This is a genomic window from Stagnihabitans lacustris (assembly GCF_025950525.1).
Classification (GTDB): Bacteria; Pseudomonadota; Alphaproteobacteria; order Rhodobacterales; family Rhodobacteraceae; genus Stagnihabitans.
In genome coordinates, this window is record NZ_JAPDGS010000004.1 from 169236 (window position 1) to 225875 (window position 56640).

Genomic DNA, 56640 nt, shown 5'->3' on the forward strand with positions numbered 1-56640 from the left:
ACGTGATGGGGAAAGGGCGCGTCCACGATCTTGTTGTTCGTATTGCCGATCAGGCCCGCGGCGGGGTTTTTCACCACCGGGTTGTCGGCATAGGGGTAAAAGCCGGTCCAGCGGTTTTGCCCCTCCCAGCCCGGGGCAGGCATCCGGCCTTGCGTGACATGGCTGGGATCGCGGGCCGGCATCTTGCCCACCAGCTGCATCGCGATGTTGGCTTGGTCGATCACCATCATATTCTGCGAGGGCGCCACAAAGCCCTCCATCGCCGTGATCGCCGCATCAACAGACCCCGCCCGCATCAGGCGCAGCGCCGCGGTCATCGAGGTATCATTGGCGTCCAACGCCGTCCATTCCAGCGCCGCGACCGATCCCGGCGGCGTCACCGTATCCAGGTCGTAATGCGTGCCGGGCAGGATCGGGCCGCTTTCGCTCCACCTTTGGGTGATGGTGACGGGCTCGGCATCCTTGACTTGGATGATCGTGCGGCTGGTGATGAAATCGCGCGGGCCCTGCGGCGTCAGATATTGTTCGGAATTGTCGGGGTTCACCCGTTCCATCACGACATCCTGGTCGTCAAGGTAAGACGAGGTCAGGCCCCAGCCCAGCTTTTCGCTGCGGCCCAGCAGGACCAGGGGCATCCCCGGGATGGTCGCCCCGATCACATCGCCGGACTGCAACTGCAACCGCGCCAGGAACCAGATCGAGGGCGCGGTAAAGCCCAGATGCGGGTCATTGGCCAAAAGCGAGCCCCCCGCGGCCGAGCGCGCCGGTGCGGCCGCCCAGGCATTCGAGGCCCCGGCCATGTCCGCGCTGGCAAAGGGCGACAGGGGCAGGTTCAGCGCGGCCTGGCGCTGCGGCACGCTCCTGTTGTAAGGGCCGGGCATCAGGGCGGAATACTGGGGCAGGGCGGCGATGCCCGGCCCGCTGACGTCGGGCAGGATGTCGCGCAACCGGTTGGGCGAAATCGTCAGGCTCAGTTCCGCCCGCAGGACCTCGTTGTCCAGATGGCCCGACAGCTGCAGCGCCATCAGCTTGATGATCGCCAGCGAATCGGCCGGGGCCCAGGCGTCGATCTGGCTGGGGAACAAGAAGAACTCTGGCGCGCCGCGGCCCAGGGCATTGGCATTGACCTGACCGATCCAGGCGTTCACCCCATCGGCATAGGCCTGCAGCGCAGCCTTGGCATAGTCGTCCTGCGCCGCCACCGAGGACAGCGACAGGGCGTAAAGATCCAGGCGGCGCAACAGCTCGTCCGTCTTCAGCGTGGTTTCGCCAAAGAGTTCGGACAAGCGTCCCTGCGCCGTGCGCCGCATCAGCATCATTTGCCACAGCCGGTCCTGGGCATGGGCGAAACCCAAGGCATAATAGGCGTCGGTGTCCTTGGTGGCAAAGATATGGGGAATGGCGCGGGCGTCGCGCACGATCTCGACCGGGGCCGCGATGCCCGGCACCTCCCAGGTGGCGGCATAGTCGGGCAGGGACCGCGACAGGAAGTAATAGATCCCCAGAAGCACCAGGATCGCCAGCACCACCAGGGCCACAAAGCCGCGCAGCGTCCAACGGAAAGCGGTAAGCATGGGCGGTCCTCTCGGTGGGCAGGTCTGTGGGCAGGTCTGTGGGTGGGCGTCTTGACGTTTCTGGCGCCTCTCCCTCTAGTCGCAAAGCAAGGTCCGCACAATTGGCGAGACCACGAAGAAGGAGGCTGCGATGGCGCGGGTGGCATTTCTGGGGCTGGGGGTCATGGGCTTTCCGATGGCGGGGCATCTGGCCGCCAAGGGGCATGAGGTGACGGTGTGGAACCGGACGGCGTCAAAGGCCGAGGTCTGGATGGCGCGTCATGGCGGGCGCCAGGCTGCGACGGCGGCAGAGGCCGCGCGTGGGGCCGAGTTCGTCTTTGCCTGCGTCGGCAATGATGACGACCTGCGTCAGGTGGCACGGGCGGCCTTTGCCGGCATGTCGGCGGGCGCGGTCTTTGTCGATCACACGACCGTTTCGGCCAAGGTGACGCGGGAACTGGCGGCCGAAGCTGCGGGCCTGGGGTTCGGTTTCGTCGATGCCCCGGTTTCGGGCGGGCAGGCGGGGGCCGAAAATGGCGCCTTGTCGATCATGTGCGGCGGGCCCGAGGCCGAGTATCTGCGCGCCGAGCCCGTGATGGCGTCTTACGCCCGGGTCTGCCGGCGGCTTGGCGAAAGTGGTGCGGGCCAGATTGCCAAGATGATGAACCAGATTTGCATTGCGGGTCTGGTGCAGGGCCTGTCCGAGGCCCTGGCCTTTGGCGAAAAGGCCGGGATGGATGGGGCGGCGGTGGTCGAGGTGATCTCTCAGGGCGCGGCCGGGTCCTGGCAGATGGCCAATCGCCACAAGACCATGCTGGAGGGCAAGTTCGACTTCGGTTTTGCGGTGGACTGGATGCGCAAGGACCTGAAAATCTGCCTGGAGGCCGCGGACGAGGTCGGGGCAAGCCTGCCTGTGACCGCCCTGATCGACCAGTTTTACAAAGACGTGCAGGCCATGGGCGGCGGCCGGGGCGATACGTCGTCCTTGATCCGGCGCCTGCGCTAAGGGAAATTTCCGCCGATATATTCAGGGCAAGGCTGATTCCGGGGTGGGTCGGAACGTTTTTCGGCGGAAAACGTCTGACTCAGCCGGAGAATTTGCGGGGAATCGGCGGAAATCCCTGCTGCCACCCGAATCCTAAACCTTTCCTTAACCAATAATCCGCCAAGGTTAATCCATCGAATTCGATTGAAATGTTCCGCATTTGTGCTTACCAAGGCAGGAACAGGACAAGAACATCAACCGGATTGCCGCGGTCCCGCGGTGGTTTCATCTCATTGCCGCGCGGATGCGGCTCGGGCATAAGGGGAAGACTATGGCGGTGGCAAACCTCTTCGAATTGGACGGAAAACGCGGCATGGATAAAAAAGACGCCGAAAAGGCCAAGGCCTTGGAATCGGCCCTCGCGCAGATCGAGCGGCAGTTCGGCAAGGGCTCGATCATGAAGCTCGGCCAGGAAAATTCGGTGATGGACATCGAGGCGACCTCGACCGGGTCGCTGGGTCTGGACATCGCCTTGGGCATCGGCGGCCTGCCGCAGGGCCGCATCATCGAGATCTATGGGCCTGAAAGTTCGGGCAAGACCACCCTGACGCTGCATTGCGTCGCCGAGGCGCAGAAGAAGGGCGGCGTTTGCGCCTTTGTCGATGCGGAACATGCGCTGGACCCGTCTTACGCGAAAAAGCTGGGCGTCAACCTGGATGAGCTGCTGATCAGCCAGCCCGACACCGGCGAACAGGCTTTGGAGATCGTCGATACGCTGGTGCGGTCGGGGGCTGTCTCGGTCATCGTCGTGGACTCGGTCGCGGCCCTGGTGCCGAAATCGGAAATCGAAGGCGATATGGGCGACATGCAGATGGGCTCTCAGGCGCGCCTGATGTCGCAAGCCATGCGCAAGCTGACCGCAAGCATCGGGCGTTCCAACACCATGGTCATCTTCATCAACCAGATCCGCATGAAGATCGGCGTCATGTTCGGCAGCCCCGAAACCACCACCGGTGGCAATGCGCTAAAGTTCTACGCCTCCGTCCGTCTGGACATCCGCCGCACCGGCGCAATCAAGGAACGTGACGAGGTCACGGGCAACGCCACCCGCGTCAAGGTCGTCAAGAACAAGGTCTCGCCCCCCTTCAAGGAGGTCGAATTCGACATCATGTATGGCGAAGGCATTTCCAAGACCGGCGAAATCCTTGACCTTGGCGTCAAGGCTGGCATCGTGGAAAAGTCGGGGTCCTGGTATTCCTACAAGGACGAACGCATCGGGCAGGGGCGTGAGAATGCCAAGTCCTTCCTGAAGTCGAACCCCGCCACCGCGGCCGATATCGAGGCGCGCATCCGCAATGCCTCGGGTCTTGATCTGTCCATGACCGCCGAGGACAAGGCAGAGGTCATGGAGGACTGAGCCCCTAGGGTTTTTTCCTTTCAGTCAAAGGGCGGTGCAGATTGCGCCGCCCGTTTCATATCCGGTGGACAGGCCCCGATCATGGGGCTAAACGGGATGCCGATTGGCGCCTTGCGCGCCGAACCAGAACGGCCCTTGTGGGCCCTGAGAAACGGGACCGATATGCCCTCGCTGAACGACATCCGCTCGACCTTCCTTGGTTTCTTCGAGAAAAACGATCACCGCGTGGTGGAAAGCTCACCTCTGGTGCCGCGCAATGACCCGACGCTGATGTTCACGAACTCGGGCATGGTGCAGTTCAAGAACTGCTTCACCGGGGTCGAGACGCGCGATTACAAGCGCGCCACGACGTCGCAGAAATCGGTGCGCGCGGGCGGCAAGCACAATGACCTGGACAATGTAGGCTATACCGCGCGCCACCATACTTTCTTTGAAATGCTGGGGAATTTCTCGTTCGGCGATTATTTCAAGGAACAGGCGATCACCTATGCCTGGGAATTGCTGACCAAGGGTTTCGACATCCCCGCCGACAAGCTGTGCGTGACGGTCTATCACACCGACGACGAGGCCGCGAATTTCTGGAAGAAAATCGCGGGCCTGCCCGAGCATCGCATCATCCGCATCGCCAGCGACGACAACTTCTGGCGCATGGGGCCCACCGGTCCTTGCGGTCCTTGCACCGAGATTTTCTTTGACCACGGCGAGCATATCTGGGGCGGCCCGCCCGGCTCCGCCGATCAGGACGGCGACCGGTTCATCGAGATCTGGAACAACGTCTTCATGCAGAACGAACAGTTCGCAGATGGCACGATGAAGCCCTTGGACATGCAGTCGATCGACACCGGCATGGGGCTGGAGCGGATTGGCGCCCTGTTGCAGGGCAAGCATGACAATTACGACACCGACCTGATGCGCTCGCTGATCGAGGCTTCGGCGCACGCGACCTCGTCCGATCCCGATGGCCCCGGCAAGATCCACCACCGCGTCATCGCCGACCACCTGCGGTCCACGTCCTTCCTGATTGCCGATGGCGTGATGCCGTCGAACGAGGGCCGCGGCTATGTCCTGCGCCGCATCATGCGCCGCGCGATGCGTCATGCGCATATGCTGGGCGCGCAAGACCCGGTCATGCACCGCCTGGTCCCCGCTTTGGTCCGTCAAATGGGCGGCCAGTATGGCGAACTCACCCGCGCGCAGTCCCTGATCGAAGAGACCCTGCGTCTGGAGGAAACCCGCTTCCGCACCACGCTGGACCGCGGCTTGCGTCTTTTGGACGACGAACTGGCCCGCCTGCCCGAGGGCGGCGCTTTGCCCGGTGCGGCGGCCTTCAAGCTTTATGACACCTATGGCTTCCCCCTCGACCTGACCCAAGACGCCCTGCGCGAAAAGGGCCGTGAGGTCGATGTGGCCGGTTTCGAAACCGCGATGGACGAACAGCGCCAAAAGGCCCGCGCCTCTTGGGTTGGCACCGGCGAGGCCAAGGATGCAAAGATCTGGTTCGAACTGGCCGAAGCCCATGGCGTGACCGAATTCCTGGGCTATGACACGGAAACCGCTGAGGGAAATATCCTGGCCCTGGTGCGTGACGGTGCGGGGATTGGTGCTGCGACCCTGGGTGAGACCGTGCAAGTCGTGGTTAACCAAACGCCGTTTTACGCCGAAAGCGGCGGTCAGGTCGGTGATGCCGGCCTGATCCGCACGCAAACCGGCCTGGTCGAAGTCTCCGAGACCCGCAAAAGCCAAGGCGTCTTCATGCATGTGGGCCGCGTGATCGAGGGTCAGGTGTCCAAGGGCCAGCCTGCTCAACTGGAGGTCGCCCACACCCGCCGCGCCCGGATCGAGGCCAACCACACCGCGACCCACCTGTTGAATGAGGCATTGCGCAACGCCTTGGGCTCTCATGTGGCGCAGCGCGGCTCCTTGAACGCGCCGGACCGGTTGCGGTTTGACTTTGCCCATTCGACCGCCATGTCGGCCGAGGAACTCGCGAAGGTCGAAGACGAGGTCAACGCCATCATCCGCCAAAACGGCCGCGTCGAGACCCGCGTGATGACCCCTGACGCCGCCCGCGAATTGGGCGCGCAGGCTCTCTTTGGCGAGAAATACGGCGACGAAGTGCGTGTCGTTTCCATGGGTGAGGCTTTGGGTTCGGGCAAAGGTCTGGACGGCAAGACCTATAGCCTTGAACTTTGCGGCGGCACCCATGTGGCGCGCTTGGGCGAAATCGGCGGCTTTCGGATCGTCTCGGAAAGCGCATCATCGGCCGGTGTGCGCCGGATCGAGGCCCTGACCGGCCCCGCCGTCCTGGAAGACCTGCGCCGTCAGTCGGCCATCCTGGACGCTTTGGCCCGCGAACTGGGTTCCGCGCCGGAAGATTTCGTGGCCAAGGTGGCCAAGCTGAAGACCGACCTGAAGAACGCCCAAGCCGAGGTCGGCCAGCTGCGCCGCGACCTTGCGATGGGCGGGACCTCGGCGGTGGAAGTCCAAGAAATCAACGGCGTCAAGCTGATCGCCCAGGTGCTGCAAGGCGTATCGGGCAAGGATCTGCCCGCGATGATCGACCAATACAAGGCGCAGTTGGTCTCCGGTGCGGTGGTGCTGATCGCCGACACCGGGGCGAAACCGGCCGTGGCCGCAGGCGTGACCGCCGACCTGACCGGTCGCATCAGCGCCGTGACGCTGGCGAAAGCCGCGGTCGAGGCGCTTGGCGGCAAAGGTGGCGGTGGCCGTCCCGACATGGCGCAAGGTGGCGGCGCCGATATCGCCTTGGCCGATGCAGCCCTGACCGCGGTCAAAGCCGCTTTGGAGGCCTAAATGCCGCAAGCCTTCTGGATCGCCCATGTCGAGGTGACGGACCCCGAACGCTACGCGCTGTATGCGCGGGGTGCCACCGAGGCCATCGCGGCCCATGGCGGCCGCTTCCTCGCCCGCGCCGGCCGCTATGTGCAGCTGGAAGGCAAGGACCGCCCCCGCAACGTGGTGGCGATTTTCCCAAGCTTGGAAAAGGCCGTGGAGTGCTATCACTCGCCAGCCTACCAGGCGGCTCTGGTCCATGCCCAGGGTGCGGCGACCCGCGATCTGGTCGTGGTCGAAGCCGCCGAATGATCCAGGGGCCGCCCGGCAAGGCGGCCCTCGTCACAGCACTTCTTTAACCCCTTGGCGCCAGACTGGCCGCAAAGGAGCCATCCATGTGCCGTTGGGCCGCCTATTGCGGGGAACCGATCTTCCTGGACGAGATCATTTCTCGCCCCGGCCATTCGCTGATCCACCAAAGCCACCACGCGACCCAGGCCCATACCGCGATCAATGCCGACGGTTTCGGCGTCGCCTGGTATGGCGAACGCAGTGAACCCGGCCTTTTCCGCGACGTCCTACCCGCCTGGTCCGATCCCAACCTGAAAAGCCTGACCGCGCAGGTCAAGTCCGGCCTCTTCCTCGCCCATGTCCGCGCCTCGACCGGGACGGCCACCAGCCGCAACAACTGCCACCCCTTCGTGCATCAGTCCTGGAGCTTCATGCACAATGGCCAGGTCGGCGGCTATGACGCCTTTCGCCGCGATGCCGACATGCTGATCCCCGAGACGCTTTACAACGCCCGCCGCGGCGCCACGGATTCCGAGGCGATCTTCCTCGTGGCCCTGGCCGAGGGGCTGAAGCAGGATCCCCGCACCGCCCTCGAACGCGCCTCCGCCCGCTTCATCAAGCTTTCACGCGAAAAGGGGACGACGCCGCATCTGCGGATGACCGCCGCCCTGTCGGATGGCACCTCACTTTACGCTGTAAGATATGCGACCGACGATCACGCGCCCTCGCTTTACTACCGCTACAGCGACAGCCGACAGGGTATGGCCGTGGTTTCCGAGCCGCTGGAAGACGACCAAGGCGACTGGACAGAGATCGCGCCGGCCTCCTTCTGCACTTTCAAGGGCGCCGAAGTCATGGTGGAACCCTTTTACCCCTGCCGCTGCAGCGAAGCCGGCTGAGAGGACAGCGCCGCCCCAGGATGGCGGCGGCTGCACGAGGCGTAAACAAATGGGGCGCGGCCCCCGGGACTTCGCCTCTCCGCTGGGGTATCGTCGGACCGATGAACCCAAGCCGCCAAAGGCGTGGCGCTTTGCCTGCCCCCAAAGTCACGCCGGCAAATCACGCGCAGCCCCGCCCGAATGCAATTTCCCCGGGAGAGGACCAAAGGCCTGGGGGCAGCGCCCCCCTTCCGCCCAAGACCCGGCAAGACCAAAGCGGCCCCCCAAAGGCGCCGCTTTCAAACGGGTCCAGCGCAGCCGGGGCAAATCCCCTCCACCGTCACCCAAAACAAAAGCGGCCCCCGAAGGCGCCGCTTTGATTTCATACTGATCCAAATATTCCGGGGTCTGGGGCAGAGCCCCAGCCTGAAGCCCCTCAGTCCTTGCGGCTTTCGCGCTTGCGCTCGTTGGGGTCCAAGAGCCGCTTGCGCAACCGGATCGCCTTGGGCGTCACTTCGACCAGCTCGTCATCGTCGATATAGGCGATGGCGACTTCCAGGCTCATCCGGATAAACGGCGTCAGGCGGACCGCTTCATCCGTTCCGCTTGCGCGGACGTTGGTCAGCTTTTTGCCCTTCAGCGGGTTCACTTCCAGATCGTTGTCGCGCGAATGTTCGCCGATGATCATGCCGGTGTAGATGTTTTCCTGCGGACCGATGAACATCTTGCCGCGGTCTTCCAGGTTCCACAGCGCATAGGCCACCGAAACGCCGGCCTCGGTCGAGATCAGCACGCCCTGACGCCGACCCTGGATCGGGCCCTTGTGCGGCACCCAGCCGTGGAAGATGCGGTTCAAGACGCCCGTGCCGCGCGTGTCGGTCAGGAACTGGCCCTGATAGCCGATCAACCCGCGTGAGGGCACATGGGCGATGATCCGGGTCTTGCCGACGCCCGCGGGCTTCATCTCGACCAGATCACCCTTGCGCTCGCCGGTCAGCTTTTCGATGACCGCGCCCGAGAATTCGTCATCCACGTCGATGATGACCTCTTCCAGCGGCTCATGACGGACGCCTTCGATGTCCTTGAAGATCACGCGCGGGCGCGAGATCGACAGTTCGAACCCCTCGCGGCGCATGTTTTCGATCAGAACGCCCATTTGCAATTCGCCACGGCCCGAGACCTCGAAGGCCTCACCGCCGGGGGTGTCGGCGATCTTGATGGCGACGTTGACTTCGGCTTCCTTCATCAGGCGGTCGCGGATCACGCGCGACTGGACTTTCGATCCGTCACGACCAGCCAGGGGCGAGTCGTTGATGCCGAAGGTCACGGTGATGGTCGGCGGGTCGATGGGCTGCGAGGGGATCGCGGTGTCGATCGACAGATCACACAGCGTATCGGCCACGGTGGCCTTGGACATGCCGGCGATGGTGACGATGTCACCGGCCACGGCCTCGTCGATGGGCTGTTGGCCCAGGCCGCGGAAGGCCAGGATCTTGGAGACGCGAAACTGCTCGATCCGCTCGCCGTCGCGGGTCAGCGCCTTCAGCGTGGTGCCGGCCTTCAGGCGGCCTGCCTCGACGCGGCCGGTCAGGATGCGGCCGATGAACGGGTCGGCCGACAGCGTTGTGGCCAGCATCTGGAAGGGCTCGTCAGCGCGCGACAGTTGCGCGGGGGCGGGCACGTGCTTCACGATCAGGTCGAACAGCGCGTTCAGGTTTTCACGCGGGCCGTCCAGCTCGTTGTCAGCCCAGCCAGAGCGGCCCGAGGCATAGACATGCGGGAAATCAAGCTGTTCGTCCGTGGCGCCCAGGTTCGAAAACAGGTCGAAGACCTCGTTCAGCGCGCGGTCGGGCTCTGCGTCGGGCTTGTCGACCTTGTTCAGCACGACGATGGGGCGCAGGTTCAGCGCCAGGGCCTTGGCCAGCACGAACTTGGTTTGCGGCATCGGGCCTTCGGCGGCATCGACCAGCAGGCAAACGCCGTCGACCATCGAGAGGATGCGTTCGACCTCGCCGCCAAAGTCGGCGTGGCCGGGGGTGTCGACGATGTTGATGCGGATGCCGTCATGTTCGACCGAGGTGCATTTCGCCAAGATCGTGATGCCACGTTCGCGTTCGATGTCATTGCTGTCCATCGCGCGTTCGGAAACCTGCTGGCCTTCGCGGAAGGCGCCGGATTGTTTCAGAAGCTCGTCAACGAGCGTGGTCTTTCCATGGTCAACGTGCGCGATGATCGCGATGTTGCGAAGCTCCATCGGGGGGCCTGCTTTCAAATATGCTGCGGTTGCACGCGCCTTACACGGGGCGCGCGCGAAAGGCCAGTGATTTCGAGGTTTCCAAAGGAAACGGGCCTGCACGCAAAGCGGCAGGCCCGAAAAGGCGGTCTGGTCGGACGGGCTTAGCCCTGCTTGCGGCGGCGCAAAAGCCCCAGACCCGCAACGCCTGCCATCAACAACGGCAAAGAGGCGGGAACCGGAACCGTCGGCACCGTGCTTTGATTGTCGGTGGTCAGGCGGAAGTCGTCGAAGGTCACTGCGCCCCCGTTTCCAGCGCCCAGCCGCGTCAGGCGAATGCCCAGCGAGGCCGAGGAATTGCCGATCGAGGTGTTGAAGATGGAGGTGATGTTGAAGCTCAGCACATCCCCGACCTGCAGGCCCGCGGTGCCGAAGGTTCCGACCGAACCCAGGGATGCCGCCGTGAAGTCCGAAATGTTCTCGGCATTGTTCCCAAGATAGGCATCGACCGAAATCGTGCCGTCATAGAGAAAGTCGTTCGTCCCCGAAAACAACCCCGCCAAGGCGAAGACGTCGAAGGTCACAAAGGCAAAGGGGCTCGCGGTCAGGCCGGTAAGGTTATATTCCGACAGGCCGCGCACCTCTTCCGACGAAAACGAGCCGACTTCGGCCTTGCCGGCCGGATTGCCGAAAACACCCCCGGTCGAGGAATGGAAGTGACTTCCCGCAGAGCTGCCGCCCCCGTTGGCCACCGCGAAAGTAAAACCGTTGGTGATCGTCGCAGCCTGTGCCCCAGAACCAAGGGACAAGGCGACTGCACAAGCAAGCGCAAGATTTTTCATTGGATTACCTCTTTAAGAACACAAAACAAGGTTAACTTACACCAAATCGTGATTCGTTGATAGCGGTAAGCCAGATACGACAAGGACCGGCAGTGCCGGTCCTTGCGGTAATTCCGTGGTGGTCGGCCTTAGCCCACCAGCGCCTTGTTCAGGTATTCGTCGACCTTCTCCAGATAGCCGATCGTGGTCAGCCACTTTTGATCCGGGCCGACCAGCAGCGCCAGATCCTTGGTCATCCAGCCATCCTCGACGGCCTGCACGGTGACTTTCTCCAGCGTGGAGGCAAAGCGCAGCAGTTGCGCATTGTCGTCCAGTTTCGCGCGGTGCTTGAGGCCCCCGGTCCAGGCGAAGATCGAGGCCACGGAGTTCGTGGAGGTCTGCTGGCCCTTCTGGTGCTGGCGGAAGTGACGGGTGACGGTGCCATGCGCCGCCTCGGCCTCGACGATCTTGCCATCGGGCGTCATCAGGACCGAGGTCATCAGGCCCAAAGAGCCAAAGCCCTGCGCCACGGTATCGGACTGCACATCGCCGTCATAGTTCTTGCAAGCCCAGACATAGCCGCCCGACCATTTCATCGCGCTGGCGACCATATCGTCGATCAGGCGGTGTTCGTAATGGATGCCAGCGGCCTTGAACTTGTCTTCGAATTCCTCGGCATAGACTTGGGCGAACAGGTCCTTGAAGCGGCCGTCATAGGCCTTGAGGATCGTGTTCTTGGTCGAGAGATAAACCGGCCAGCCCTTCATCAACCCGTAATTCAGCGAGGACCGCGCGAATTCGATGATCGACTGGTCCAGGTTATACATCCCCATGACCACACCGGCGCCGGGGGCGTTGAACATCTCGCGCTCAATGACCTCCCCGTCTTCGCCGACGAATTTCAGCGTCAGTTTCCCTTTGCCGGGAAAGCGGAAGTCGGTGGCGCGGTATTGGTCGCCGAACGCGTGGCGGCCCACGACGATGGGCTTGGTCCAACCCGGCACCAGGCGCGGCACGTTGGAACAGATGATCGGCTCGCGGAAGATCACGCCGCCCAGGATGTTGCGGATTGTGCCGTTGGGCGACTTCCACATCTGTTTCAGGTTGAATTCCTGGACCCGCTGTTCGTCCGGGGTGATCGTGGCGCATTTCACGCCGACGCCGAATTCCTTGATCGCATTGGCCGCGTCGATGGTGATCTGATCCGAGGTCGCATCGCGCACCTCGATGCCCAGGTCATAGTATTTCAGGTCGATGTCCAGATAGGGCAGGATCAGCTTTTGCTTGATGAAGTCCCAGATGATCCGGGTCATCTCGTCGCCGTCGAGTTCTACGACCGGATTGGCCACCTTGATCTTGGTCATGAAAGCACCTGTATGGGGATTCGTTCCGCGTAGGTCTAGCCGAAACCGCGGTCAAAAGAAAGTCGGTATGCTACGGTATACCGACTTTCCGGCGCTTTCCCGGCCTGTGTTGGGAATTTGGTAACCAATCTTTGGCAAGACAGGGAAAAGGGGCCAGAAGGGCGGATGAAAGATGCATGGCGCAAGACCCAGGAAACTGATCCTGCATATCGGGGCGCACAAAACCGGGACGACGGCGATACAGGAATATCTGTTCGCCAAGGCCGATTTTTTGGAAGAGATCGGCTGGTTTCTGGCCAATATCCCCGGCAAACCTCTGAACTGGGGCAACATGTTCCGCGTCCTGCGCGGGCCGCGCGGCAAGGGCGAGACGATCTTTCCGGTCAATCCGGCGGTCTTTGCCGGGCTTTTGTCGGTCATCGACCAAACGCGGCTGGATGTGATCCTGTCAGCCGAGGATCTGTTCTTTCTGAACGAGGAGGGGATTGCCGATTTCGCCCCCGCCCTGACGCAGCGCTTCGACGAGATCACGGTGGTCGCCTATCTGCGCCGTCAGGACAAGATGGCCCTGTCGCAATGGATGCAGGGCGGGCGGACGGTGCAATCGGCCATGGTCTTTGGCGGCACGGCGGCGCCTTTCGACTGCATGGGGGCCGAGGCGATGGGCTATTTGGACTATGCCTCCAAGGTCGAGGCCTGGGCCGCGGCCTTGCCCGGCGCGCGCCTTGTGCTGCGCCGCTATGACCGCGCGCTGTTCCCGAACGGCAACGTGATGGAGGACTTCCTTCAGGCGACCGGCCTGATCCTGCCGCCCGAAAGCCGGATCATTGACGCCAATCGCTCTTTGGGGGCCACGACGGTGCGGCTGGTCTATCTGCTGCGCCAGGCGGGCCTTTTTCAGCGCCCGATCGAGGCGGCCTTTGCCAAGGGGTTGATCCCCGACAGCAAGGACAAGGTCATGCCGTCATGCGACCAGGCCCGGGCCTTTCTGGACCGCTTTGCCGATTGCAACGCACGGCTGGCGCGGATGATGGGGCTGGAGCAGGTCTTTGACGACGACCTGTCGACCTATCCCGAAGAGGAAATCTTTCCGCCCCTGGACCCCAGCCTGGTGCAAAGCACACTCTTGCAACTTTACGTCGAGGCGGTGCGGATCAATGATCCCCAAGAGGTGAAATAGGCCGGGATGGCGCGGGCAAAGCTGTAAGGCAAGCTTCTGCGAGCCCCTTGACCCCATGCGGCTGGCCTGCGCTTTGCCGATGACAGGGGCAGGCGACAGATGGGTTGGGGCGATCTTGCAAGGCAGCAGGCGGTTTGAAGGTCCACAGCAGGGCTAGGCGCTTGGGCTGGCCCGGGCCGCGAAGGGTCTTGATGCGCGAAGGGGCTCCTGCGATGCGCCCTGTACTGGCCGCGAGAACCAGACGGCGCGATCCCGAAGCGGTGCAGGAGGAATTTGGGCGGGTTAGGGGCGGGGCCAAAACGCGCAAGGCCTGGCGGACACTTTGGGGCCACGGCCCGGGCGCGCCAGGCTTCCGACCTTGCTGTCGGCCTGACCCTCGCCGGCTATAGGCGTGCCGATCCTCTGGGAACGGCAAAGCCTTGGGACGGGCAAAGCCTTGGGGCAGGGCGGGTCTGTCGAAGGATGCGGGGCCACCGTTTTGCGGACCCTGCCGCCGCTTTCAGGAGGTGAAATAGCCCCGGGTCTTGGCGCGGACCCAATCCCACAGCCGGGGCGCGCCGCGCGCGATCTTGGTGCCGACCCGCGCGTCCAGTTGCTCGGAGGTGACCTGGTATTCCACCCAAGTGCCGCCGCCCGACATCAGGTTGGCCATGACCGGCTGCACCCGGTCCAGCGATTTGGCAAACACCGCATCCGGGGTCTCGGCCGCCTCGAACTCGTCCCACAACGCGCGGAAGGCCAGGCGCAGATCCGGCGGCAGCAGGCCAAAGATCCGGTCCGCCGCCCGCGCCTCGGCCTCTTGCGTGTCGGTCGACCCATGCGCGGTGCCGCCCTGGGAATGGATCGGCACATCGCCCACGTCGATCTCCACCAGGTCATGCAGCAACAGCATGCGGATCACGCGGTCGATATTGACCCCTTCGGCGGCCTGATCGGCCAGGGTCATCGCATAAAGCGCCAGGTGCCAGGAATGTTCGCCCGAATTCTCCCGGCGCGAGCCATCGACAAGCGTCGTGGCCCGCAGCACGGATTTCAACCGGTCGGCCTCGTTCAGGAAGTCGAACTGAGCCTCGATCCGGTCCATCAGCGGACCTCGTCGGCCTTGCCCGCGGCCAAGGCGGCCTCCAGCCATTTGCGCGCGCGCCGTTCGGCCATGCGGACCCGGTAGCCGGTGGTAAAGGCCTCCAAAAGCGTGGGCGAGGCGTCGCCCACGATCTTGGCCAGCTTGTCGAACAACCGATCATCCCCCAGCTTTTCGGAGGCCGCGATCACGTCACGGGCCAGCGCGTCGCCAAGTTCGTCGATCACCGCCATTAGCGCGTCACCTCGGTCAGGCGGCGGCGCACATAGGTGGAAACCGTGTCGATCATCGGCTTCATATGGGCTTCGTCGTCCTTGAAGAAGTGGTCGGCGCCCTCGATCACGTCATGGGTGATCGTGATGCCTTTTTGCTCGTGCAGCTTGTTCACCAGCGCGACCGTATCCTTGGGCGGGGCAACCTTGTCCGCCGAGCCGTTGATGATCAGACCCGAGGCCGGGCAGGGCGCAAGGAAACTGAAGTCGTAAAGGTTCGCCGGCGGCGCCACCGAGATGAAGCCGGTGATCTCGGGCCGGCGCATCAGCAGCTGCATCCCGATCCAGGCGCCAAAGGAGAAACCCGCGACCCAGCAATGCTTGGCGTTCTGGTTCATCGACTGCAGGTAATCCAGCGCGCTGGCCGCGTCGCTGAGTTCCCCGATCCCCATGTCATATTCGCCCTGCGACCGGCCCACGCCGCGGAAGTTGAACCGCAGAACCGAGAAGCCCAGGTTGTAAAAGGCATAATGCAGGTTGTAGACAACCTTGTTGTTCATCGTCCCGCCGTAGTTCGGATGGGGATGCAGCACGATGGCAATCGGCGCGTCCTTTTCCTTTTGCGGGTGATAGCGGCCTTCGAGACGGCCCTCGGGGCCGGCGAAAATAACCTCGGGCATGTGACCTCGCCTGATGACCTATTCTTGACGAATTCGGTCGGATAATTTAGAACCATTCCAAAGAGGAAAACTCTTCGTGGCTTCGGGTTTCAGGTAAGGGACCCGGGGCTTTGCGTCAATGGCCCGTTGCCGCGAATCGACCAGGAGATGGAAGCAAGATGAAACTCTCGACCAAGGGACGATATGCGATGGTGGCTTTGGCCGATCTGGCGCTGGCCGAAGCGAAAGCCAAAGGTGCCGAAGAGCTGATGAGCCTGGCCGAGATCGCCAAGCGGCAGGATATCTCGCTGCCCTATTTGGAGCAGCTGTTCGTCAAGCTGCGCCGGGCCGGGTTGGTCGAGGCGGTGCGGGGCCCGGGCGGCGGCTATCGTCTGGCGCGGGCACCGGTGGAAATCCGGGTGTCAGAGGTGCTGGAGGCGGTCGAAGAGACGGTGGATGCGATGCACACCGGGGCGGGGGCGTCGGGGGCGGTGTCAGGAACGCGGGCGCAGTCGCTGACCAACCGGCTGTGGGAGGGGCTGTCGGCCCATGTCTATGTGTTCCTGCATCAGACGCGGCTGTCGGATGTGATCCGCAATGAGATGCGGCCTTGTCCTGCGGTGCCGCAGTTGTTCGCGGTCGTGGACGAATAGCGTCAGACTTGCGGGACACGCCCGGGAGGGTTTCACACCCTCCCGGACCCTCCCGTGGAATATTTGAGCCAGTATGAAAGACGAAGATGGCGCGGACCTATCTGGACTGGAATGCGACGACGCCTTTGCGGCCTGAGGCAAGGGCCGCGATGACCCTGGCCATGGATGTGGTGGGCAACCCCTCCTCGGTGCATCAGGAGGGGCGGGCGGCGCGCGGGCTTTTGGAGCGGGCGCGGGGGCAGGTGGCGGCGGCTTTGGGGGCAGAGGGGGCGGATGTCGTCTTTACCTCCGGCGCCACCGAGGCTTGCGCCATGGCATTGGCAGGGCGGGGGTTTGTGTGTTCCGGCGTGGAGCATGACGCGGTTTCGGCCTGGTGTGACGTCGGGGCAGAGGCGGAGCCCGCGCGGACGGCCTTGCAACTGGCGAATTCTGAGACCGGGATCGTGCAGGACCTTCCCGAGGGCCTGGGATTTTCCGACCTGACGCAAGGGTTTGGCAAGCTGCCCGTCGCCTTCAACTGGCTGGGCTGTCAGATGGGGGCGGTTTCGGCGCATAAGCTGGGCGGGCCCAAGGGGGTTGGCGCTTTGGTCTTGCGGCAGGGGCTGGAGGTGGCGCCGGTGTTGCGCGGCGGTGGGCAAGAGATGGGGCGGCGGGCGGGGACCGAAAACCTGATCGGCATCGCCGGTTTCGGGGCTGCGGCCGAGGCTGCCGCGCGGGATTTGGCCAATGGGGTCTGGGACCGCGTGGCGGAAGTTAGAAAGACTCTAAATCAGGCCTTGGCAGCGCTGGGATTTGATACTATTTCCGTCGGGAATAGCGCGCGAACGCTGCCGAACACGATTTGCCTGATCGCTCCGCACTGGAAGGGCGAAACGCAGGTCATGGCGATGGATCTGGCGGGCTTTGCGGTCTCGGCGGGCTCGGCCTGTTCGTCCGGCAAGGTCAAGGCCTCACGCGTGTTGAAGACGATGGGCTATTCCGACGATTTGGCGGGTCAGGCGATCCGGATTTCGTTGGGGCCTGATGTGACGGAAGAACAGGTCCTTCGCTTTGCCGAAGTGTGGGGGCGGGAATACCGGCGGGTTCTGACGCGCCGCGGATGAAAGGGATGTGACATGGCCGAACTGGACGTGCGCGAAGGCGTGGACCGCGAGACCATCGAGACGGTCGCCGGCATGGGCGCCTATAAATACGGCTGGTCCACCGAGATCGAGATGGACTATGCGCCGAAGGGCCTGAACGAGGATATCGTGCGGCTGATCTCGTCGAAAAACGAGGAGCCGGAGTGGCTGTTGGACTGGCGGCTGGCGGCCTATCGGCGCTGGGTTTCGCTTGAGGAACCGCATTGGGCGATGCTGGATTATCCGACGATCGACTATCAGGACCAGTATTACTATGCGACGCCCAAAAGCATGGCGGTCAAGCCGAAGTCGCTGGACGAGGTCGACCCGAAGCTGCTGGCGACCTATAAAAAGCTGGGGATTCCGCTGAAGGAACAGGCTTTGCTGGCGGGGGTCGAGGCGCCCGAGGGCGAGCGCCGCGTGGCTGTGGATGCGGTGTTTGACAGCGTCTCGGTTGGGACCACGTTCAAGGCGGAACTGGCCAAGGCGGGGGTGATCTTCTGTTCAATCTCCGAGGCCGTGCGCGAACATCCTGAACTGGTGCGCAAGTATCTGGGTTCGGTCGTGCCGCCGTCGGACAACTTCTTTGCCACGCTGAATTCGGCGGTCTTTTCGGATGGCAGTTTCGTTTATATCCCGCCGGGCACGCGCTGCCCGATGGAGCTGTCGACCTATTTCCGCATCAATGCCGAGAACACCGGGCAGTTCGAACGCACGCTGATCGTCTGTGATCGCGGCGCCTATGTCAGCTATCTTGAAGGCTGCACGGCGCCGAAGCGCGACACCCATCAGCTGCACGCCGCGGTCGTGGAAATCGTGATCCTGGAGGATGCCGAGGTCAAATACTCGACCGTTCAGAACTGGTATCCGGGCGATGAAAACGGCGTCGGCGGCATCTATAACTTTGTGACCAAACGCGCCGATTGCCGTGAGGCGCGGGCCAAGGTGATGTGGACGCAGGTCGAAACCGGTTCGGCCATCACCTGGAAATACCCGTCCTGCATCCTGCGTGGCGATGACAGCCAGGGCGAGTTCTATTCGATTGCGATTGCCAACAACGCCCAACAAGCCGACACCGGGACCAAGATGGTGCATCTGGGCAAGCGCACGAAGTCGCGCATTGTCTCCAAGGGGATCAGCGCGGGGCGCGCGCAGAACACCTATCGCGGGCTGGTGTCCATGCACCCGAAAGCCGCCGACAGCCGCAATTACACCCAGTGCGACAGCCTGCTGATCGGCGACAAGTGTGGCGCCCATACCGTGCCCTATATCGAGGTCAAGAACACGACCTCGCGCGTTGAACACGAGGCGACGACGTCCAAGGTGGACGAAGATCAGCTCTTCTATTGCCGCTCGCGGGGCATGGATGAGGAAGAGGCCGTGGCGCTGGTCGTCAATGGCTTTTGCCGCGAAGTCTTGCAGGCTCTGCCCATGGAATTCGCCATGGAGGCGCAGAACCTCGTTGCCATCTCCTTGGAAGGGTCCGTCGGATGAATCTGCTTGAAATCAAGAACCTGCACGTCAAACTTGAGTCCGAGGACAAGCAGATCCTGAAGGGCGTCAACCTGGTGATCAAGCCCGGTGAGGTCCATGCCATCATGGGGCCGAACGGGTCGGGGAAATCGACGACCTCTTACGTGCTGTCGGGCCGCGAGGGCTATGAGGTCACGGCCGGAGAGGCGCTGTTGAACGGCGTCAACCTGCTGGAGATGGAGCCCGAAGAGCGGGCCGCCGCTGGCCTGTTCCTGGCCTTCCAGTATCCGGTGGAAATCCCCGGCGTCGGCAACATGGTCTTCCTGCGCACCGCTTTGAACGCGCAGCGCAAAGCGCGGGGCGAAGAGGAAATCTCGGCCGGCGACTTCCTGAAGCTGGTGCGCGAAAAGGCCAAGACGCTGAAGATCGACGCCGACATGTTGAAGCGTCCGGTCAATGTGGGCTTTTCGGGCGGCGAGAAAAAGCGCAACGAGATCCTGCAGATGGCCATCCTGGAGCCGCAGATGTGCATCCTGGACGAGACGGACTCGGGGCTTGACGTCGATGCGATGAAACTGGTCTCCGAAGGCGTGAACGCCTTGCGCTCTGCCGGGCGGTCTTTCCTGGTTATCACGCATTATCAACGGCTTCTGGACCATATCAAACCGGATTTCGTGCATATCATGGCAGCGGGTCGCATCATCAAGACCGGTGGGCCAGAGCTTGCGCTTGAGGTTGAAAACAACGGCTATGCCGATCTGCTGGAAGGCGTGGTCTGATGGGTTTGATTGCCCCGAAAGCCGAGGCGCTGGCCGCCCGGCTGGGCGCGTTGACCGCCCCCAAGGGTCTGGATGCCGCCCGCGCCCGTGCTTTGGACCGCGTGCAGGCGATGGGCCTGCCGCATCGCCGCGACGAATATTGGCGCTATACCGATCCGGCAAGCCTGGTCGCACCCACAGCCATTCGGGCAGAGGTTTTCGATCCCCAGGACGAGGCCGCGGCCTTTGACGGCATCGACCGGCTGACCGTGACCTTCGTCGATGGCGTCTTTGCGCCGGACCTGTCGGATGATCTGACCCTGTCGGGCGTCGAAATCAGTCGTCTTGGGGCGGCGCCCGATTGGGCAGAGACGGCCTATGGCGCGCTGGAATCCCTCGGCCAAAGCCCGGTTGCGCGCCCGCTGGCGGCGCTGAACACCGCCTTTGCGACCGATGGTCTGTTGATCCGTGTGACGGGGCAGGCGGCGCGGCCGATCAACCTGGTTTATGCCCATAAATCAGAGACTTCCGACGCGATCCTTCACCACACGATCCAGGTCGATGAGGGCTGCGAACTGACGCTTCTGGAATCCGGCGCCGGGGCTGCGCGGTTCAATCAGGTGCTGGAGGTCGAATTGGCCCCCCGTGCCCGGTTCCACCACATCCGCGCCCAGGGTCGCGATCATCAGCGGCGCAATGTGACGCATGTTTTTGCGCGCCTGGGGGCCGAGGCTTTGTTCAAAAGCTTTACCCTGACCGCGAACGGCCTGCTGACCCGCAACGAGGCGGTGATCACCTTTGCCGGTGACAATGCCCGCGCCCATATCGCGGGCGCTGCGATGGGGGATGGCGCGTTTCACCACGATGACACCGTCTTTATCACCCATGGCGCGGTGGCTTGCGAAAGCCGTCAGGTCTTCAAAAAGGTGCTGAAGCATGGCGCGGTGGGGGTCTTTCAGGGCAAGATCCTTGTGAAGAACGGCGCGCAAAAGACGGACGGATATCAGATTTCCCAAAGTCTGCTTCTGGACGAGGACAGCCAGTTCCTGTGCAAGCCCGAGCTGGAGATTTATGCCGACGACGTCAAATGCTCGCATGGGTCGACAAGCGGCGCCATCGACGACACGGCGCTGTATTACCTGCGGTCGCGGGGCGTGCCGAAGCGGCGCGCGCAAAGCCTGCTGATCCTGGCCTTCCTGGCCGAAGCCATCCAGGAGATCGCGGACGAGGCCATCGCTGCCGATATCGGCGCAAGGCTGGAAGCCTGGCTTGATCGGCACGAAGACTGATGGCGCTGACCGCCGATATCGCCGAAAGCTGGCGGCGCCCGCGCGCCGTCATCCGCCGCCTGCGGGCGCGGGGGCGGTCGGAAAGCTTTGTCTTCACCCTGCTGGCGATCTTTCTGGTCCTGTCGGTGGTGGCAGCCGCGCCAGACCTGTCGCGCCAAGCCGCGCTGGAGCAAAAACCGCTGGCGCCCTATCTGCTGGGGGCCAGTTACGGCGCGCTGGTCTTTGTGCCGGTCTTTTACCTGATGGCCTCGGTCTTTCACCTGATGGCCCGGCTGATGGGCGGCACGGGCACGCATTATGACGGCCGATTGGCGTTGGTCTGGGCTTTGGTCACGATCTCGCCCGTGATCCTGGTGCTGGGATTGGCGCGGGCGATGGCGCCGGGACTGGGCGCAAGCCTGCTGGGTCTGACGGTTTTCGCAGCCTTTCTGGGGTTTTACAGCGTGATGCTACGCGAAGTGGAAAGCGCATGAGTTTCGAATCCTTCCTGCGGCTTTTGCACCGCAGCTATGATCAGCCGCAGGACACGGCGCGCTGGATCTTGTCGTTGAACCTGCCGCGACGGTTGGCGCTTTTGGCGCTGGCGCTGGTGGCGGTCATCACGACGTTCTTTGCGCTGGGGATGCAGCAGCTGGCCAAGATCATGGCGGGCGGCGATCCAGCCCTGGCCAATTTGCCGGCGGACCCGATGGTGTCGCTGATGGCCTCGCCCTTTGCCTTTGCGGCGCTGCAGTTTGGCGGGATGATCCTGGGCGCGGTGATGATCCACCGGGTCGGGCGGCTGTTTGGCGGTCACGGCACCTGGGATCAGACCCTGCCGCTGGTGGCCTGGCTGCAGATCGTGATGATGGTGCTGCAACTGGCGCAGGTGCTTTTGGTGCTGGCCCTGCCGATCCTGGCGCTGCCGGTCATCCTGTTTGCGGTCTTTTCGGTCTTCTTCCTGACCGCCCATTTCACCGCCGCCCTGCATGGCTTCACCTCGGTGGGCAAGGTGCTGGGCGGGATCATCCTGACGCTTGTCGTCGTCTCGTTCGGGCTGGCGACCCTGTTCCTCATCCTCTCTCCGGTGCAGCATGTATGACGTCGAAGCGATCCGCCGCGACTTTCCGATCCTGAGCCGCAGGGTGAATGGGCGGCCCCTGGTCTATCTGGACAACGGCGCCAGCGCGCAAAAGCCCGAAGTGGTGATCGAGGCCATGAACCGCACCTACCGTGAGGGTTATGCCAATGTTCACAGGGGCTTGCACACCCTTTCGACCGAGGCGACCGAGGCTTATGAGGGCGTGCGCGGCAAGCTTGCGCGGTTTTTGGGCGCGGATGAGGATGAGATCGTCTTTACCACCGGCTCGACCGAGGGGATCAACCTGGTGTCCTATGCCTGGGCCGCGCCGCGCCTGGTTGCCGGGGACGAGATCGTCCTTTCGGTGATGGAGCATCACGCCAATATCGTGCCCTGGCACTTTCTGCGCGAACGTCAGGGCGTGGTGTTGAAATGGGTGGAGTGTGATCAGAACGGCGACCTTGACCCGCAAGCGATGATCGAGGCGATCGGGCCAAGGACGCGGCTGGTGGCCGTCACGCATATGTCGAATGTCACGGGGACCGTGGTCGATGTCGCCACCATCGTGAAGGGCGCCCATGCCAAGGGCGTGCCGGTCCTGGTCGATGGCAGCCAAGCCGCGGTCCACATGCCGGTCGACATGCGCGCGCTGGGGGCGGATTTCTATGCCGTCACCGGGCATAAGCTATATGGGCCAAGCGGTTCCGGGGCGATCTTCATCCGCCGTGAGAGGATGGCAGAGATGCGCCCCTTCCTGGGCGGCGGCGACATGATCCGCGAGGTCGCGCGCGACACTGTCACCTATAACGACGCGCCGATGAAGTTCGAGGCCGGCACGCCGGGCATCGTTCAGCAGATCGGCCTTGGGGTGGCGCTGGATTACCTGACGGGCCTGGGAATGGAACATGTGGCGGCGCATGAACGGTCGTTGCGCGACTATGCCCGCGCGCGGCTGCATGGGCTTAATTGGTTGAACATTCAGGGCAATTCGGCGGACAAGGGGGCGATATTCTCGTTCACCATGCAGGGTGCGGCCCATGCGCATGACATCTCGACCATATTGGACAAGAAGGGCATCGCGGTGCGAGCGGGGACCCATTGCGCCATGCCTTTGATGACGCATCTGGGGGTGGGAGCGACCTGCCGGGCCTCGTTCGGGCTGTATAACACGGTCGCAGAGGTCGATGCCCTGGTCGAGGCGCTGGAATTCGCGCGCGAGCTGTTTGGCTAGGCGCTTGCGGAAAGCTGCGCCTCCGGCGGGAGTATTTGGGTCAGTATGAAAGAGCAGCCGCGCAGGGCGATCGGGCGCGGCTTTTTGCGGTTTGGCGGCGCAGTTGGGGGGCGTTTTCGGATTGCACCCCGGCGGGAGTGTGGTTATAGAAGCGCTTAGGCACCCATAGCTCAGCTGGATAGAGTGTTGCCCTCCGAAGGCAAAGGTCGCACGTTCGAATCGTGCTGGGTGCACCAAACTTCCCCCATATTTCGCTTGAAGCGGCGCTCTGGCGCTGGCAGGCAGCGCGCATGATGCGCGTCACAGGACATTTTGGCGAGATCCTTCAGGGCAGGCTGGGGCCGGATGGGCCTTTGGCGCTGGTGACTTGCCCCTGTCCGACGCTGTGGGCCGAGGCTTTGGTGACGCCGGGGCCGCTGTCGTTGCAGGGGTCGCGCGCGGTGGGACGCGGGCGGTTGGTGGCGCTGTTGCGGGGTCTGGGCCTGCCGCTGCGGGGGCGGTTCATCTTGCGTTGCGCCATGCCGTTGGGGGGCGGGGCCGGGGCCTCGACCGCGGGGCTTTTGGCCTTGGCGGGGGCGCTGGGGGTTGAGGCGTCGCCCGCGCTGATGTCCTTGGTGCGGCGGATCGAGGGCGCATCGGACCCTTTGGTTTTTCGCGCGGCGGAACGGGTGCTTTGGGCCTCACGGGAGGGGCGGGTGCTGGCGCATCTGCCGCCTTTGCCGCGGTTTCAGGTTGTCGGCGGCTTCTGGGGCCAGGGCCAGCGGACCGATGCGCGCGACATGGCCTTTGCCGATGTCAGCGACCTGGTCGACCGGCTGCGGAGCTGCGATCTGGCGGGTTTGGCTGCGGTGGCCAGCGCCTCGGCCGGGCGGTGTCTGACTTTGCGCGGGCCCAAGGGCGATCCGACCGAGGCCCTGGCCGCGCGGTTTGGCGCGCTTGGGTGGCTGGTGGCCCATACCGGTTCCGCGCGGGGGCTGATCTTTGCGCCGGGAATGGACACGGATGCGGCGCTGGCGGGCTTGCGCGCGGCGGGGTTTTGCAAGATCACCCGGTTCAGCGCGGGAGGGTGAGGGATGTTTGCAGGCACCATGGTTCTGGCTTTGGCGGTGGATGCGGTGATGGGTTGGCCCGACCGGGTCTTTGACCGCATCGGCCATCCGGTCACGTGGTTGGGCGGGCTGATCGACGCGCTGGAGCGGCGGTTCAACCGCGAGGCCGACAGCTTTGCGGCGCGCCGGTTGCGGGGCGTCGGGGTCTGTCTGTTTGTGACCTTTGTGGCGGGTTTTGCGGCTCAGGTTCTGGTCTGGGCTTTGCCGGGGGGGCTTTGGGGCGCGGTGCTGACCGGGGTTCTGGCCTGGCCTTTGGTCGCGGCGCGCTCGCTTTATGACCATGTGGCGCGGGTGGCGGGCCCCCTGTCGCGCGGCGATCTGCAGGGCGCGCGCGATGCCGTGGCGATGATCGTCGGGCGTGATCCGAACCTGCTGGACGAGGCGGGCGTGGCGCGGGCGGCGCTGGAAAGCCTGGCCGAGAACACCTCGGATGGGGTGGTGGCGCCCTTGTTCTGGGGCGTGCTTTTGGGCTTGCCAGGGATTGCGGCCTATAAGGCGATCAACACGATGGATTCAATGATCGGCCATATGTCGCCGCGCTATCGTGCCTTTGGCTGGGCTGCGGCGCGGCTGGATGATCTGGTCAATCTGGTGCCTGCGCGGCTGACGGGGCTCTTGTTTGTGGCGGCTTCGGGGTCGGAGTGGAAACAGGCGCTGAAGGTGATGATTGCCGATGCGGGCCATCACCGCAGCCCCAATGCCGGCTGGCCAGAGGCCGCTTTGGCGGGCGGGCTGGGGGTCAGGCTTTCGGGGCCCCGGGTCTATGATGGGGCTTTGTCGTCAGAGCCTTACGTGAATGTGGGCGCCCCCGATCCGCGGCCCTTTGACCTGGCGCGCGGCTTGGTGGCCTATCTTTGGGCCATGGGGATCATGGCGCTGGTCATGATGGTTTTGGCGCTATGAGGGATCACGGCGGGGACATCGAGGCCGCGCGGGCGCGGTTCGGCGGCGGGTCTTGGGTCGACCTTTCGACCGGCATCAACCGGGTGCCCTATCCGGTTGCCGTCTCGGCCGAAGCCTATGCGGCCTTACCGCGTAAGGATGCGGTTCAGGCCTTGATGACTGCGGCGCGCGCAGCCTATCGCAGCGCCGCGCCGATGGGGATTCTGGCCGGGGCGCAGGGCGCGATCCAGATGGTGCCGGGGCTGCTGCCACGGGGGCTCGCGCGGGTCGTCTCGCCCACCTACAACGAACATGCGGCCTGCCTTACGGCGCAAGGTTGGACGGTTGAACCGGTTCCGACTCTAGACTCGCTGGCAGGCGCCGATCTGGGTGTCGTGGTCAATCCGAACAATCCCGACGGGCGGATCTGGTCGCGCGATCAGGTGCTGGCCCTGCGCGGCAAGGTTGGGCTTTTGGTGGTGGACGAAAGTTTTGCCGACCCGGTGCCCGAAGTGTCGGTCGCCGCGGAGGCCGGGCCGGGGCTGATGGTGCTGCGGTCCTTTGGCAAGTTCTATGGGCTGGCCGGGCTGCGGTTGGGCTTTGCCTTGGGCGAGGACCGGCTTGTGGCGCAGATGGCCGAATGGGCCGGACCCTGGCCGGTTTCCGGTCCCGCGCTGGAAATCGGCGCGCGGGCTTTGGCGGACACCGCTTGGCAGACCGCGACCACGACGCGGCTGGCTGCAGAGGCGCGGCGCCTGGATGCGCTGGCCGCGGCTTGGGGCTGGGCGCTGGTCGGTGGCGGCCATCTGTTTCGCACCTATGACACCGGGGATGCGCAGGCGGCCCAGGACTTTCTGGCCCGCCACGGCATCTGGAGCCGGATTTTCCCCTGGTCGAAGGGCTGGCTGCGTTTGGGCCTGCCGGGGCTGGCAGAGTGGGACCGCCTACCGCGCTAGCGCCATCAGGCCTGCAACATCCAGATGCGCCTCGATATGATCGGCCAAGGCGTCCAAAGTCGCCTGAACCTCGGCGCCGTGGTTGCGGTCCGAGGCGGGCAGACCCAGCGCGCGCAGATAGGCCGCGCGAAAGGCGTCCGAGGCGAAAAGCCCATGCAGATAGGACCCCGTCACGCGGCCATCGGTGGACATCGCGCCCTCTGGCTGACCGTCCACCGTGGCAAAGGGGCGGTCGCGGTCCGGGCCAGTGGTCCGGCCGATGTGAATCTCATAGCCGTCCAGGTCAAGCCCGGTCGCGATATGGCGGGCGCGGGTCCGGGTCAGACGCTTGTCCGGCGTCATCTCGGTCGTCACCTGCAGGAAGCCCAGGCCCCGGGTCGAGCCCGGGGCGCCTTCGATCCCTTGGGGGTCGTGGATTTCGGTCCCCAACATCTGATAGCCGCCGCAGATGCCAAGAATACGGCCCCCCCGGCGGTAATGCGCGATCAGGTCAGTGTCCCAGCCTTGCGACCGCAGATAGGCCAGGTCGGCGCGGGTCGATTTGGACCCCGGCAGGATCACAAGGCGCGCATCCCCGGGGATGGGTTGACCGGCGCCCAGCATGATGACCTCGACCCCCGGTTCGGATTTCAGCGGGTCCAGGTCGTCGAAATTGGCGATCCGGCTGAACTGCAGGCAAACGACCTTGGCGCCCTTGTGCGGAGAGCCCGAAATGTCCAAAGCGTCCTCTGCCGGCAGACGCCAGGCGTCGCGGAACCAGGGCAGAGTGCCGAACCCCTGCCAGCCGGTGCGATCCGCGATCAGCTTGTAACCGTCGTCAAACAGCGAAGGATCACCGCGGAACTTGTTGATGATAAAGCCTTTGATCCGCGCCGCATCTTTCGGGTCCAGCACGACTTGCGACCCCACCAGCTGCGCAATCACGCCGCCGCGGTCGATGTCTCCGACCAGGACGACCGGCACATCTGCGGCCTCGGCAAAGCCCATGTTGGCGATGTCACCGGCGCGCAGGTTCACTTCGGCAGGCGAGCCCGCGCCCTCGACGATCACCAGATCATGCGCGGCTTTCAGGCGGTGGAACGACTCCAGCACCGGCGCCATCAGCTTGGGCTTCAGCGCGGAATACTCCCGCGCCTTGACGGTGGCAACGCGACGGCCTTGCACTACGACTTGAGAGCCGACCTCGGATTCGGGCTTCAGCAGCACGGGGTTCATGTCGGTATGGGGGTCCAGCCCGCAGGCCAGCGCCTGCAGCGCCTGCGCCCGGCCGATCTCGCCGCCATCCACCGTCACCGCGGCATTGTTCGACATGTTCTGCGGTTTGAAGGGCGCCACCGAAAGCCCGCGCCGCACCATCGCGCGACACAAGCCCGCCACCAGCATCGACTTGCCGACATTGCTGCCCGCACCTTGGATCATCAAGCTTTTCAAGCGTCTATCCCCAGAAGTTCAGGCAGTTCGGCCCGGGTTTCATCGGTGAAATGAAAGACCCGCCAGCCCCGCGCAAGGGCCGCCTTGATGTTTTTCTCGGCGTCGTCAATCAGCAGGATATCTGACGGCGCCACCCCGCTCCAGGCCTCGATTTCCGCATAAAACCCCGGGTCGGGTTTTTTCACCCCCATCGGCCCCGAGGCAAAGATGCGCTGAAACCGATGCGCGCCCAGGACCTGCCAGATGAACCCCGCGCGGTGGTGGTCGTTGTTCGTGGCAATCACGCCGGGCAAGGCACAGGCCGAGGCCCAGGCCGTCACCTGCGGGTCCAAAACGCAATCCCGCGCCAGCCACCAGTCCAGGACATGACGGGCGGGCAGGGTGACGGCATGGGCCGCGCGCCACTCTTCCAGCAGGTCCAGCAGGTCATAGCGCCCGGTCAGAACCGCATCAAACCGCCCCTGCGCCCAGACGAAATCGGTGAAACGTTCCGGATCGGCGCCGATATCGGCGCGAAACCCCTCTTGCCAGGCGAAGAAATCGCCCTGAAAGCCGCGGTTCAGAACCCCGTCGAAATCCCAGGCGATCAGCTTCAGAATTCCACCCCCGCTTGCGCCTTGATGCCAGAGCGGAACGGATGCTTGACCAGGGTCATTTCGGTCACAAGGTCGGCGGCGGCAATCAGCGCCTCCGACGCTCCACGACCGGTCAGGACCACATGGGTCAGGGGCGGCTTGTCGGCCAGCACGCTTAGCACCTCGGCCTCGTCCAGATAGCCGTAGCGCAGCGCGATGTTGATCTCATCCAGCAGCACGAGGCGAATCTCGGGGTCCTCGATCAGCTCTTTCGCCTTGGCCCAACCAGCCAAAGCCGCCGCGATGTCGCGGGCCTTGTCCTGGGTCTCCCAGGTAAAGCCCTCGCCCATGGCGTGAAACTGGCACAGGTCGCCGAAGTTCTGCGTCAGAAGGCGACGTTCACCGGTGTCCCAGGCGCCCTTGATGAACTGCACGACCGCGCAGGGCATTTCATGCGCGATGCAGCGCAAGATCATGCCAAAGCCCGAGGAAGACTTGCCTTTTCCCGATCCGGTATGGACGATGACCAGGCCCTTTTCCCCCGATTTCCCGGCCATGATCTTGTCGCGGGCGGCCTTTTTCTTGGCCATCTTGGCGGCGTGGCGGACCTCGTCGGAAATCGCTTCAGCGGGGGTCGTGTCGGTTTCGGGGTCTGACATGGCGGCTCTTATCCTTGACGTATCCGCGCCATCCTGCCACAGCAGGGGCATAGCTGGTGTCTGTCATACGACAGACCAAAAGGGAATGCGACAGGGTGGAAACACCTTGGAAGCAGCCGCCCCCGCGACCGTGACCGGAGAGGTCGCCCATGGCCACTGAGGTTTACCTTGGGAAGGCGGGCGACCGGGAAACCTCCGCAAGCCGGGAGACCTGCCAGCTGGGACGAAACTTGGCGAACGGGGTGTTTCGCGACAGGTTGGGCCTTTGGGGTCCCCTGTCGCGCATACCCCTGAAAGGTGTGATGGGCGCGCGACTGCATATCTGCATGACCTGCAAGGCCGGGCTGCCGGTCCCCGAGGGCGAAAAGCCCATGGGGGCGCAGCTGTGGGACGCCATCAGCGCGCTGCCCGCACCCGAGGGCGTCGAGGTTATCGCGGTCGATTGCCTGTCGGCCTGCAACACCGGGGCTGCCGTGGCGCTGTCGATGAAGGGCGCCTGGTCCTATGTCTATGGCCGCATGACGGCGGAAAACGCCGCCGATATCCTTGCGGGCGCCGAGGCCTATGCGCGCACGACCGATGGTCTGGTGGCCTGGCGCGAACGTCCCGTGATCTTCCGCAAGCAGTCGCTTGCCCGTATTCCCCCCCTTTTAGATCCCGCCGTGGAGGCCTGAGATGGACCTGTCCAAAATCCCCGTTACCGTGATCACCGGCTTTCTTGGCGCGGGGAAAACCACGCTGATCCGGCATCTTATGGCCAATCCGCAGGGCAAGCGCCTGGCGGTTCTGGTCAATGAGTTCGGCACCGTGGGCGTCGATGGCGACATCCTGAAATCCTGCGCCGACGAGAATTGCCCCGAGGAAAACATCGTCGAACTGGCGAATGGCTGCATCTGCTGCACCGTGGCCGAGGATTTCATCCCGACGATCGAGGCTTTGCTTCGGCTCCCGAAGCGCCCCGATCACATCCTGATCGAGACCTCGGGGCTGGCGCTGCCGAAGCCCCTGTTGAAGGCCTTTGATTGGCCGGGCATCCGGTCGCTGATCACCGTCGATGGCGTGATCACCCTGGCCGATGCCGAGGCGGTGGCCACGGGGCTTTTCGCGGGCGAACTGACCGAGACACAGATTGCCGCCGGCGAACATGACACGCCCCTGGGCGAGGTCTTTGAAGATCAGCTGGCCTGCGCCGATATCGTCCTGTTGACCAAGGCCGATCTGGCCGGTGAGGCGGGGGTCGAGGCCGCGCGCAAGGTCATCGCCTTTGAGGCCGAGGAAAAGGGCCGCGCCTTGCCGGTTCTGGCCGTGACCGATGGGGTCGTCGATCCTCGCGTCATCCTGGGCCTGGGCAAGGCCGCCGAAGACGACCTGGCCGCGCGTCCCAGCCATCACGACGGCGAGGATGGCCATGAGCATGACGATTTCGACTCTGTGTCGGTGGACTTGCCCGAGATGGACTCGGTCGAAGACTTGCTGAAGGCGATTGGCCATCTGACCGAGGGCGGGGCTTTGCGCGTCAAGGGCTATGTCGCGATCAAGGGCAAGCCGATGCGGCTGTTGGTCCAGGCCGTGGGGGCGCGGGTGCGGCACCAATACGACCGGCCCTGGGGCACCGCGCGGGCCGGTCATCTGGTCGTGATCGGCGAAAAGGGCAATATCGACGCCGCGGCCATTCACGCCGTGCTGGGGGCGTAAATGCACGTCACCTTCCGCGAGAGCCATGGTCTGGAGGAGACGGCGGCGCCGTTCGATCCCGATCAGGCGCCTGCGGATATGGTGGTTTTGTCCTTCAGTGACAGTGACTTGGGGGCCTTTGCTGCGGGGTATCATCGGGCGGCGGGTGGCTTGCCCTCGCTGCGGCTTTGCAACCTTGTGGCGCTGAAACATCCGGTTTCGGTTGACACCTATATCGACAAGACCGCGGGGGCCGCCAAGGCGATCCTGGTGCGGCTGATCGGTGGCGAGGCCTATTGGGCCTACGGTCTGGCCAGTCTGCAGGACCTGGCGCGGCGGCGGGGGATCGCGCTGGCCGTCCTGCCCGCCGATGGGCGCGAGGACCCGCGGCTGGACGCTTTGTCGACGTTGCCGGTGTCCACCCTGCGGCGGTTGCAGGCGCTTTGTGATGCGGGCGGCGCGGTGGCGGCCCAGGCGGCCTTGGCGCAACTGGCCTTGGCGGCGGGGCTTTATGCGCCTCCGGTTCTGGGCGAGAAAAAGGTGCCCGACTGCGGGTTTTATCAACCGGGGCTTGGGGTTGTGGCCGACGGCGCGCCGGATGGCGTGGCGGTGGTCTTCTACCGCAGCTATCTGACCGCCGCCGATACCGATGCGGTTGATGCGCTGATTGCCGAGCTTTCGGGGCGGGGTCTGCGGGCCTATGGCGTCTTTGCGCCCTCGTTGAAGGGTGGCTCGGCCGATTGGGTGGCGGGCGCTTTGGCGCGGCTGCGTCCCCTCGCCGTTGTGAATGCGACGGCCTTTTCGGCGCGGGGCGAGACCGGGTCCCCGCTGGATACCGGCGCGCCGGTGTTTCAGGTGGCGCTGTCGACGGCGCGGCGGCGGGATTGGGCGGGGTCGATGCGGGGGCTGTCTCCTGCCGATCTGGCGATGCATGTCGTGATGCCCGAGGTCGATGGGCGGGTGGGCCTGGGGGTCGTGTCCTTCAAATCACCGGGCAAGCGCGATCCGGACTTGCAGTTTTCAAGGTTCGCCCATCGCGCGGATATGGGGCGGGTTCGGGCTGCGGTCGACCGGGTTTGCGCCTGGTTGCGTTTGGGGTCTACGCCCCGGGCGGAGCGGTCTTTGGCGCTGGTGCTGTCGACCTATCCGGGGCGCGCACATCAGATGGCCCATGCGGTGGGTCTGGACGCGCTGGCCTCGGCGGATGCGGTGGCTTTGCGGCTGGCGGCAGAGGGATTTGACGTCCTGCCCGCGGCCATGAGGCTGGACTCCATCAGCTGGCCGGTTTCCGAATATCTGCAGGCTGTGAACAGCTTGGCGCCCGAACTTCGCGCAGATTTGGCCGATTGGCACAGCGATCCGGCGGTTCAGGACGGCGCCTTTCACTTTGCGGCGCAGCGGATGGGGCGGCTGTTGGTGGCGCTGCAACCGGAACGCGCCCTGGCCGACCGCGAGGGCACCTATCACGACCTGACCCGGGTGCCGCGCCCGGCCTATGTGGCCTTCTACTTGTGGCTGCGGTCGCAGGGCATTCACGCGCTGATCCATATGGGCGCGCATGGCACGCTAGAGTGGCTTCCGGGCAAATCGGTCGCCCTGTCAGAGGCGTGCTGGCCCGAGGCCCTGACGCCTTGCCCCGTGATCTATCCCTTTATCGTCAATGACCCGGGCGAGGCGGCACAGGCCAAACGCCGGCTTGGCGCCGTGACCTTGGGCCACCTGCCGCCGCCATTGGCCGATGCGGGGACGCCGGAAAATCTGCTGCGTTTGGAACGGCTTCTGGACGAATATTCAACCGCCGATGGCATTGATCCGGCCCGGCGCGACCGGCTGATTTCTGCGATCCGCGAAGAGGCGCGCGGTCAGGGTCTGGAAGAGGATCTGGGCCTGCCGCCGAATGCCACGCCCGCCGAGGCGATCACCCGCATCGACCGTTTCGTCTGCGACATCAAGGAAAGCCGCTTTGGCGACGGGCTGCATGTCTATGGCGCGGTGGGTGAGATGGAGGGGCTTTTGGCCGCGCTTGACGGTCGGTTCGTGCAGCCGGGGCCCGCGGGCTCTCCGGCGCGGCGGACGGATGTGCTGCCGACGGGGCGGAATTTGTTCAGCGTCGATCCGCGCGCCGTGCCCTCGCGCGCGGCCCATGCGCAAGGCGTGAAGCTGGCCGAAGAGCTGATCCGGCGTCATTTGCAAGACCAGGGCGACTATCCCCGCGGTCTGGTCGTGGACCTTTGGGGCAGCGCCACGATGCGCACGGCCGGCGAAGATTTCGCGATGGCGCTGCATCTGGCGGGGCTGAAGCCGGTTTGGGACGAAGGCGCGGGCCGCGTCTCGGGCGTCGAAATCGTGCCGCTGGCCCTGCTGGGGCGGCCGCGGATTGATGTGACGCTGCGGGTCTCGGGTCTGTTTCGGGATATCTTTCCGGGACTTGCGGGGCTTTTTGAAACCGGTTGCGCTGCTCTTGGCCAGCGCGACGAGGCCACCGAGGACAACCCCTATCTGGCCTTGACCCCTCGGGTTTTTGCGCCTGAACCCGGTTCCTATGGACTTGGCATCGGCGCCGACGACTTTTCCCCCGAAGCGCGGACCGCAGCCGGAGAGGCCTGGATTGCCGCCTCCTCCTGGGCGATCGGGGCCGATGGCGAAGCGCGGGAGGCGCGGGAGGCCCTGATCGCTCGCCTGAAAAGCGCAGACAGTTTCGTCCATTCCCAGGACTTGGCGGAAAGTGATGTGCTTCTGGCGCAGGATTATGCCAGCCACGAGGCCGGTTTCGCCGCAGCCATGCAGGCCGTGGGCAGCATGAAGCCCGCGCTCTATCATCTTGATACCACAGGGGAAACGGCACGGGCACGCAGCCTGGGCGAAGAGATCGCACGGGTGGTTCGGGCCCGGGCGCAGAACCCCGCCTGGGCCGATGGCATGATGCGCCACGGCTTTCGCGGCGCGGCGGAAATCGCGGCAACGCTGGACCATATGGCCGCCTTTGCCCATCTCGCGCAGGTCGTGCCCGCGCATCTCTTCGACCTCTATCACGAAGCGACTTTGGGCCGCGACGATCTGCGCGATTTCCTTGGTCGCGAAAATCCGGCAGCCTTGCAGGCGATGGAAAATTGCTTCCGCAGGCTGGCGGAAGCGGGCCTCTATGTCACCCGACGCAACTCGATCGCGATGGAGCTTCACCGTGCAAGCGCCTGAATTCAAAGTGCAAGGCTGGTGTCCCGGGGCTCTGCGTCCGATGGAATCCGGCGATGGGCTTGTCGTCCGAATTCGTCCGCGTTGCGCCAGTTTCACGGCCCGACAACTCCTGGGGATCGCCTCAGCGGCGTTGCAGCACGGCAATGGGGTGGTGGAATTGACGGCGCGCGCCAATCTGCAGCTGCGCGGCGTCACGCAGGCCTCTCATGGGCCCCTGTTGACCGCGTTGCGCGCGCTGGACCTGCTGGACAGCGATCCCGCAATCGAGGGCAGGCGCAACGTGGTCCTCTCGCCCTGGCGGAGCGCCGAAGACGCCGAACTGGCGATGGAGCTTTACAACGCCATCGCCCAAGGCCCTGACCTGCCTGGAAAATTCGGCTTCGCCCTTGATCTGGGGTCACAGCGCGTGCTTGGAACGACCTCTGCCGATATCCGGCTGGAATTGGGCGCAGAGGGAATGATCTTGCGCGCCGATGGCTGTAGCGGCGGCGCCCGGGTGACGCGCGATACGGCGGTTCCCGAGGCGATGCGGATGGCGCGTTGGTTCGTCGAAAGCGGAGGCGTTTCCGAGGGGCGAGGACGCATGGCCGCGCATCTGAAGCGGGCCGCTTTGCCCTTTGACACGTCGCAGCTTCCCATGCCAGAAGCCGCAGAAATCGTCCCGGGGCAAAGGGACGACGGTGCGCTAATTGCCTTTGAGTTCGGCATCTTGCGCGCGGAAGCTCTATCAAACTTGGCCAAGCAGATTGCCGAAGTGCGCATGACGCCCTGGCGGATGCTGTTCCTGCCCGGCGCCACCATGCCCGATCTGCCGGGCGCGATCATCGGTCCGGACCCGCGGCTGAAGGTCTATGCCTGCACCGGCGCTCCGGGTTGTCCGCAAGCGCTGCAAGAGACACGCGCGCTGGCCCGTCGCCTTGCGCCCCTCGTTACAGGCGTCCTGCATGTGTCAGGATGTGGCAAGGGATGCGCTCATCCAGCGACCGCCGACGTCGTTCTTTCCGCGACACGCCAAGGCTTTGCGCTTGCACAGAATGCCAAGGCAGGGGCTGAGGGCGTTGTTTTGAAACCCTCGGAAATCACCTTAGAAACACTCGCCAAGGCTATGTAATGGCACATATATACGAAAAAGACGGCGCAACGATCTATGTGCAGAGCTTTGCCACCATTCGGCGCGAGGCCGATCTCTCGCGCTTTACGCCAGAAGAAGAAGTCGTGGTTGTCCGCATGATCCATGCCGCGGGAATGGTCGAGCTGGCACCCTATGTCAACTTTTCGCCAGGAATGGCGATTGCGGCGCGGGCGGCGCTAGAGGCGGGTGCACCGATCCTTTGCGATGCGAAAATGGTCTCCGAGGGCATCACGCGGGCGCGCTTGCCGGCCAGAAACGAGGTCATTTGCACATTGCAAGACCCGCGCGTCCCGGCAATGGCGGCCGAGATCGGCAACACGCGAAGTGCTGCGGCGCTGGAACTCTGGCGGCCGCATCTGGCCGGCGCTGTCGTTGCGATCGGCAATGCCCCAACCGCTTTGTTTCATCTTCTCAACATGTTGGAGGACGAAGCTTGCCCTCGGCCTGCGGCCATCATAGGCTGTCCTGTGGGCTTTATCGGCGCGGCCGAAAGCAAGGAAGCCTTGATGGCGGCACCGCCGGTGCCTTCTGTCGTGGTGCGCGGGCGGCTGGGCGGATCGGCGATCACGGTGGCGGCGGTCAATGCGCTCGCCTCCCGGAAGGAGTGACATGGGCAAGTTGATCTGTGCTGGCCTTGGGCCTGGTGATCCCGACTTGATGTCGCTGCGCAGCCACCGCGCCATCACCGCCGCGCGGGATGTCGCCTATTTCCGCAAGGCCGGTCGCGCGGGGCAGGCCCGGCGGATCGTTGAGGGTCTTTTGCGCGCCGATGTGCGCGAACACGCGATGGAATACCCGGTCACGACCGAACTGCGCTTTGACACACCCGAGTATAATCAAGCCCTCGCGCTGTTCTATGACGATTGGGCCGCAAGGATCGAAGCGCATCTCAAGAGCGCGGATATGGTTGTCCTATGCGAGGGCGACCCCTTCTTTTATGGCTCTTTCATGCATCTTTACAGTCGCTTGGCAGGCAAAGTTGAGCTGGAAGTGATCCCAGGGATTACGGGGATGACCGGTTGCTGGACGGCCACAGGACAGCCGATCACTTGGGGCGACGACGTGCTTTCGGTGCTGATGGGCACTCTGCCGCAAGAGGTGATGCAGGCGCGGATGGCCGAGGCCGATGCGCTGGTCGTGATGAAAACCGGGCGCAATTTGCCGAAAATCCGATCCGCCCTTGCAGCCGTTGGCAAGTTGGACGCCGCCTATCTGGTCGAGGCAGGCACGATGCCGAACCAGCGCATCCGCCGTCTGGCCGAAGTCGAGGGCGAATGTCCCTACTTCGCCATCGTTCTGGTCCATGGCCATGGACGTCGCCCGGAGATCCCGGAATGACCGGCCGCCTTGACATCATCGGCATCGGTCCGGGCGACGAGGCCTTGATTACACCCGATGTGCGCGCCGTTCTGGCCCAGGCGACCGACGCCGTAGGCTATATTCCCTATGTCGAACGGGTTGCGGGGCCGGGACTTCGGCTTCATCCGTCCGACAATCGGGTAGAGCTTGACCGTGCGCGACAAGCCTTGCAAATGGCTCTGCAAGGTCAAAGAGTTGCGGTCGTTTCTTCAGGTGATCCGGGGGTCTTTGCCATGGCCTCGGCTGTCTTCGAGGCCCTGGAAGGCTGGCCCGAAGCCCAGCAGGTCGAGATTGCGGTTCATCCCGGAATTACGGCCATGCTGGCAGCCTCGGCCGCATTGGGCGCACCCTTAGGGCATGACTTTTGTTGCATCAACCTCAGCGACAATCTGAAACCCTGGGCCCTGATCGAAATGCGCCTCCGTCTGGCGGCAGAGGCAGATTTTGCCATGGCCTTTTACAATCCGCGCTCTGCCTCGCGGCCGGAAGGCTTCACTCGGGCGCTTGAAGTTCTTATGGCAAGCCAATGTGGTGAAAGACTTATATCGTTTGCGCGGAATGTCTCGCGCCCGGATCAGACCTTGTTGACCCTGCCATTGAAAGACGCTCGCCCAGAAATGGCGGACATGCGCACGCTGGTCATTCTTGGCAACTCTGCGACACGGCGGGTTGGCGACTGGGTCTATTCGCCGAGGTTCGCATGAAGAAAACTCATGACCTCGGCCACGGTTTCCACGGTCAGACGCGGCGGCACCTGAGGGCGGTTGATCAAAATTACCCGCAGACCAAGTCTGCGCGCCGCCTCCAGTTTCGCCCGCGCCCCAACACCGCCCGCATTCTTCGAGACGACGATCTGGATGCCATGCGCCTGCAACAGCGCCAGATCCTCCGTATAGGCGAAAGGACCGCGCGAGATCACGACCTCGGCCGGAAAAGGCAGATTTTGCGGCGGATCGACCAGGCGCAAAAGGTAATGATGCTGGGGCTTTACTGCAAAGACTTCAAGTTGCAGCCGACCGATCGCCAAAAAGACACGGGCGGGATCTTCGGGCAGGACGGCAACCGCTTCCTGCATGTCTGCGACCTGAATCCAATCGTCGCCCATTTGCGGCGCCCAGGGCTGGCGTTCCAGTGCGATCAACGGCACATGCGCCAAAGCACAGGCCGCGACAGCATGGGTCGACATCTGCGCCGCGAAAGGATGGGTCGCGTCGATGACATGGGTGATGGCCTCGGCGCGCAGGTAGTCGACCAATCCCGTCACGCCACCAAAGCCGCCAACACGCTGCGGCAGGGGTTGGGTGATCGGCGCCTCAGTGCGGCCGGCATAGGAGAAAACCCCCGCAATACCCTGTTCTGCCAAGGTTTTTGCCATCAAGCTCGCCTCGGTCGTGCCGCCAAGAAGAAGGATGCGCATCGTGTCTGACCCTTGGGTGACAATCATCGGTGTTGGCGAAGATGGACCGGAGGGGCTGTCGGGCGCAAGCCGGGATGCGCTGGCGCGGGCCGATTTGGTCTTTGGTGCGCCGCGCCACCTGGAGCTTCTGGGCGTCGCGGGTGAACCCTATCCAGTGCCGTTTTCCATCCAACCGATCCTGGCGGCGCGCGGCAAACACGTCGCGGTCCTGGCCTCTGGCGATCCGTTTTGGCACGGCGCGGGGGGCAGCCTGATGGAGGCCCTGCAGCCGGATGAATGGATCAGTCACCCGGTTCCCTCGTCATTTCAACGACTTGCGAACCGTCTTGGATGGAAGATGGAGAATTGCCTTTGCCTTGGGTTGCATGCGGTGCCCCTGACACGGCTTCGCCCTCTCCTGGGCCAAGGTCAACGACTTTTGGTTCTGCTTCGCGATGGCCAGGCGGTGGCGGAACTTGGGACCTATCTGGCCGAACAAGGCTTCGGGCTGTCGATCCTGCATGTCGCTGAAAGGCTAGGTGGCCCGCGTGAGCGGCTTGTAAAGATCACCGCACAAGAGGCTCATACTTATACATTTTCGGCTCCCGTAGCGGCAGCCATCGACGCTGTGGGTCAGGGGATGTCACAGGCTTCGGGTCTGCCTGACGACCTTTTCGCCCATGACGGGCAGATCACCAAGCGGCCGTTCCGCGCGCTGACGCTCTCGGCTTTGGCGCCGCGGCATGGCGAGGTCCTGTGGGATCTTGGCTGCGGTTCGGGCTCGGTTTCAATCGAGTTTCTGTTGGCAGCACAGGGCACGACGGCCCATGCGGTCGAGGCCGACGAGGCCCGTGGCACCCGCGCGGCACTGAATGCCGAAAGCTTCGGGCTTTCGCATCGTTGGCATCTACATCGGGGCAAGGCATTGGAAAAGCTGGATGATTTGCCACCTCCCAACGTGGTTTTCGTCGGCGGTGGGGCAAGTCTCGCGCTTCTGGATGCGCTTTGGCCGCGCCTGCCAGAGGGGGCGCGGCTGGTGATGAATGGGGTGACACTGGAGACCGAGGCGCTGCTTTACGCAGCCCACGGCCTGCGCGGCGGCACCTTGATCCGGATCGACATCGCCGAGGCAGGCGCCCTCGGCTCGCGCCACGGCTGGGAGGCCGCGCGACCCGTCGTGCAATGGAGCGTCACGAAATGAGGGTGGCGGGCTTGGGGTTTCGCAAAGGGGTCAGCATGGAAAGCCTGAGGGCGGCGCTGGATCTTGTCGGCCCATTTGACGCCATTGCAACGATTGCAGCAAAGGCCCATGAACCGGGATTGCAAAGCCTGATCAATGCCTTGCAGCTTCCTTTTCATGCAATGTCGCAAGAGGCGATCCAGACGTCGGAACGCGGAGGCTCGGCCCTCGCGCGGTTGATTTATGGCACGGGATCGGTGGCGGAATCGGCGGCACTGGCTGCGGCCGGTCCCGGAGCGCGACTGGTGCAGGCGAAGCAAAAAACCCCCGATGGCATGGCTGTCGCGGCGATAGCGGAGGTTCCATGATCCATTTCATCGGCGCGGGGCCTGGGGCGGCGGACCTGATCACGCTGCGCGGGCGCGATCTGATTGCCGCCTGTTCGGTCTGTCTTTACGCGGGGTCGCTGGTGCCCGAAGCGCTGTTGGCGCATTGCCCGCCGGGTGCGCGGATCGTCAACACTGCGCCTTTGTCGTTGGACGCGATCACGACGGAAATGGCAGAGGCTCACGCGCAAGGTCTTGATGTTGCACGACTTCATTCTGGCGACCTCTCGATCTGGTCGGCCATGGGAGAGCAGCTGCGGCGGCTGCGCGCCTTGGGAATTCCCTATGACGTGACGCCGGGCGTGCCGAGTTTTGCGGCTTCGGCGGCGGCCCTGGCGGCGGAATTGACGCTTCCGGGACTGGCGCAGTCGGTGGTTCTGACGCGGACGCCGGGGCGAGCGAGTGCCATGCCCGAGGGCGAAAGCCTGGTGGCCTTTGCCAAAACCGGCGCGACTTTGGCGATCCATCTGTCGATCCATGCCTTGCCGCAGGTCGTCGCGGATCTGACGCCGATCCTGGGCGATTGTCCGGTCGCGGTGGTCTGGCGCGCGACCTGGCCGGATCAGAAGGTGATCCGCGGAACTTTGTCGACGATTCAAGGACTTGTGGGGCCCGAGGTTGACCGGACGGCCCTGATCCTGGTGGGGCGTGCCCTGGGGCAAGAGGGGTTCGACGAAAGCCGCCTTTACGCCGATGACTACGACCGGCGCTATCGTCCGCGCGGGACCGAGCCGCGTTTCCCGGAGGCGACATGAAAGGCTTTCTGATCTCGGCGCCGTCATCGGGGTCGGGCAAGACTCTGGTAACGCTGGGAATTTCTCGCGCCTTGCGGCGTAGAGGATTGGCGGTTCAATGCTTTAAATCCGGACCCGACTATATCGACCCCGCCTTTCACCGCGCGGCCACGGGACGGGCGAGCTTTAACCTCGACACTTGGGCCATGGGGGAGGCCACGATCCGCGCGCTTTTGACCGAGGCCGTAGGGGCGGATGTGGTCGTGGCCGAAGGTTCGATGGGCTTGCATGACGGGGTGGCGCGCCCAGGCGCCTGGGGGCGCGGGGCCTCGGCTGATCTGGCTATGGCATTGAATTGGCCTGTGGTTTTGGTCATCGACGTCTCGGGTCAGGCCCAGACTTGCGGCGCTGTCGCGTTGGGGTGTCAGGCCTTTCGGCCGGGTCTGCGGCTGGCCGGCGTGATCCTGAACAAGGTTGCCAGCCCGCGACATGAGCGGTTGGCGCGCGCCGGGATCGAGGCTGCGGGGTTGCGGGTTCTGGGCGCTTTGCCGCGGCAAAAGGGCGCCGAGGTTCCCGAACGCCACCTGGGTCTGGTCCAGGCCGAAGAGCTGCCACAGTTGGACGCCGTGCTGGAGGCTGCGGCCGATCTGATCTCCCAACATGTCAATCTGGACGCGATCCTTACGGCTGCGGCCGAGGTTGCGGGGCAGGGCGCGCTTCACCTGGCGCCCCCGGGTCAGCGCATTGCGCTTGCCCGCGACGAGGCTTTTTCCTTTATTTATCCGCATCTTCTGGAGGGATGGCGCCGCGCCGGCGCGGAGGTTCTGACCTTCTCTCCACTGGCCGATCAGGCGCCGCCAAAGGCCGATATCTGCTGGCTGCCGGGCGGCTATCCCGAACTTCACGGCGGGCGTTTGGCGCAGGCGGACCGCTTCATGACGGGCCTGCGCGCCTTCGACGGGCCGATCCATGGCGAATGTGGCGGCTATATGGTCCTGGGCGAGGCCTTGATTGACGGGCAGGGCGTCCGACATCCGATGGCGGGTCTGCTGGGTCTTGTGACCTCGTTCGAAAAGCGGAAAATGCACCTGGGCTACCGCTTGGCCGAGATCGCCAATCCTCCTCCGGGCCTCGCAAAGCGGTGCCGGGGACATGAGTTCCATTACTCGAACATCGTCGCGCAACCCGATGAACCGCTTGGGAAAGTCGTCGATGCCGACGGCAATTTGGTGCCCGAAACCGGCAGCCGTCGCGGTCACGTGACCGGCACTTATTTCCACATGATCGCCGAGGCCTGAATGTTTGTCTCCTTCGTTTCCTCTGGTCCGGGCGACCCCGAGCTTCTGACCGTCAAGGCCGCGCGGCTCATCGGTCAGGCCGATGCGATCTTGTTCGACGACCTGTCCTCTGGTCCGATCCTGGCCCTGGCGCGGCCGGATGCCGACCTTGTCGGGGTTGGAAAACGGGCAGGGCGCGTCAGTCCGAAACAAGATCAGGTCAGCCGCCTGCTGGTCGAATATGCCAAGTCCGGTCAAAGGGTTGTGCGCCTGAAGTCCGGTGACGGCGGCATGTTTGGCCGGCTGGAAGAAGAGATCGAGGCCTGCCGTGCCGCGGGGATTTCCTATGAGATCGTGCCCGGCGTCAGCTCTCCTTTTGCGGCGGCGGCGGCGGCGGGTATTCCGCTCAGCCGGCGTTTGACCGCCCGCCGGGTGCAGTTTGTGACCGGTGCCGACATCACCGGGGGCATGCCGCAGGATCTGAACCTTGCAGCACTGGCCGACCCCTTGGTCACAACCGTGATTTTCATGGGAAAACGGACCTTTGCGGCACTTTCTTCACAGCTGATTGCGGCCGGTTTGCCGCCCGACACGCCCGCAATGCTGGCCGAAAGCGTCTCGACCCCAGAGCAGCGGATCACGCGGTCGACCGTGGCCGATCTTGGCGCGGCGCTGGCTTTGGCACATGACGGGCCCGCGCTGATCCTTTTGGGACCTTTGATGGAATGACAATGACTTACAGGCTGAACCTCATAGGGATTGGCACGGGAAATCCCGACCATGTGACCTTTCAGGCCGCCAAAGCGCTGAACAATGCCGACCTGATCCTGATCCCGCGCAAGGGGGACAGCAAGGCCGACCTCGCGGATCTGCGGCGGCAAATCCTGGCGCAGGTCCTGACGCGGGATGTCACCTTGGCCGAGTTCGACTATCCGGTCCGCGACGACAGCGGCGATTACGCCGAGGGCGTCAACGCCTGGCACGACGCATTGGCCGCGGTTTGGGCGGAAACCATAGCGCGCCATCCCGCGGCGCAAGAGGTCGCTCTTCTGGTCTGGGGCGATCCCTCGCTTTACGACAGCACCTTGCGCATCGCCGCACGCCTTGGCGCCGAGACGCGGGTGGTGCCGGGCCTGACCTCGATCCAGGTTCTGACGGCGGCCCATGGCATCACGCTGAACGAAATCGGCCGCGCGGTTGTCATCACGACGGGCCGCCAGCTGCGCGAAGCCTGGCCAGCGGGCGCTGATACCGCCGTCATCATGTTGGATGGCAAGTGCAGCTTTCAGCACCTTGATCCTAAAGGCATTTCCATTTGGTGGGGTGCCTATGTCGGCATGAAGGAAGAACTTCTGATCGCGGGTCCTTTGGCCGAAGTCGGCGCCCAGATCATTGAAACAAGGGCCAGGGCGCGGGCGGATCATGGCTGGATCATGGACATCTATCTGCTGCGCAAGGATCTTTTAATTACATAATACTGATTATACGACTCATGGAACGCCAGTCACCGTAAGGATTGTATTCACCCATTTCGGGTCTATATCTTGCTGTGACAGGAGAAAACCATGCCCCAGCCCGAGGTTCATTCTTTCTTCGACCCCGCCACCAATACGATCAGCCATATCGTCCGCGACCCCGATGGTCCGGCCTGCGCGATCATCGACTCGGTCATGGACCTTGACTATGCCGCCGGTCGCATCACCTCGGCCCATGCCGACGCACTGATCGGCTTCATTCGTGACCACGGCTGGCGGTTGGAGTGGCTGATCGAAACGCATGTCCACGCCGACCACCTCTCGGCCGCGCCCTATATCCAACAGCGGCTTGGCGGTCAGATCGGCATTGGCGCGCAAATCACCGTGGTTCAGGACGTTTTCGGCAAGATTTTCAACGAGGGAACCGAGTTTCAGCGCGACGGAAGCCAGTTTGACCGGCTTTTTGTCGAGGGCGACCGCTATCAGATTGGCGGGCTGGAGGCGCGGGTGATGCACACGCCGGGCCATACGCCCGCCTGCATGACCCATGTGATCGGCGACGCGGCCTTTGTGGGCGACACGCTGTTCATGCCCGACGGCGGCTCGGCGCGGGCGGATTTCCCCGGGGGTGATGCGGGTCAACTCTATGATTCCATGCAGAAAATCCTTGCCCTGCCCGACCAGACGCGGCTTTTCATGTGCCATGACTATGGCCCGAACGGCCGCGCCATCGCCTGGGAGACGACGGTGGCCGAACAGCGCGCGCAAAACATCCACCTGACCGGCGCGACGCGTGAGGCCTTTATCGCCATGCGCCAGGCCCGGGATGCGACGCTGGGGATGCCGCGGCTGATCATCCCTTCGTTGCAGGTGAACATGCGCGCGGGCGAGATTCCGACCGATGCTTCGGGGCGGCCAATGTTGAAAGTGCCGATCAACGGCTTGTAATCCTTGACCGATCTGCGCGATGATGGCGCAAAGGCGAGGGCGGTGAATGGGCAAGACCAAGGGCACGGATGCGACGAAATCCCCGGTGGCAGAGGGCGGTTGGTCGCATGGCCTGCGCGCGGTGCCGGGCGCGGTGATCGCCACCAGCACCCTGCCCGACCTTGTCCAGCCCGCCGGCGTCTTTGACGACACCGGCGCCTATGTCCATGAGGCCGTCTTGTGGCGCGGTCGCGCGTTGATGGTGCCGCCCGAAACCTGCCCTGAACCCGTCGAGACGATCCCGGGCCGCTGGCTTTGGGCGGGGGTTTTGCTTAATCATTTCGGGCACTTCCTGGTGGAATCGACGGGGCGGCTTTGGGGGATTGACGCGCTTCAGGGGCATCTGGACGGCGTGATCTTCATGTCGAAACGCGACGCCGAAGAAGAGGGCGAGGCGGTCGTTCTGTCCGCCTTTCACCAGCGTTTCATCGGGCTTTTGGGGATCGACCTGCCCTTTCGCGTCGTGACGCAGCCCACGCGCGTTGAATTGCTGGAGGTGCCGGGTCAGGGCTTTGGCATCGGCAATCTGTCGCCGGGGACTCCGGCTTTCCGCGCCTTTATGCAAAGCCGTTTTGCCAAGGATATCAAGGCCGAAGGGGCGGAAAAGCTGTATATCTCGCGCTCTGGGCTTTCGGCGGCGCGCGGTGGCGTGCTGGAGGAAGAGCAGATCGAACAGCTGCTGTCCGAGCATGGCTTTGACATTTTTCACCCGCAAAAGGCCCCGATCGAAGAGCAGATCGCCCGGTATAAGGCCGCGCGGCAGGTCGTCGCTTTGGACGGCTCGGCGCTGCATTTGATGGCGATGGTGGCGGGGCCGGATCAGGACATCGCGGTGATCAAGCGGCGCGATTCCGGCGCCTCGGACTCGATTCTGGCGCATCTGACGGCCTTTGCCGGCCGCAGGCCGCATGTGATCGACGTCATCAGCCAGGATTGGGTGCGCTCTGATCGCAAGCGGGCGGATCGCACCTCGGTCGGCGAACTTGATTTCGCCAAGCTTTCCAAAGAGTTGGCCGACCTTGGCTTTTTGCCAGCGGGGGCGACCCTGCCCAGCCTGACGCCCAAACAGGCGGAACGCGCCATGGTCAAGGTCGAACGCGAGCTGAAAAAGCGCAAGCTGACCTTCCGGCCGGTGCCGCGGGGGGTCGATCCGGCCTCGGTGCCGATCAAGGTCTTGCCGACCCGCGAAGAGCAACGCGCCGCCAAGCTTGCCCGCCGCGAACAGGCCGAAACCGCGCCGCGCAACGCCCGCCAGGCCGCGCGTCTGGCGCAGAAAAAGGACGGCTCAGAGCTTTGAGGCCGCCCGCGCCAGCCGCCGCGCCGGGACGATCTCTGTCGCCGGCGACTTGCCATCTGGCGCCATGGGCAGAAACTGCAAGCCCTTGCGCTGCAAGCCTTTTTGCAGGTCGGCGATAAAGGCCTCGGCCCGTCGCGGCGGCAGGCCCTGCAGCGCGGCGCCCTCTGGCAAGAAGCCCTGCCGCGTCAGAATCCGCCCAAGCCGTTGAAAATCCAGCTCGCCATACGAGAAGTTGTCGGCCTTTTTGCGATCCGACCGCATCCAATTGCGCCGGATCACATCGACAACCAGGGGCGGCTGGCCGGTGAAGCCCGTCAGATGGTCCACGATCCCCTGCGGCGCCGAGCCCGGGCGCCGCTTGATTACCGCCACGCGCTGATCCGCCCGCGCCACCAGCGCGAACAAATGCAGCGCCGACCCATCCAAGCTGACCACATGGGTGGCCGCCTTATAGGCCGCGATCTGCGCCTCCAACCCATGTTCCTGCGGATGGAACACCTTATAGCCCTGCCCCGCAAGGTCTTGTTCCAATTGATCTTCCCGGATGATCCCACCCAAGTCCGCCGCCAGTTTCGACCGCGAGAGATACAGCTTGGACGGCCCCTCTGCCGGGATATCCTTCGCAAAGCGCCCCTGCACAAAGGCGCGGAAATCGCGCGTCCCACCGATCAGCGGACCGATGCCAAACCCCTGCCCCGGCACCACCAGCTCTTGCACGCGCGTGGCCCGGGTCAGCAGCTTTACCGGCAAATCCACCTGCAAAAGCGACAGAAAATGTCGCTGCCAACCCGCCAATTCGGGCGAGGTCTCGGGTCGAAAGCCGCCTTCGGGGATGAAAAGGATCCCATCGACGCTTGAACGGTCCAAAGCCCAAAGCCGCCCCAGGCTTTCCATGATGAAATGGCCGAAATGGTCCATCCGCACGCCCGCCCAAAGCCAGCGGCCTGCCAGCGGCTCGACCGCCTCGGGAAAGGGCGGCGGGGTCATCAGCGCCCTGCCCCGCCAATGCACGCCCTGCGGCAGATAGCGGCCCTCGGCGTCAAAAATCCCTGACGGATGAACCAGATAGCCCTGGTTCACATGGTTGATCACGGCATCTTTCACAACCGAAAGACTGCCCGACCAGCCCCCAGCCGGATGCGGAGGGGTCAGCGGATCATCTGAGGGCGGAAGGTCGCGGGCCATCAGTGCTGCGCCTCGCCGGTGTCTTCGACGGTAAAGAAGAAATCTGGCGCCAGGCTGTCGGCCAAGGCGATTTCATCGGGGATGACATGGGGCCCGACAGAGAACACAGCCGAGCCGAAATGCGCCTGACGATGGGTCAAGTTGCGCATCCGCAGCCCCGTAAGCTCTTGATAAAACGCCATCTGATCCTCACGCGTTTTCAGCTCTGCGATCTTTTCCCGGTGCTTGGCGACCGAATGTTCATGCGCGGCCCGGATTTCGGGGTCGTCCAAAAGCCGCGCCATCTCGGCCTTTAGCCGCGGCAGCATCCGCATGATCGACCGGTCTTGGTCGACGTTATGCGACATGCGGAACCAGTAATTCTTGCCCTGGTCGCGGTCGGTGTGGTTCACCCGCCCCCGATCCCGCTTGACCAGAAAGCTTTCGACCGACCTTACAGCGTAATGGTTCAGCTGCACCCAATCATAGCCATAGGTCTCGGTCGTCGACCGCCAGCCGTTGCGCAGGGTCGACTTCGGCATCGGCTTGCCGGACCCATTGACCCAGTGGATCTTCTCCCAATGCTCCGGCTGCAGACCCTTGGGCCGATGCACGCCGAACTTGCGAAAGATGTCGATGCGGCGGAACAGCGTCTTGAAGCCCCAGGCCTGATGCGGCTTGCGGATCAGCTCTGGCGCGCAGCGGTCGAACTGGCCGATGATGGGCGCATCGACGTAATCCACCACGCCACTATCGCCAAAAAGCCGCCAGGTCATGGAGATCAGGTTGGCCCCCTCACAGGCGCGGTAAAGGTCGGCCAAGGTTCCTTCACCGATCTTTATGTCAATGAATTCATCGACATCCATGCAAACGGCCCAATCGGCATCCTGCACCACCGGTTCCGCCTCGCTGGCCTCCAGCGCGGTATATTGCGGGCTTTGCGCATCGCCCTTCTGCCACGGGTTCGCCCGATGCTGGCACAGCCCCTTGTCCTGCAAAAGCGTCAGGAAACTGTCCGTCCCATCGGTGCAATCGTTGGTATAGACGATGAACCCCTCCACCCCGATAACCCGGTGATAGGCGATCCATTCCAGCAGAAACGGCCCCTCGTTCTTCATGCAGGTGACGATCGTGGTCTTCAGCGCCTCGACCGGCTTGGCCTCGGTCGCCTTGATTTCGGTCGCCGGCGCGCGGACCGGGTCGTGACCCAGGGCGCGGGCAAGGTCCAACAACCCCGCGTCCTCGATGACCGAGGTCTTGGGCACCAGCTTGGATGTGGCCGCCCCCGGCACCCGCAAGGACATGGCGCGCCAGAAGGGCAAGGTCGGGGCCGCGTCGGTTTCGGCCACCCGGACCAGACGCCAAATCCGAGAAAGCCCGGCCACACGCGGGCAGACACACCAGCGACTTACACCGTAAGCGTTATCAAACTGCCGGACAATATGGTCGCCAAACGCAGCCTCCAGCCCGCCGCGCACCCGCCAGGGATAACAGGGCGTGCCATGCAACCGCACCACGCCCGCCTCTTGCACCAGGTCAAATGGGTTCGGCCCCAAAGGCAGAATATCGCAGGCATCCAGACAAGCCACCGCCCGCGCCTCGGCCAGAAAGCGCCACTTGGCGATCTCATAGACCAGGGCCTGCGCCAGATTGGACCGCCAGGGATCATGCGGGGGCGGCTCCATCCGCCCCTTGCCGGGCGCGGCCGGGGCCATATAAACCTCGGTCAGGCTGGGCTCATCCTTGCCCAAAGGCGGGGCCGACAGCAGCACGACTGTCATATCAATCTCCAAGGCTTTCAAGGCCTTGGACAGGGCTTGGTCAAACTTCGGATCGGGGTCCGGGGTGCGGTCATAGAACACCGCCCCCGTCACGCCAAAGGCCAGCGCGTGATGGGCCAGCCCCTCGGCCATCTGGGTCGCCGTCTCGGCCAGCCGTGAGCCAAGCACCACATTGCGCCCCGCCATTAGGTCCAGTTCGGCAGGCGAGGGGGCAATCTCCACCCTGCCCGCCTTCAGCGCCACATGGCCCTCACCGCGCCCCACCAGCATGACAGAGCCGCCGATCTCATGCGCCTCTTCCAGCACGACGGCGCCAAGCGCGGGCTTGGGGTCAAAGATTTCGGCCCGCGTGCCTGCGCCAAAAAACACGCGCAACCGGCCATCCGGGCCGCGCACGGCGTCCAGGACCGGGCCGCCTGAAGACAAATTTCGGCGCAGAACCGCAGCCATCAGCCCTTTTTCGCCTTCCGGTCCTCTTTGCGCGCGCGGCGTTCCTCCTCGCTGCGCTTGCGCGGTTTGTCGTCGGGCGCCTCGCCCAGATGGGCCGCGGTAAAGACCTCCATCACCCGGGCGACACCGGCTTCGGTGACTTGTCGGATGTTCGGTTCAAAGAACGACGCCCCCGCCCGGGTCGAGGTCACGATTTCATAGGACGGGAAATAATCGACCTCGGGGAAGTCTTCGTAAAGCTCTCCGGCGACCGCGCGCAGCACCGATTTCGACCAGGTCGAGGCGCTCAGGATATGTTGACCCGAGGCCGTCGCGGTCAAAGGCACCGGCGAGACCGTCAGCAGCACCCGCAGGTTCGGATTGATCGCCTTCAGCCGCGCCAAAGCCGCCACCAGATCGGCCCGCACCTCGGCGGCGCGGAAGTTCACGAAACCATGTGACGCAGGATCGAAGACCCCCGCCACGGTTCCCGGCGCCGTCGGATAGACCTGACCCGAGGCCTTGTGAACCCAGGCCTCGGTCAGGCCCAGGGTAAAGATGAAAACATCGGCCTCGGCGAAAACCCGTTTCACCGCAGACAGATGCAAGGCGCGGGCGTCACGCACGGCCTGGGCGGAGGCCAGCCCCTGCGGATCGACATTGGGCCGCAAGGCGTCGTGAAACCGGTCGCCCTTGGTCCAGATCGCGTCGAAATCACGCGGGCCGTCCCAGGCTTCCTCCATCAACTGCCGCAGCTGGCGGGTCGTATAGATGTTGCCGTAGCGCGCCGAATACATGCCATAGCCGTTTTCGCCGTGGCGTTCGGGCGCAAGGCTCGGCGGCGCGGGCTCGGCGTCCTGCACGTTGAACCCATTGGCCCGCAAGGCGCGGCCCACATGCTGGGCAAAGCAGGACCCCGCCGTGACGATGCGGTCCGACTTGGACAGGGCCCATTTCGGCCGGTAAAGATCAGCCCCCGGATAGGCGCCCTCGGCAAAGGTCCGCCAAAAGGCGCGGGCTTCAAGTCCTTGATAGGGAGACGTTTTCTCCATCTTTCCTCACATCGCCCGCAGTGCCGGAAGCACCAGGGGCCAAATCGCCTGGCCGAAATCGCCATTCATATGGGCGGCATCCGTGCCACCCCCCTCACCCGAGATCAGCCGCGAGGCGTCCTTGTTATAGGGCAACGCGGTCATGATCCCATGGGCCACGGTAGCCTCCGGCTGCGGCAGAAATTGGGCATGAGGCAGGCTGGCGGCCACAGTGGCCCGGAACATCGCGCCCAAAGCCGGACCGTCGCCCGCCGTGATCGCCGCGTCCCAGCCGTATTCGGGCGTGTCCTTCTGGCCCTTGCGGACCCATTCGGCCCAAAACGGCTCGGCCAGGGCCAGCACGCGGCGGCCCTGCAGATGCCCCGCCGTGACCCCCATCAAGGTATCGGCGTAACGTTCGGTCAGGAAGTCGCGGGCAAAACCGGGATGGACCAGGACCTTGCCAGCCGTCCCCTTCAGCCCCGCCCAAGCATGGGTCTTGTAAAACCGCAAGATCCGCTTGACCGAGACATTCAGCCCGATCAGGAAAAACGCGTCGTAATCGTCCAGCCGGATACGGTCCGTCCCGCCCATGGTGCGGAAATGTTCCGCGATATCCTTGCGTTTCGGGCTTAGGACCCCACTTTCCACCCGCACATGGCGCACCCCATCCGAGGGCGCGCCAAAGAAGGTGGGCCGCAGGTCCGGCGCCTGACCCGAGGCCTGCAGCGCATCCCAGCCGAGTTTCAGCGCGGCGATATGGGAATTGCCGATCACACAAATCCTCATTTGCGGAAGGCCTCCAGAAGTTCGTCCTCGCAGACCACTTTGGCGGATTTCGCATCGAGCTGCACGGCGCGTCCGGCCTCACGGGCCTTGCGGCGTTCCTTGCGGCGCTGACGCTTGTCATCGTCGGATTCCACTGGCGCCGCAGCCGGGCCGCCAAAGGCGTCGATGTCAAAGCCCTGCGCCAGATGGGCCAGCACCCGCGCCCCCTTGGCGCCATTCTTGACCGCCAAAAGCAGCGCGTCAAAGACCGGATCATGATGCACGCCCGGCACATCGGTCAGACCCGTCAGGTCACAAGGCGTATCAGACAAGGACGGCTGCAGCGTCACCTGCAAAACCAGCCCCGGATTGATGGCCCGCAGATGTTCAGACAGCGCCCGAAGATCGTCCCGCATCTCATTGACCGTAAACGTAACTTCGGAAAGCTTCACCCCCGTCGGCAAGATCACCCCCTTGGGCCGTGACCCAAAGACCGTGCCCGCGGCATCCACCATCGCCCTTGTCCGGCACAAGGGCAGGATCAGCCGGTCCACCGAACCCGCCAACCGCGCGACAGCCGCCAGATGGGCCAGACGGTAAGCCTCGATCAAGGCGCGGTCCATCGGCTCGGGGTCGACCTCGGGGCGCAGACCGTCGACGGCCAGGCTCCCGGCCTTCCAGATCCAGCCCTTGGGCATCCCGGCGGTGAAAAGCTGCAGACAGGCCCGCGGATGGCCCAACAGCCCCGCCCGCACCGAGGCGCGGCCGTAATGCCAGCGCGCGGCCACCTCGGCGGCCACGGTCTTGGGCGCGGGTTCCAGATCGGCGACCTCTGCCCCAGCCTCGCGCAGAACCTGCGCCACCGACCAAAGACCGTCACCGCCCAACACACCCAGCCGCGCTGGCTTGCCCGAGGCCTCGGGGCTTAGATCGTCCTCATCCATCGGGCACTCCTTTTGCCCAAGGATAGGGCCCAAGTGCCGGATTGGAAAGCCTTACTGGTGGCGCAGCGCCTCGATCGGGTCCAGCCGCGCCGCACGCCGCGCCGGGAAATAGCCGAAGACCACGCCGACCAGCGCCGAAAAGACAAAGGCCGCAACCGTGACCCGCCAATCGGGCGCAAAGCCCACATCCAGCGCAACAGACCCCGCCCAGCCCAGCCCCAGCCCCAAAACCACGCCCAAAAAGCCGCCGATCAACGACAGAACCACCGCCTCGACCAGGAATTGCATCAGCACCTGCCCCTCGGTCGCGCCAATCGCCATGCGGATGCCGATTTCGCGGGTGCGTTCCGTGACCGACACCAGCATGATGTTCATGATCCCGATCCCGCCCACCAGCAGCGAAATCCCCGCCACCGCCGACAGCAGCCCCGTCAAAGTGCCGGTGATCCCGGTCAGCATCGACGAAATCTGCTTCATGTCAAAGACGTTGAAGTCATCGGCCTTGTCATCGGTCAACCCGCGCCGCTCACGCATCAGGGCCTGGATCTTGGGCGTCACCGCTTCGGCCGCCAGCCCATCGGCAAAGGTCACGGAAATCGAAGAGACATTGCGGTTCCCCGAAATCCGCCGCTGAAACGCGGTCAAGGGCATGATCACCGTGTCATTGTCGTCCTGCCCAAAGGTCGAGGCCTCACGCCGCGTCAGCATCCCCACGACCTCGCAGGTGATCTTGCCGACGCGGATCTGGATGCCGACGGGATTTCCCTCTCCGATCAGGGCCTTGGCGGTCGTTGTTCCCAAAACGCAAACCGGCGTCCCGGCGCGCAATTCCTGTTCGGTGAACATCCGCCCCTGCGACAGCGTCCAGCCGCGCACCGGGAAATAGGCGTTGTCGGTGCCAGAAACCGTCACCGTCTGCGTCACATCGCCGTAAACCACGTTCTGCGTCCGCGTGGCCACCGGGGTGACGGCGACAAGGTCCGGGATCTCGGCCAAAAGCGCCTCGGCATCGGCGGCACTCAGGGGGGTGGCGTCATTCTGCCCGCCGCCGGGACCACGCCCCGGTTGCCCCGGCCGCAGCATCAAAAGGTTCGACCCCAGCGAGGCCACATCCGACTGCACCGCCGCCGTCGACCCCTGGCCCACCGTCACCATGGCAATGACCGAGGCCACGCCAATCACGATCCCCAGCACCGTCAGAAACGACCGCAGCTTGTTGCGCGCAACGGTCAAAAGCGCGAGCCGAAAGGTTTCAAACAGCATCTTGCCTCACATCGGATTGCAAACGGCCATCGACAAAGGTCGCCACCCTTGTCGCATAGGCCGCCATGTCGGGCTCATGCGTCACCATCAGCACGGTCATCCCCTCGTCACGGTTCAGTTGCCGCAGCAGCTCCATGATCTCGCGGGAGCGCGCCGAATCCAGGTTCCCCGTCGGCTCATCGGCCAGGATCAGTTGCGGCCGCGTCACGATGGCCCGCGCAATCGCCACGCGCTGTTGCTGACCGCCCGACAGCATCGAGGGCTGATGTTCGGCGCGGGAGCCCAGCCCGACCTTGTCCAATGCCTCCAACGCGCGGGCGCGGCGTTCGTCCGGCGCCACGCCCTGATAGACCAGCGGCAGTTCGACATTCTCCAGCGCCGTGGTGCGGGACAAGAGGTTAAAGCCCTGAAAGATAAAGCCCAGAAAGTTGCGCCGCAAAAGCGCCCGTTGATCGCGGTCCAGCCCGCCGACCTCTTGGCCCATCAGCAGATATTGCCCCGACGACGGCGTATCCAGACAGCCGATGATGTTCATCGTGGTGGATTTGCCCGACCCCGAAGGCCCCATGACGGCGATGAAATCCCCCTGTTCGACGGCGAAATCCACCTGATCCAAGGCGCGCACCTCGGCCTCGCCTGACCCATAGGTCTTTGATATGGCGTGAAATTCGATCATGCTCATGGGGTGGCCGTGGTTTGTGCCGTGACGATCTGTGCGCCCTCGGCCAAATCACCCTCCAGCACCTCGGTCAAGGCGCCATCGGTGACGCCGGTCTTGACCTGAACCTTGACCGGCGCGCCGTCTTGCAGGACGTAAAGGCTGCGAAAGCCCTCACGGTCGGGCTCGTTCGACACAGTGGTCCGACTGCCGCGGTTGGTCGAAGGCCCCGACGGCATGATCATCCCCAAAAGCCCCGAGGAACTGGCCGCCGCCGCCACCTGACGCGGCGGGGCGTAACGGAAGGCGGCATTCGGCACGGTCAACACGCCCGCCACCTCTTGCACCGTGATATCAGCCGAGGCCGTCATGCCAGGGCGAAGCCGCAGGTCGGAATTGTCGATGGACAGGATGGTCGGATAGGTCACGATGCCATCGACGGTCTGGGGCGCGTAATGCAGCTCTGTCACCTCGGCCGGAAAGCTTTCGCCCAGCCAGGCGTCGACGGTAAAGCTGGCCGGATTGCCCATCGCCACCTTGCCCACATCGGCCTCGTCGACATCGACCGACAATTGCATCTGCGCCAGATCATGTGCCAGGGTGAACAGAACCGCGGTCTCCGAGGCCGAGGCATTGACCGTCTGACCGACATCCACCGCCACCTCCAGAACCATTCCGTCGATGGGCGAGGTGATGACCGCCTTGGCCAAAGCGGTCTGCGACAACAGCACATTGGCTTCGGCCACCTGGACCTGGGCGCGGGCCTGGGCCAAGGCGGCCTCCGCCCGACGCGCGGTCGTGGCGGCGGTCGTCAGCTCGTCATCGGTGTTCAGCCCCTTGTCATGGATCTTTTGAACCCGCGCCAAAAGCACCTGCGCCGCCTCCAGCGCCGCTTCGGCATCCGTCACCTGCGCGGCCTGCGCGGCCAAAGTCGCCTTGTCGCGCGCAAGTTCCGCCTGCAGGCTGGAGGTGTCCAGCCGCGCCAGCACATCGCCAGTCTTGACGCGGTCATTCACCTTGACCTCGACCTTGGCAATCGTGCCGGAAATCAGCGAGGACACATCGACCTGTTCGATCGGCTCGACCGTGCCCACCGCCGTGACCTGAACCGTGATATCGCCCTGGGCCGCCTCGGCCGTGGTGTAACTCACCGCAGCCGTGGCCGTGGTGCCCGCGCCCCAATACCAGCCGCCCCCACCCAAGACGCCAACCCCCACCAAAGCCCAAAGCCACAACCGCCGCGGTCGCCGCTTTTTCCGGGTGATGGCCTGCAAAGTGGCTGCGTTGCTGTCGGTCGTCATGGTGTTGTCCTTATTGGGGCTACCTGCAATCTGGGGCAACCCGTCACCTGCTTCAACGCCAAGGCGCGGGATTTCCGTCGCGCGGCCGCACAAAGCAGAACCCGGGGTATACCCCGGGCTACGCAGATGACACCAGAGCCCCCAACCGGCCCCGATCCGGCCCCGATCCGTCACCGATCCGTCACTGTCCCAAACGCGGCCACAAAAACCCTGCCACCAAAACCCTGGCACCAAAACCCTGCAGCGCCTGGGCTTTCACATGTGTCCAAATACTCTCTTGGGCGGCGCGGATCGCCCCCCCAAAGCAAAAGGGCCGAGGGTTTCCCCCCGGCCCGCAATCGCAAAACTGAAATCGTTCCGCCCGGGGGCTTAGCCCTGGACCATCTTGGCCACTTCGGCCGCGAAGTCTTCTTCCTTCTTCTCGACGCCTTCGCCGACCATCACGCGGGCATAGCCGGTGATCTCGACGCCGGCTTCTTTGGCAGCCGCCTCGACCGTCAGGTCGGGGTTGATGACAAAGGCCTGGCCCAGAAGCGTGTTTTCCGACAGGAAGCGCTTCATGCGGCCCGGGATGATGTTGTTGTGAACAACCTGCTCGGGCTTCGGCTTGGACGAGGTCGCGTTCTCTTCCAGCGCCTTGGCGGTTTGCACGGCCAATTCACGCTCCACGACCACCGGGTCAAGGGTGGCTTCCGACAGCGACAGCGGATTGGTCGCCGCGATGTGCATGGCGAATTGCTTGCCGATCTCTTCGGCCTTGGCGGCATCGCCGTTCAGGGCCACCAGAACGCCGATCTTGCCCATGCCAGCCGAGGCCGCATTATGGACATAGGAAACCACCGTGGTGCCTTCCAGGATATGCATGCGGCGGAAGTTCAGGTTCTCGCCAATGCGGGCGATGGCTTCCTGGATCACTTCGTCGACCGACTTGCCGTTCAGATGCGCGGCCTTGCAGACCTCGACCGAAGTGCCAACCGTCAGGGCCACATTGGCGACGTCACGGACCAAGGCCTGGAAGTCGGCATTCTTGGCGACGAAGTCGGTTTCCGAGTTGATCTCGACGGCCACGCCACGGCCATTCGACACGGCAACGCCCACCAGACCTTCGGCAGCGACGCGGTCGGCCTTTTTGGCGGCTTTGGCCAGGCCCTTGGTGCGCAGCCAATCCACGGCGGCTTCCATGTCGCCATTGGATTCGGTCAGCGCCTTTTTGACATCCATCATGCCTGCGCCGGTCGATTCGCGCAGTTCCTTCACCATCGCAGCGGTGATCGTCATTTCAGACTCCAGTCCTTGAAAGGGTCAGGGGAGCCCATAAGCTCCCCCGGTTCCAATTTTGTGACAGCCTAAAGGCTATCGGCCCCAGATCAGGCTTCGACGGCTTCTTCAGCCGGCACTTCGTCGATCGCGCCCAGGTCGATGCCAGCCGCGCCCATTTGGGCGGTCATGCCGTCCAAAGCCGCACGGCTGATCAGGTCGCAATACAAAGCGATGGCGCGCGAGGCGTCGTCGTTGCCGGGGATGATGTAATCCACGCCCTTGGGCGAGCAGTTGGTGTCGACGATGCCGACGACCGGGATGCCCAGCTTCTTGGCTTCGGTGATGGCCAGCGACTCTTTACCCACGTCGATCACGAACAGCAGGTCCGGAACGCCGCCCATGTCGCGGATACCGCCCAGCGAAGCTTGCAGCTTGCCCTGGTCGCGTTCAAGGTTCAGACGCTCTTTCTTGGTCAGGCCTTCAGCGCCCGAAGCCAGGATTTCGTCGATCTGCTTCAGCCGGTTGATCGACAGCGAGATCGTCTTCCAGTTGGTCAGCGTGCCACCGAGCCAGCGGTGGTTCATGTAATACTGCGCGCACTTTTCAGCCGATTCCGAGATCGACTTTTGCGCCTGGCGCTTGGTGCCGACGAACAGGATGCGGCCGCCCTTGGCCACGGTGTCGCGGACAACCTTCAGCGCCTGGTCCAGCATCGGGACGGTCTGGGTCAGGTCAAGAATATGGATGCCATTGCGGTCGCCATAGATGAACTCGCCCATGCGGGGGTTCCAGCGTGCGGTCTGGTGGCCATAGTGAACGCCAGCTTCCAACAGCTGACGCATGGAGAACTCGGGAAGAGCCATGCTCGTATCCTTTCCGGTTTGAACCTTGGCTCGGGCGTCTCAGGGTTTCCCCCAACCGGTGGACCGCATGGGATTTCTCCCCATCCAGCCCCACCCGAACCTGTGAAGTGTGCGCCGCTTACCCCAAGCCCGCCCGCCTGGCAAGGGGCTGCGCAGGCCCTCACCAAAAAACCGCATCAAAACCGCCGCAAGAACTCCAGCGCGACGGGGGCCCAGGGCGCGCCATGTGCGGTGATCCAGCCGTCAAGCGCGCGGTTATAGGCCGGGTCCCACTGCGAGGCGATCCAGGCGCGGATTTCTGCCGAGGTGAAAGGATAGGCCGATCCGCCCGGCGTCAGGCGCAGGCTTGATCGCAGGTCCGGGTCAACCTCTGCCGTCTCCAGCAGCGCGTTCCAGGCCTTGTGGCCGCGCGCCATGATCCG

General features: G+C 64.0%; 54 protein-coding genes, 1 tRNA gene and 1 riboswitch (2 of these 56 running past the window's edge). Of the genes, 33 read left to right on the top strand and 22 right to left on the bottom strand.

The genetic code is table 11. From position 1 onward, the window contains the following. On the bottom strand, positions 1–1574 hold the 5' portion of the coding sequence (locus tag NX862_RS11810; RefSeq protein WP_264494110.1) for a penicillin acylase family protein. Its footprint begins 895 nt before the window's first position; only the first 1574 of its 2469 coding nucleotides appear in the window; its start codon is at positions 1572–1574; its stop codon lies beyond the left edge, outside the window. A gap of 100 nt (positions 1575–1674) precedes the next feature. Here NX862_RS11810 and NX862_RS11815 point away from each other — a divergent pair, with 100 nt between their 5' ends. The 5 genes from NX862_RS11815 (at position 1675) to NX862_RS11835 (ending at position 7938) form a co-directional block, all read left to right on the top strand. After that, on the top strand, positions 1675–2559 hold the full coding sequence (locus tag NX862_RS11815; protein WP_413694568.1) for an NAD(P)-dependent oxidoreductase: 885 nt from the start codon (positions 1675–1677) through the stop codon (positions 2557–2559). 310 nt (positions 2560–2869) lie between these two features. Then, positions 2870–3955, top strand: a complete 1086-nt coding sequence (gene recA / locus NX862_RS11820; protein ID WP_264494112.1) for a recombinase RecA — start codon at positions 2870–2872, stop codon at positions 3953–3955. 162 nt (positions 3956–4117) lie between these two features. Further along, positions 4118–6769, top strand: coding sequence for an alanine--tRNA ligase (gene alaS / locus NX862_RS11825; RefSeq protein ID WP_264494113.1), 2652 nt, complete (start codon positions 4118–4120; stop codon positions 6767–6769). After that, positions 6770–7060, top strand: a complete 291-nt coding sequence (locus NX862_RS11830) for a DUF1330 domain-containing protein (protein ID WP_264494114.1) — start codon at positions 6770–6772, stop codon at positions 7058–7060. An 83-nt stretch (positions 7061–7143) separates the two neighbouring features. Further along, positions 7144–7938, top strand: a complete 795-nt coding sequence (locus NX862_RS11835) for a class II glutamine amidotransferase (protein WP_264494115.1) — start codon at positions 7144–7146, stop codon at positions 7936–7938. A gap of 415 nt (positions 7939–8353) precedes the next feature. Here the strand turns inward: NX862_RS11835 and typA are convergent, their stop codons facing one another. The 3 genes from typA to NX862_RS11850 all read right to left on the bottom strand — a co-directional run bounded on the left by typA (position 8354) and on the right by NX862_RS11850 (position 12335). Then, entirely contained in the window at positions 8354–10171 is a 1818-nt protein-coding gene (gene typA / locus NX862_RS11840) for a translational GTPase TypA (RefSeq protein WP_264494116.1), read from the bottom strand. 143 nt (positions 10172–10314) lie between these two features. Next, complete coding sequence (locus NX862_RS11845; RefSeq protein ID WP_264494117.1) at positions 10315–10959, bottom strand: VPLPA-CTERM sorting domain-containing protein; 645 nt, start codon at positions 10957–10959, stop codon at positions 10315–10317. A 161-nt stretch (positions 10960–11120) separates the two neighbouring features. Continuing rightward, positions 11121–12335 (bottom strand): NADP-dependent isocitrate dehydrogenase, encoded by a 1215-nt coding sequence (locus tag NX862_RS11850; RefSeq protein ID WP_264494118.1) that lies wholly within the window; start codon positions 12333–12335, stop codon positions 11121–11123. Between the two features lie 172 nt (positions 12336–12507). Here NX862_RS11850 and NX862_RS11855 point away from each other — a divergent pair, with 172 nt between their 5' ends. Further along, positions 12508–13515: a hypothetical protein gene (locus NX862_RS11855; RefSeq protein ID WP_264494119.1), complete on the top strand. Its 1008-nt coding sequence runs from the start codon at positions 12508–12510 to the stop codon at positions 13513–13515. Between the two features lie 499 nt (positions 13516–14014). Here NX862_RS11855 and NX862_RS11860 read toward each other — a convergent pair whose 3' ends face one another. From NX862_RS11860 to NX862_RS11870, 3 genes are read right to left on the bottom strand one after another with little or no spacing between them, the layout of a single operon-like run. Further along, positions 14015–14599: an HD domain-containing protein gene (locus NX862_RS11860; protein ID WP_413694561.1), complete on the bottom strand. Its 585-nt coding sequence runs from the start codon at positions 14597–14599 to the stop codon at positions 14015–14017. After that, the gene (locus tag NX862_RS11865) at positions 14599–14829 is read right to left on the bottom strand and encodes a hypothetical protein (RefSeq protein ID WP_264494120.1); all 231 of its coding nucleotides are present in this window, start codon (positions 14827–14829) and stop codon (positions 14599–14601) included. The genes NX862_RS11860 and NX862_RS11865 overlap by 1 nt, the downstream gene beginning before the upstream one ends. After that, positions 14829–15488 (bottom strand): alpha/beta hydrolase, encoded by a 660-nt coding sequence (locus NX862_RS11870; protein WP_264494121.1) that lies wholly within the window; start codon positions 15486–15488, stop codon positions 14829–14831. The genes NX862_RS11865 and NX862_RS11870 overlap by 1 nt, the downstream gene beginning before the upstream one ends. Positions 15489–15646: 158 nt before the next feature. Between NX862_RS11870 and iscR the strand changes: the two genes are divergently transcribed. From iscR to NX862_RS11930, 12 genes are all read left to right on the top strand, one after another. Further along, positions 15647–16120 carry a Fe-S cluster assembly transcriptional regulator IscR gene (iscR, locus tag NX862_RS11875; protein WP_264494122.1) on the top strand — a complete coding sequence of 158 codons (474 nt, stop codon included), beginning with the start codon at positions 15647–15649 and terminating at the stop codon, positions 16118–16120. An 86-nt stretch (positions 16121–16206) separates the two neighbouring features. Further along, complete coding sequence (locus tag NX862_RS11880) at positions 16207–17223, top strand: cysteine desulfurase family protein (protein WP_264494123.1); 1017 nt, start codon at positions 16207–16209, stop codon at positions 17221–17223. Between the two features lie 12 nt (positions 17224–17235). Beyond that, a complete protein-coding gene (sufB, locus tag NX862_RS11885) occupies positions 17236–18735 on the top strand; it encodes a Fe-S cluster assembly protein SufB (protein WP_264494124.1) in 1500 nt (499 codons plus the stop codon). A gap of 2 nt (positions 18736–18737) precedes the next feature. Continuing rightward, entirely contained in the window at positions 18738–19493 is a 756-nt protein-coding gene (sufC, locus tag NX862_RS11890) for a Fe-S cluster assembly ATPase SufC (protein ID WP_264494315.1), read from the top strand. Continuing rightward, positions 19493–20761, top strand: coding sequence for a SufB/SufD family protein (locus tag NX862_RS11895; RefSeq protein WP_264494125.1), 1269 nt, complete (start codon positions 19493–19495; stop codon positions 20759–20761). The genes sufC and NX862_RS11895 overlap by 1 nt, the downstream gene beginning before the upstream one ends. After that, the gene (locus NX862_RS11900) at positions 20761–21234 is read left to right on the top strand and encodes a YIP1 family protein (protein ID WP_264494126.1); all 474 of its coding nucleotides are present in this window, start codon (positions 20761–20763) and stop codon (positions 21232–21234) included. Before NX862_RS11895 ends, NX862_RS11900 begins: the two co-directional genes overlap by 1 nt. After that, positions 21231–21842 carry a YIP1 family protein gene (locus tag NX862_RS11905; RefSeq protein WP_264494127.1) on the top strand — a complete coding sequence of 204 codons (612 nt, stop codon included), beginning with the start codon at positions 21231–21233 and terminating at the stop codon, positions 21840–21842. Before NX862_RS11900 ends, NX862_RS11905 begins: the two co-directional genes overlap by 4 nt. Further along, positions 21835–23052 carry a cysteine desulfurase gene (locus NX862_RS11910; protein ID WP_264494128.1) on the top strand — a complete coding sequence of 406 codons (1218 nt, stop codon included), beginning with the start codon at positions 21835–21837 and terminating at the stop codon, positions 23050–23052. Before NX862_RS11905 ends, NX862_RS11910 begins: the two co-directional genes overlap by 8 nt. A gap of 159 nt (positions 23053–23211) precedes the next feature. Continuing rightward, positions 23212–23288: transfer RNA gene (locus tag NX862_RS11915), tRNA-Arg, on the top strand. A gap of 54 nt (positions 23289–23342) precedes the next feature. Beyond that, complete coding sequence (locus NX862_RS11920; protein WP_264494129.1) at positions 23343–24122, top strand: propanediol utilization protein; 780 nt, start codon at positions 23343–23345, stop codon at positions 24120–24122. A gap of 3 nt (positions 24123–24125) precedes the next feature. Next, complete coding sequence (gene cbiB / locus NX862_RS11925; RefSeq protein ID WP_264494130.1) at positions 24126–25064, top strand: adenosylcobinamide-phosphate synthase CbiB; 939 nt, start codon at positions 24126–24128, stop codon at positions 25062–25064. Beyond that, the gene (locus NX862_RS11930) at positions 25061–25999 is read left to right on the top strand and encodes a threonine-phosphate decarboxylase (protein ID WP_264494131.1); all 939 of its coding nucleotides are present in this window, start codon (positions 25061–25063) and stop codon (positions 25997–25999) included. Before cbiB ends, NX862_RS11930 begins: the two co-directional genes overlap by 4 nt. Here NX862_RS11930 and NX862_RS11935 read toward each other — a convergent pair. The 3 genes from NX862_RS11935 to cobO are packed head-to-tail and all read right to left on the bottom strand — an operon-like array spanning position 25988 to position 28664. Then, positions 25988–27430: a cobyric acid synthase gene (locus NX862_RS11935; protein ID WP_264494132.1), complete on the bottom strand. Its 1443-nt coding sequence runs from the start codon at positions 27428–27430 to the stop codon at positions 25988–25990. The two genes, NX862_RS11930 and NX862_RS11935, sit on opposite strands and share 12 nt — an antisense overlap. Further along, entirely contained in the window at positions 27427–28029 is a 603-nt protein-coding gene (locus NX862_RS19390) for an HAD family hydrolase (protein WP_319800880.1), read from the bottom strand. The genes NX862_RS11935 and NX862_RS19390 overlap by 4 nt, the downstream gene beginning before the upstream one ends. Then, positions 28023–28664 carry a cob(I)yrinic acid a,c-diamide adenosyltransferase gene (gene cobO / locus NX862_RS11945; RefSeq protein WP_264494133.1) on the bottom strand — a complete coding sequence of 214 codons (642 nt, stop codon included), beginning with the start codon at positions 28662–28664 and terminating at the stop codon, positions 28023–28025. The genes NX862_RS19390 and cobO overlap by 7 nt, the downstream gene beginning before the upstream one ends. 37 nt (positions 28665–28701) lie before the next feature. Beyond that, a riboswitch (cobalamin riboswitch) is annotated at positions 28702–28897 on the top strand. 69 nt (positions 28898–28966) lie between these two features. Here cobO and NX862_RS11950 point away from each other — a divergent pair. Genes NX862_RS11950 through cobJ form a run of 7 tightly spaced genes read left to right on the top strand, consistent with a single transcriptional unit; the run spans position 28967 to position 36728 of the window. Further along, positions 28967–29338 carry a DUF1636 family protein gene (locus tag NX862_RS11950; RefSeq protein WP_264494134.1) on the top strand — a complete coding sequence of 124 codons (372 nt, stop codon included), beginning with the start codon at positions 28967–28969 and terminating at the stop codon, positions 29336–29338. A gap of 1 nt (position 29339) precedes the next feature. Beyond that, positions 29340–30359: a cobalamin biosynthesis protein CobW gene (gene cobW / locus NX862_RS11955; RefSeq protein WP_264494135.1), complete on the top strand. Its 1020-nt coding sequence runs from the start codon at positions 29340–29342 to the stop codon at positions 30357–30359. Further along, entirely contained in the window at positions 30360–33533 is a 3174-nt protein-coding gene (cobN, locus tag NX862_RS11960; protein ID WP_264494136.1) for a cobaltochelatase subunit CobN, read from the top strand. Beyond that, positions 33481–34644, top strand: coding sequence for a precorrin-3B synthase (gene cobG / locus NX862_RS11965; RefSeq protein ID WP_264494137.1), 1164 nt, complete (start codon positions 33481–33483; stop codon positions 34642–34644). The genes cobN and cobG overlap by 53 nt, the downstream gene beginning before the upstream one ends. Continuing rightward, a complete protein-coding gene (locus NX862_RS11970; protein WP_264494138.1) occupies positions 34644–35273 on the top strand; it encodes a precorrin-8X methylmutase in 630 nt (209 codons plus the stop codon). Before cobG ends, NX862_RS11970 begins: the two co-directional genes overlap by 1 nt. Position 35274: 1 nt before the next feature. Continuing rightward, complete coding sequence (locus NX862_RS11975; RefSeq protein WP_264494139.1) at positions 35275–36003, top strand: precorrin-2 C(20)-methyltransferase; 729 nt, start codon at positions 35275–35277, stop codon at positions 36001–36003. Next, complete coding sequence (gene cobJ, locus NX862_RS11980; RefSeq protein WP_264494317.1) at positions 36000–36728, top strand: precorrin-3B C(17)-methyltransferase; 729 nt, start codon at positions 36000–36002, stop codon at positions 36726–36728. Before NX862_RS11975 ends, cobJ begins: the two co-directional genes overlap by 4 nt. On the opposite strand, the gene NX862_RS11985 is transcribed toward cobJ, so the two are convergent. Beyond that, entirely contained in the window at positions 36707–37441 is a 735-nt protein-coding gene (locus NX862_RS11985) for a cobalt-precorrin-6A reductase (RefSeq protein ID WP_264494140.1), read from the bottom strand. The genes cobJ and NX862_RS11985 overlap by 22 nt on opposite strands. A 1-nt stretch (position 37442) precedes the next feature. Between NX862_RS11985 and cbiE the strand changes: the two genes are divergently transcribed. The 8 genes from cbiE (at position 37443) to NX862_RS12025 (ending at position 44756) form a co-directional block, all read left to right on the top strand. Next, positions 37443–38621, top strand: coding sequence for a precorrin-6y C5,15-methyltransferase (decarboxylating) subunit CbiE (gene cbiE / locus NX862_RS11990; protein WP_264494318.1), 1179 nt, complete (start codon positions 37443–37445; stop codon positions 38619–38621). After that, positions 38618–38968 (top strand): cobalamin biosynthesis protein, encoded by a 351-nt coding sequence (locus tag NX862_RS11995; RefSeq protein WP_264494141.1) that lies wholly within the window; start codon positions 38618–38620, stop codon positions 38966–38968. Before cbiE ends, NX862_RS11995 begins: the two co-directional genes overlap by 4 nt. Then, the gene (gene cobM, locus NX862_RS12000) at positions 38965–39741 is read left to right on the top strand and encodes a precorrin-4 C(11)-methyltransferase (protein WP_264494142.1); all 777 of its coding nucleotides are present in this window, start codon (positions 38965–38967) and stop codon (positions 39739–39741) included. Before NX862_RS11995 ends, cobM begins: the two co-directional genes overlap by 4 nt. Beyond that, positions 39738–41018 (top strand): cobyrinic acid a,c-diamide synthase CobB, encoded by a 1281-nt coding sequence (locus NX862_RS12005; RefSeq protein ID WP_264494143.1) that lies wholly within the window; start codon positions 39738–39740, stop codon positions 41016–41018. Before cobM ends, NX862_RS12005 begins: the two co-directional genes overlap by 4 nt. Further along, complete coding sequence (cobA, locus tag NX862_RS12010; protein ID WP_264494144.1) at positions 41019–41726, top strand: uroporphyrinogen-III C-methyltransferase; 708 nt, start codon at positions 41019–41021, stop codon at positions 41724–41726. A 2-nt stretch (positions 41727–41728) separates the two neighbouring features. Beyond that, positions 41729–42472 (top strand): precorrin-6A synthase (deacetylating), encoded by a 744-nt coding sequence (gene cobF, locus NX862_RS12015; protein ID WP_264494145.1) that lies wholly within the window; start codon positions 41729–41731, stop codon positions 42470–42472. A gap of 90 nt (positions 42473–42562) precedes the next feature. Next, positions 42563–43420 (top strand): MBL fold metallo-hydrolase, encoded by an 858-nt coding sequence (locus NX862_RS12020; protein WP_264494146.1) that lies wholly within the window; start codon positions 42563–42565, stop codon positions 43418–43420. Positions 43421–43466: 46 nt separating this feature from the next. Continuing rightward, a complete protein-coding gene (locus tag NX862_RS12025; RefSeq protein ID WP_264494147.1) occupies positions 43467–44756 on the top strand; it encodes a glycosyltransferase family 61 protein in 1290 nt (429 codons plus the stop codon). Here NX862_RS12025 and NX862_RS12030 read toward each other — a convergent pair. From NX862_RS12030 to NX862_RS12080, 11 genes are all read right to left on the bottom strand, one after another. After that, on the bottom strand, positions 44745–45941 hold the full coding sequence (locus NX862_RS12030; RefSeq protein WP_264494148.1) for a glycosyltransferase family 61 protein: 1197 nt from the start codon (positions 45939–45941) through the stop codon (positions 44745–44747). The two genes, NX862_RS12025 and NX862_RS12030, sit on opposite strands and share 12 nt — an antisense overlap. Continuing rightward, positions 45941–48151, bottom strand: a complete 2211-nt coding sequence (locus NX862_RS12035; RefSeq protein ID WP_264494149.1) for a glycosyltransferase family 2 protein — start codon at positions 48149–48151, stop codon at positions 45941–45943. The genes NX862_RS12030 and NX862_RS12035 overlap by 1 nt, the downstream gene beginning before the upstream one ends. Next, a complete protein-coding gene (locus tag NX862_RS12040) occupies positions 48151–49182 on the bottom strand; it encodes a GSCFA domain-containing protein (RefSeq protein WP_264494150.1) in 1032 nt (343 codons plus the stop codon). The genes NX862_RS12035 and NX862_RS12040 overlap by 1 nt, the downstream gene beginning before the upstream one ends. A 6-nt stretch (positions 49183–49188) precedes the next feature. After that, a complete protein-coding gene (locus NX862_RS12045) occupies positions 49189–49950 on the bottom strand; it encodes a hypothetical protein (protein WP_264494151.1) in 762 nt (253 codons plus the stop codon). Then, the gene (locus tag NX862_RS12050) at positions 49947–50873 is read right to left on the bottom strand and encodes a hypothetical protein (RefSeq protein WP_264494152.1); all 927 of its coding nucleotides are present in this window, start codon (positions 50871–50873) and stop codon (positions 49947–49949) included. The genes NX862_RS12045 and NX862_RS12050 overlap by 4 nt, the downstream gene beginning before the upstream one ends. A 51-nt stretch (positions 50874–50924) precedes the next feature. Continuing rightward, positions 50925–52136, bottom strand: coding sequence for an ABC transporter permease (locus NX862_RS12055; RefSeq protein WP_264494153.1), 1212 nt, complete (start codon positions 52134–52136; stop codon positions 50925–50927). Beyond that, positions 52126–52818, bottom strand: coding sequence for an ABC transporter ATP-binding protein (locus NX862_RS12060; protein ID WP_264494154.1), 693 nt, complete (start codon positions 52816–52818; stop codon positions 52126–52128). Before NX862_RS12060 ends, NX862_RS12055 begins: the two co-directional genes overlap by 11 nt. Beyond that, positions 52815–54095 (bottom strand): efflux RND transporter periplasmic adaptor subunit, encoded by a 1281-nt coding sequence (locus NX862_RS12065; RefSeq protein ID WP_264494155.1) that lies wholly within the window; start codon positions 54093–54095, stop codon positions 52815–52817. The genes NX862_RS12060 and NX862_RS12065 overlap by 4 nt, the downstream gene beginning before the upstream one ends. 369 nt (positions 54096–54464) lie before the next feature. Next, positions 54465–55373, bottom strand: coding sequence for a translation elongation factor Ts (gene tsf, locus NX862_RS12070; RefSeq protein WP_264494156.1), 909 nt, complete (start codon positions 55371–55373; stop codon positions 54465–54467). Positions 55374–55462: 89 nt separating this feature from the next. Next, complete coding sequence (gene rpsB / locus NX862_RS12075) at positions 55463–56218, bottom strand: 30S ribosomal protein S2 (protein WP_264494157.1); 756 nt, start codon at positions 56216–56218, stop codon at positions 55463–55465. A gap of 176 nt (positions 56219–56394) precedes the next feature. Beyond that, a protein-coding gene (locus NX862_RS12080; protein ID WP_264494158.1) for a hypothetical protein crosses the window boundary here: on the bottom strand, positions 56395–56640 show its final stretch. It continues 1974 nt past the right edge of the window; only the last 246 of its 2220 coding nucleotides appear in the window; its start codon lies beyond the right edge, outside the window; it ends in the stop codon at positions 56395–56397.

Excerpts from the sequence above, each read along its gene's own strand:
- NX862_RS11830 (WP_264494114.1), top strand. The coding sequence starts at position 6,770 with ATGCCGCAAGCCTTCTGGATCGCCCATGTCGAGGTGACGGACCCCGAA.
- NX862_RS12040 (WP_264494150.1), bottom strand. The coding sequence starts at position 49,182 with ATGGAGAAAACGTCTCCCTATCAAGGACTTGAAGCCCGCGCCTTTTGG.
- NX862_RS12045 (WP_264494151.1), bottom strand. The coding sequence starts at position 49,950 with ATGAGGATTTGTGTGATCGGCAATTCCCATATCGCCGCGCTGAAACTC.
- NX862_RS12020 (WP_264494146.1), top strand. The coding sequence starts at position 42,563 with ATGCCCCAGCCCGAGGTTCATTCTTTCTTCGACCCCGCCACCAATACG.
- NX862_RS11910 (WP_264494128.1), top strand. The coding sequence starts at position 21,835 with ATGTATGACGTCGAAGCGATCCGCCGCGACTTTCCGATCCTGAGCCGC.
- NX862_RS12030 (WP_264494148.1), bottom strand. The coding sequence starts at position 45,941 with ATGGCCCGCGACCTTCCGCCCTCAGATGATCCGCTGACCCCTCCGCAT.
- NX862_RS11895 (WP_264494125.1), top strand. The coding sequence starts at position 19,493 with ATGGGTTTGATTGCCCCGAAAGCCGAGGCGCTGGCCGCCCGGCTGGGC.
- NX862_RS11900 (WP_264494126.1), top strand. The coding sequence starts at position 20,761 with ATGGCGCTGACCGCCGATATCGCCGAAAGCTGGCGGCGCCCGCGCGCC.
- NX862_RS11870 (WP_264494121.1), bottom strand. The coding sequence starts at position 15,488 with ATGCCCGAGGTTATTTTCGCCGGCCCCGAGGGCCGTCTCGAAGGCCGC.
- NX862_RS12050 (WP_264494152.1), bottom strand. The coding sequence starts at position 50,873 with ATGGATGAGGACGATCTAAGCCCCGAGGCCTCGGGCAAGCCAGCGCGG.
- typA (WP_264494116.1), bottom strand. The coding sequence starts at position 10,171 with ATGGAGCTTCGCAACATCGCGATCATCGCGCACGTTGACCATGGAAAG.
- cobN (WP_264494136.1), top strand. The coding sequence starts at position 30,360 with ATGCACGTCACCTTCCGCGAGAGCCATGGTCTGGAGGAGACGGCGGCG.
- NX862_RS11930 (WP_264494131.1), top strand. The coding sequence starts at position 25,061 with ATGAGGGATCACGGCGGGGACATCGAGGCCGCGCGGGCGCGGTTCGGC.
- recA (WP_264494112.1), top strand. The coding sequence starts at position 2,870 with ATGGCGGTGGCAAACCTCTTCGAATTGGACGGAAAACGCGGCATGGAT.
- cobG (WP_264494137.1), top strand. The coding sequence starts at position 33,481 with ATGTCACCCGACGCAACTCGATCGCGATGGAGCTTCACCGTGCAAGCG.
- tsf (WP_264494156.1), bottom strand. The coding sequence starts at position 55,373 with ATGACGATCACCGCTGCGATGGTGAAGGAACTGCGCGAATCGACCGGC.
- rpsB (WP_264494157.1), bottom strand. The coding sequence starts at position 56,218 with ATGGCTCTTCCCGAGTTCTCCATGCGTCAGCTGTTGGAAGCTGGCGTT.
- NX862_RS12065 (WP_264494155.1), bottom strand. The coding sequence starts at position 54,095 with ATGACGACCGACAGCAACGCAGCCACTTTGCAGGCCATCACCCGGAAA.
- cobW (WP_264494135.1), top strand. The coding sequence starts at position 29,340 with ATGGACCTGTCCAAAATCCCCGTTACCGTGATCACCGGCTTTCTTGGC.
- NX862_RS12055 (WP_264494153.1), bottom strand. The coding sequence starts at position 52,136 with ATGCTGTTTGAAACCTTTCGGCTCGCGCTTTTGACCGTTGCGCGCAAC.
- cobM (WP_264494142.1), top strand. The coding sequence starts at position 38,965 with ATGATCCATTTCATCGGCGCGGGGCCTGGGGCGGCGGACCTGATCACG.
- NX862_RS11970 (WP_264494138.1), top strand. The coding sequence starts at position 34,644 with ATGGCACATATATACGAAAAAGACGGCGCAACGATCTATGTGCAGAGC.
- NX862_RS11860 (WP_413694561.1), bottom strand. The coding sequence starts at position 14,599 with ATGGACCGGATCGAGGCTCAGTTCGACTTCCTGAACGAGGCCGACCGG.
- cobA (WP_264494144.1), top strand. The coding sequence starts at position 41,019 with ATGTTTGTCTCCTTCGTTTCCTCTGGTCCGGGCGACCCCGAGCTTCTG.
- cbiB (WP_264494130.1), top strand. The coding sequence starts at position 24,126 with ATGTTTGCAGGCACCATGGTTCTGGCTTTGGCGGTGGATGCGGTGATG.
- NX862_RS11850 (WP_264494118.1), bottom strand. The coding sequence starts at position 12,335 with ATGACCAAGATCAAGGTGGCCAATCCGGTCGTAGAACTCGACGGCGAC.
- NX862_RS11855 (WP_264494119.1), top strand. The coding sequence starts at position 12,508 with ATGCATGGCGCAAGACCCAGGAAACTGATCCTGCATATCGGGGCGCAC.
- NX862_RS11865 (WP_264494120.1), bottom strand. The coding sequence starts at position 14,829 with ATGGCGGTGATCGACGAACTTGGCGACGCGCTGGCCCGTGACGTGATC.
- cobJ (WP_264494317.1), top strand. The coding sequence starts at position 36,000 with ATGACCGGCCGCCTTGACATCATCGGCATCGGTCCGGGCGACGAGGCC.
- NX862_RS11835 (WP_264494115.1), top strand. The coding sequence starts at position 7,144 with ATGTGCCGTTGGGCCGCCTATTGCGGGGAACCGATCTTCCTGGACGAG.
- NX862_RS12025 (WP_264494147.1), top strand. The coding sequence starts at position 43,467 with ATGGGCAAGACCAAGGGCACGGATGCGACGAAATCCCCGGTGGCAGAG.
- NX862_RS11880 (WP_264494123.1), top strand. The coding sequence starts at position 16,207 with ATGGCGCGGACCTATCTGGACTGGAATGCGACGACGCCTTTGCGGCCT.
- NX862_RS11975 (WP_264494139.1), top strand. The coding sequence starts at position 35,275 with ATGGGCAAGTTGATCTGTGCTGGCCTTGGGCCTGGTGATCCCGACTTG.
- NX862_RS11995 (WP_264494141.1), top strand. The coding sequence starts at position 38,618 with ATGAGGGTGGCGGGCTTGGGGTTTCGCAAAGGGGTCAGCATGGAAAGC.
- alaS (WP_264494113.1), top strand. The coding sequence starts at position 4,118 with ATGCCCTCGCTGAACGACATCCGCTCGACCTTCCTTGGTTTCTTCGAG.
- iscR (WP_264494122.1), top strand. The coding sequence starts at position 15,647 with ATGAAACTCTCGACCAAGGGACGATATGCGATGGTGGCTTTGGCCGAT.
- NX862_RS11920 (WP_264494129.1), top strand. The coding sequence starts at position 23,343 with ATGATGCGCGTCACAGGACATTTTGGCGAGATCCTTCAGGGCAGGCTG.
- NX862_RS12005 (WP_264494143.1), top strand. The coding sequence starts at position 39,738 with ATGAAAGGCTTTCTGATCTCGGCGCCGTCATCGGGGTCGGGCAAGACT.
- sufB (WP_264494124.1), top strand. The coding sequence starts at position 17,236 with ATGGCCGAACTGGACGTGCGCGAAGGCGTGGACCGCGAGACCATCGAG.
- NX862_RS12060 (WP_264494154.1), bottom strand. The coding sequence starts at position 52,818 with ATGAGCATGATCGAATTTCACGCCATATCAAAGACCTATGGGTCAGGC.
- NX862_RS12035 (WP_264494149.1), bottom strand. The coding sequence starts at position 48,151 with ATGGCTGCGGTTCTGCGCCGAAATTTGTCTTCAGGCGGCCCGGTCCTG.
- cobF (WP_264494145.1), top strand. The coding sequence starts at position 41,729 with ATGACTTACAGGCTGAACCTCATAGGGATTGGCACGGGAAATCCCGAC.
- NX862_RS11985 (WP_264494140.1), bottom strand. The coding sequence starts at position 37,441 with ATGCGCATCCTTCTTCTTGGCGGCACGACCGAGGCGAGCTTGATGGCA.
- NX862_RS11905 (WP_264494127.1), top strand. The coding sequence starts at position 21,231 with ATGAGTTTCGAATCCTTCCTGCGGCTTTTGCACCGCAGCTATGATCAG.
- cobO (WP_264494133.1), bottom strand. The coding sequence starts at position 28,664 with ATGTCAGACCCCGAAACCGACACGACCCCCGCTGAAGCGATTTCCGAC.
- NX862_RS11950 (WP_264494134.1), top strand. The coding sequence starts at position 28,967 with ATGGGCGCGCGACTGCATATCTGCATGACCTGCAAGGCCGGGCTGCCG.